We start from the raw sequence: 57,671 nt of genomic DNA, 5'->3' as shown, positions 1-57,671 counted from the left end.
CTGATCCGGCAGCCCGGCAATGGTGCGGGTCATGGCCCCCTCGTCCGGCAGCATGCCGCGCAACATGGGGGTATCCGTCGAGCCCGGCGACACCAGGTTGACCCGCACGCCGAAGGGGGCCAGCTCCAGCCCCACCGTCTGGGTCAGGCTGGTGACCGCCGCCTTGGAGGCGCAGTAGGCCGCCATCTGCATGCGCGGCACATGGGCGGCGTTGGAGCCTATGGTGACGATGGCACCGCGCCGCTGCCCCTTGAAGTGGGGCACCAGGGCCCGCAGCAGATAGAAGACGCCGGTGGCGTTGACCGTCATGCAGTCGTGCCAATCCTGGTCGCTCAAGTTTTCGGTGGGGCCGAGGCGCAGCACCCCGGCCCCGTTGACCAGCACATCCAGCCCGCCGTCCGCCAGCAGCGCGGAGCAGCAGGCGTTCACCGCTGCGGCATCGCCGATGTCGAGCAGCCGGGTGGCATAGGGGTAGTCTGCCTCGGGGAACGCCAGATCCAGCCCCACCACGGCGGCGCCGGCGGCCACGAACTGCTCGGCCACCTCGCGCCCTATGCCACGGCCAGCTCCGGTCACCCAGACCCGCTTGCCACTGAAATCAAAGGCCATTGCTTGTTGCTCCTTGCTCATCACCACACCATCTCCACGCTCTCTTCATCCTCGGTCAGCTTGCCGTCGAGGAAGCGGCAGAAGTCGTCCAGACGGGGGTGGTCGAACACATCGGATACCTTGACCTGCACCCCGAACTCGGCACCGAGCCGGTTCACTATCTGTATGGTCTGCAGGGACTGCCCCCCCAGCTCGAAGAAGTTGTCCGCCGGCGCCATGGTGGCCAGCCCCAGGATCTGCTGCCAGATGGCGCCGACCCGGTTCTCGGTTTCACTGCCGAGGGTCAGTGCCTCATCCGTGGACTGGTACTGAGCCAGCAGGGCCTTGCGATCCAGCTTGTTGGAGCCGGTGCGGGGCAGCTGGTCATAGTGGCGATAGTCGGTGGGGATCATGGCGGCGGGCAGCACCTTGGCGAGCTGCGCCTTGATGACGCGGCTGTCGCGCTCCGGCCCCGCCACGAAAGCCACCAACCGGCGTACGCTGCCGATGCTCACCCCCTGCACGCAGGCCTCGTCCACCCCGGGCAGGGCCAGCAGTTGAGCCTCCACCTCGCCGGGCTGGATGCGATAGCCGCTGATCTTGAATTCGTTGTCGCGCCGGCCCAGATAGACCAGCCGGCCGGCCGCCAGCCGCACCCGATCGCCTGTGCGATAGACGGGCAGCGCCTGCTCACCCACCCGAAGGGTCTCAAAGCTCCCCTGCACGCCACCCACATAGCCGTTGGCAAGCTGTGGGCCGAGCAGCACCAGCTCCCCCTCGCTGGCAGGCTGTTCCCCTGCCCCCAGAATGAGCGCCTGCATGCCGGGCAGCGGCAGACCTATGGGCAGCTGGGCCTGGTTCGGGTCTTCCTGCTGCAGCTCCTGGGTAGTGACCACCACAGTGGTCTCGGTGGGGCCGTAGGTGTTGAACAGGCGCACGTCATGGCGACCTTGGCGCTGCCACTGGGCCAGTTGCTCGGGGTAGACAGCCTCGCCGCCTATGATGACGGTGGCAAGGGAGGCCGGAATGTGGGCCTGGCCCGCCGTCAGTGCCACCACCCACTCGTTCCAGAACGCGGTGGGCAGATCGAGGTGGGTGATTTCCATCTGCTCTACCCCGGCCGCAAAGGCGGCCATGGATTCGAGCAGGGCGTCGGTGCGCAGCACCAGGGTGGCACCGGCGCTCAGGGTGGCGAACACCTCCTCTATGCTGGCGTCGAAATTGAAGGGGGCAAATTGCAGCATCCGCGCGCCCTCGTTCAGGTGATAGCGGCAGCGGGCGGCCGCGGCGAAGTGATCCAGCGCCCCATGACTGACCGCCACCCCCTTGGGCAGACCGGTCGAGCCCGAGGTGAACATCAGGTAGGCGACGGCGCGGCCGGCGGCTGGCTGGTTTAAGCGGTTGTCGCTCACCAGATCCCCGGCCAAGAGAGTGCGCCCCTCAAACAGGCTGGCCAGCTTGTGACGATACTCGGCCTGGGTGATCAGGGTCTTGACCTCGCCAAGGCGCAGTATATGGCCCTGGCGCTCCAGCGGCTGCTCGGGGTCGAGGGGCACGTAGACGGCGCCCGCCAGCAGCACCGCCAGCTGGGCGAAGATGGCCTGGGGAGAGCGGGCCAGCATGACGCCGACCCTGTCCCCGGGTTGCACGCCGGACGCCTGCAGGGCCGCTGCCATCTGCTCGCAGCGGGCCAGCAGCTCCTCGTAGCTGACGCTCGCCTCCCCCTGCATCAGGGCAATCTTGTGCGGGGTCTGGGCGGCGAAGTGGCAGAGCGCGTCCAGCACCGGGCGCACCTTGATCACTTCGTGAGCCGGAGCCGTGATCATGGCTCCCAGCCGCTGCTCGGCCAGCCAATCGGCCTTGAGGGACCCCAGGGTCTGGGCGGGCTGGGCCAGCCAGCGGGCCAGCAGGGAGAACAGGGTATCGGCGATGGTCGCCAGATCTTGCTGCTGGTAACAGCCGGGGTTGGCGTCCAGATCCAGTCTGGGCTGGCCATCCGCGCCAACCTGCACCTCTATGGTGAGATCCTCCACAGGCCCGGCGCTGATGTTGAGGATATGGGCACTGAGCGGCCCGAAACGGCGGGCGTGATCGAACGGCATGATGTTGACCAGGGGGCCGAACAATCGCTTGTCGCCCCCCACCAGGCCAAGGTCGCGGCGCAGCAGTTCGTAGCGGTAGTGCTGGTGCTTGCGCACGCCGCGCTTGGCCTTGGCCACGGCGCCGGCCGCCCCCGCCAGATCCAGTTCTTCACCGAGCGCCAGCGCCAACGGGGTGATGTTCATCTGCATGCAGGGCACTGTCAGGGAGGCAGACCCGATGCGGTTCATCATCATCAGGCCAAGCAAAGTTTGTTGCTGGCCACTGGCAAGGGAGAGCTGGGCCGAGAGGCCGGCCAGCAGCAGATCGGGCCAACCCAGCTTGTGCTCGTCGGCAAAGCCGGTCAGGGATTGCCACAGCGCCGCGGGCAGCGGACGGCTCTCGCGGATAAATTCGGCGGCAATGGGGGCGCGGGTCTCGCCAAAGGACTTCACCTCGGGCCAGGCCTGCAATTGCTCCTGCCAGAAGCTGCGGGCGGCGGCGTTCTTGCCGCTCTCCTCACGGGCCAACTCTTCGGCCAGTACCTCATCCAGCAGGCCAAACGGCGATGGCGACGGCACAGCCCCTGCCAGCCCTTCGCCATAAAGCTCGGCGATACGCTGGAACAGCAAGGTGGTGCCAAAGCCGTCCAGCGCTATGTGGTGCACGCAGCTGTAGAGGTAATCCCGGCCGGGGCCACGCAGCAAAGCGAAGCGGCAGGGAGCCTCCTCGGTCAGTTTGAACGGGCGGCGCAGATCGGCCCATGCCCAGGTGCGGGCAGCAGCCTCGTCATCGCTTTCAAGGTTCACCTCGCCATAGGCGAGTGGCGCCTCGTCCGAGACGAAGCAGACCGCCTCCCCATCGGCTTCGAAGTGGCCCTTGAGCGCCTCGCACTCACCCACAGCCCGGGTGATCGCGGCCACCAGCACGGCCGCGTCGACCTTGCCATCAAAGGCGATACACTCAGCGGTGTTGAACATGGCTTTGTCGTCGTTGAGCAGATGACCGGACCAGAGCCCCTGCTGGGGTATGGACAGAGGGAAGCGGCTCATGGCGTCACCTCCAGCGCCTGTGCTGCCAGCTTGGCCTCGATCAAACGCCACCAGCCATTGAGAGTCGGCAGCTTGGCCAAGTCCACGAAGCCGAGCTCCACCCCGGCGGCGCGCCACTCGGTGAGCAGAGACATGATGCGCACCGAATCCAGGCCGTAGTCGATGAGGTTCTCGTCCGGGTCAAACTCCCCTTCGTCCTCATCGATATGGCTCAGCAGCCGCGCTTTGAGTCCCTCATACGTCAGCAACGGATGGGTCTGGACGGAAGCTGGTGCAAGCGCCAGCACCTCCTCGCAGGGGATCACCTTGCCGCAGCGGGTCGCCACGTAGTCGAGCGCCATCTGGTGATCGGCCAGGGAGAAGTCCGCTATCCCGTCTGCCAGGAAGAAGGGCTGGATGTCGCGCATGAAGGCGTCACAGGCGGTCATCATGCAGCCAATATGGCCGTAGATGCCGCCTATGATGAGCTGATCCCGCCCCAGGTCTTTGAGCATCTGTTCGAGTTCGGAGCGCTGGAAGGCGCTGTAGCGCCACTTGACCAGCACTGTGTCATCACGCTCCGGGCGCAGCCCTGCCACCACCTGTTGCAGCTCGGGACTCTTGTTCAGACCTGGGCCCCACATGTCGTTGAGCAAGGCGCGATCTTCGGGGGATTGATCCTTGGGCTGGGCCGTGTAGAAGACCGGAATGCCGAGGGCCTTGCACTGCTTGCGCACGGCCACCAGCTGTTCAATAAGCGCGGCGATCAGCGGGCTGTTCTCACCATAAAACGCGGTGAAGTACTCCTGCATGTCGTGGATCAGCAGGGCGGCGCGCTTGGGGTTCAGGGTCCAGTTGACCTTGTTGGCCTTCCACTGGCTGGGCATGGCGTAGTTGTTCAGGGTTGGGATAGCCATAACGTCATGATTCCTTTTTAGTTTTAAGCTGTTGTCAGGGGCTGGTTGGCGGCGATGACTTGCGCGATGCGCGCTCGCAGCCCCTGCTTGTCAATCTTGCCCACCGCCGTCATGGGCAGGGCATCCAGAGTTTCGAAACGGTCGGGCAGCTTGAAGTCCGCCACGCCGCGCTCACGCAGAAACTTGCGCAAGGCCAGCGGCTTCAACCCGGGATCCGTGCTGACGATGAAGGCGCAGCTCTTCTCCCCCATGGCGCTGTCGGGCATGGAGACCAGGGCCGCCTGGGTGATGGCCGGGTGGTGCAGCAGCTGGTTCTCCACCTCTTCCGCCGCGATTTTCTCGCCGCCCCGATTAATCTGATCCTTTAGCCGCCCCACGACAGTGAGGTAGCCATCGGCATCCTGCACCACCAGATCGCCGGAGCAGTAGAAGCCCTCGGCATCGAACACTCGGGCGTTGTGGGCCTGGCTCTTGTAGTAACCGCAGAAGGTGTAGGGACCACGGGTGTGCAGGGCGCCGGGCTGGCCCGGGACGACCGGCTTGCCCGCCTCGTCCAGAATGCGCACCTCGTCATCCGGGCTCATGGGGCGGCCCTGGGTGTGAATGATCTTCTCGTCGGGGTCAGAGAGCCGGGTGTAGTTGACCAGCCCCTCCGCCATGCCGAACACCTGTTGCAGCCGGCAGCCGAGCAGCGGGGTGATCTTTCTGGCCACCGCTTCGGCCAGCTTGGCGCCGCCCACCTGCAGCAAGTCGAGGCTCGCGAGCTGACTGCGGACGGACGGGTCAGATTCGGCGGCCTGTAGCCAGAGTGAAACCGCCGGCGGCACAAGAGAGGTGAGATTGACCTGGTGGCGGGCTATCAGCGGGAAGCAGCTCATGGGGCCGGGATCCGGCGCCAGCACCACGGCGCCGCCCGCCTCGAACACACCGAGCGCCCCAGGGGAGCTCAGGGGGAAGTTGTGGGGGGCAGGCAGGGCGCACAGATAACGGGTGTGGGGCCCCAGCTCACAAATTTCATTGCTTCTGCGCACGCTGTAGAGGTAGTCGTCGTGGGTGCGGGGTATGAGTTTGGGAGTGCCGGTACTGCCGCCGGAGAGCTGGAAGAAGGCCACCTCGTCCGCCGGACTCGGGCCATAGGCGGGGACGGCCAATCCCTCGCTCTTGGCCAGCTCACTCAGCCAATGACCCAGCCCCAGTTCCCCGCTCTCACCATCGAGCAGTACCAGCTCAGCGCCTATGCCTCGCAGCAGATCACTGTGGCGATCCCCGCTTGCAAACAGCGGATGGGCGAGCGAGCCGATAAAGAGGCGGGGCCGGATTTGCTCGGCGTAAGAGGCCAGCTCCAGCCGGTTGTGGCTAAAGAGTGCGTTGACCGGCGCTATGCCCGCTTTGAGCAGGGCGAAGAACACCAGATAGAATTCGGCCACATTGGGCAGTTGCACCAGAGCGGTATCCCCCACACCCAGGCCGTGAAGGGCCAAGCGCCCGGCCAGTCGGCTCGAGGCAGCGTCCAGCTCGCGATAACTGAAACTGCGTTCGCCGCAGAGGATGGCGGTGGCATCCGGCGCCACTTCGCACTGGCGATCCAGCATGGCATCCGGCGCCACTTCGCACTGGCGATCCAGCATGGCGGTCAGCGGCTCGCCGCACCAATAGCCCTTGGCTCGGTACGACTCGGCCAGCGCTGCTGGCCAGCGGGTGTAAGGCAGAAAGCGGTTAGCCTGAGTCATTGCGCCACCTCCAGATCCAGACCAAGAGCGTTGAGCATGGTACCCAGCTTGGTGCCGGTCTCGGCCCACTCCATGGCGGGATCCGAGCCTGCTACTATGCCGGCGCCGGCAAACAGCTCCACCTGATGACCATCGAGCACGCCGCAGCGGATCACCACGGCCCACTCGCCATTGCCCTGGCTGTCACACCAGCCGACGATGCCGCTGAACAGGGCACGCCGGAAGGGTTCCTGCTCGCGGATGAACTGGCGCGCCAGCTCGGTGGGATAACCGCACAGGGCCGGGGTCGGATGCAGCTGGCAAGCCAGGGAGAGCACAGAAGCCTGCCCCGCATGCAGCTGACCGGCGATGGGCGTGCCCAGATGCCAGAGGGTATCCGTGCTCATCAGGGTAGGATTGGCGGGAATGGCCAGCTCGCGACAGTGGGGGGTCAGCACCCGGCGGATCTCGTCGATCACCAGGCGGTGTTCATGCTGATCCTTATGGGAGGCCAGCAGATCCCGGGCCACCCGTTTGTCCTGTTCGGGCTCGTTACCGCGCTTGGCAGAGCCCGCCAGCGGGTGAGTGAACACCTCTCCCCCGCTGACCCGCAGCAGCAGCTCGGGGCTGGCACCAAGCAGGCGGCGCTCTTGCCCGAGCGGCAGGGAGAAGTGGAAGGCATGGGGATTCTGGCTCATCAGCCGGGCCAGCACCTGCTCGGGATCGGCTGGCTTGTGCAGCGTGAGCGATAGCTTGCGCGACAGCACCACCTTGGAGAGACGACCTTGTGCAAACGCATCCAGCGCCGAGCTGACCGAGGCTTTAAATTCGGCCGCCGCCGGCGTGCTCTGCACCGAGATGACCTGGTTGCTCGCAGGTGCGCTGGCCAGGGCGGCTTTGGCTGCAAACGTCATCGGCTCGGAGGCCATGCGTACGCCCCGTTCATAGCGACCAGGCACATAGAGGCAGGAGGCTTCGGCCGGATCGAAGGCGAAGGCTCCGATCAGCAGCGGATTGGCTTGCCCTGCGGCCTCGGCCGCCGCCAGCGCCCGGGCAATCTGTCGCTCCAGCAAGGGCCATTCACAGGCGGGGGTGGTGATAGGCTTGCCCAGGTCATAGGCACTGATCGTGCCCTGACCTGAGGTAAACAAGAAATCGGGCGGGGACGCAGCCTGGGCAGGCGCGCTATTTTCCATCACAAGAGTATCCACGTTACACCCTCAAACATGATTCAAAATGATAATGATTATCAATTTGTATTTGTGCGGCGGTAAAATACTCGCTTTGAAATCACCCGGTCAATGGGATTTTTATATCGATAAAACTGGAACTTATCTGTGGGTATAGGGCAAGCCACGCCACTGGCGGCCTGCCATGCTTGGCACCCAAGGGGTTACTCGTATGAAGACGCAGCCCACACCCCATATGAGGCTGCGACAAAAATGGGAGCTGCGTGCCCAGACTGGCAGCCAGGGGCATTTCCCCCTAAGATGGCGCCATCTTTTTGGTCACTTCTCTCAACTCACGGAACTGTCGATGTTAAAGCACCTGCTTCTGCTCCCCCTCAGCCTGCTGCTGGCAGCCTGTTCGCTCACCCAGTACAACGTCAGCGAAGGCGAAATCAACCAATACCTCAAAGAGAGGGTCGCCTTCGAGAAACAGCTGGGGATCCCCGGCATCATGTCGAGCAAGATCCGCCTGGACGAGATGCAGAGCCGCATCGGCCGCAGCCGCGCCGATCGGATCGAGCTGGATGCTGCCGGTGATCTGCAGGTCAGCAGCCCCCTTGGCAGCCAGCAGATGAAGATCCGCTTCTCCCTCAGCGCCCGCCCCGACTATGTGGCCGAACAGGGTGCCATCTATCTGCGCGATCTGGAGCTCGTCTCGGTCAAAACGGAGCCAGCCGACGTGGGTGCAGCCCTCACTCCCCTGCTCTCCACCTTCAACCAGTCCCTCTCCTTGTTCTTCTCCCAGACCCCCGTCTACCGGCTGGATGGCAGTCGCAAAAACGAAGCCAGGATCAAAGACAAGATAGAGGCACTCAAGGTGGAGCCGGGTCGACTGGTCATCCCCTTCAAGCTGCTGTGACCCTCAGGCCGCGCCCCTCTTCTCTTCAACCCCTGGGGCGCGGTTTTTTCTTCTCAAGCTCCCCCCTTTGTCTCATAATGCACACCATTCTCATTTAGATTCATGAGAAGCGTCATAATAAAATCAAACATATGGTGAGAAGGGACATGAGAAAAACCGTACTGGTACAGGCGATCGCCTGCGCACTGCTCAGTGGCGCCGCACAGGCTGCCGTCAAGGTGGAAGACAAGACATTCAACACCGCCGCCAACATGCTGGCCTATACCGAATTCGAGCTCTCCGGCGAGCCGCTGGCCGAAGCGCTGGGACTGGATCTGGATGTGCTGGATGCCAACCGCGCCGATGAGCCGACCCCGTTCGACTTCGCCGCCGGCATCGAATCCTATGAATACTCCGAAGAGGCCATGTACGCGCTGAACTATCAGTCCGGCATGGGCCCCCATATGGTGAACGGGCCGCAAAACCTGGCCCGCGGCGGCACCCTGGCCGATCTTGGCAAGCGGGTGCTGGCCATGGCCGAGGCCGTCGGCTTCCCGGCCGATGAAGTGCCACAGGGCATGTATCCCCTCTCCCTGCCCTACGCCTCCGCCAATCCGGAGTTTGCGCAAGCGGTGAATACCACCCCGGTCAACGGCGATCAGATCACCATCAAGACCGCCAAGGGCACAGAGAAAACCGTCAAGACCCAGATACCGGCCTATTTTCGTGACTACACCACCTTGCGCTGGAGCGGTGCCGACAACCTGCTGAACCCGGCAGCCGTGGGCGGCATACTGCTCAAAGAGGTGATGTGGTCCCAGGACTTCCTCGGCGGCATGCACGTGGCCGAGAGCGATGAAGAGGTGGAAGCCGCGTCCGCCACCATGGATCAGGACGGCAAGCACAAGCTCGGCGTCTCTGCCGCCGACGGCTTCAACGGCATGATGCTGACCGAGCAGTCCATCGACAAGCTGACCATCATGCAGGGCCAGCTCGGCTTCGATGGCAAACAGCTTGGCGCCAACATCACACCGCAATACGATCCGTCCAAGGGTATCGTCTACTTCCCCCATCAGGTGAAAGTGACCGAAACCAGCAAGAATGACGTGGGCGCCATCGGCAAGCTCGAGGTGGTGGATGGCTCAGCCCAGCTGCGCGATGCCTGGATGATGCTGTGGCCGCTCTCCGAATTCTACGCCTTCAGCGATCAACGCACGGCCAACACCAACCAGAACCCGGCCTTCCACGCAGTGTTTGACGGTGCCCCGTTTGCCGCAGCCCCGGCCGCCAACACCCAAAGTCAGAGCGCCAAGCAGGTGGTCGGCGACGACGCCTTCTCCCTGGCCCTGAACCTCTCCGGCATGGTGTTCAAGAACCTCAACGCCCTGCACTTCGAGCCCAAGGCCGGCACCTTGGTCGACAGCTGGCAGGCTGGCAAACAGGGCAAGCACGTTACTACCTTCGACGCCGCTTACGCCCTGGTCGCCCTGCAGATCTTCCAGCGTGCCCAGGATGCACTGCCGGTTGGCTACGCCGCCGGTGACAACGGCGAGCTGAACCTGAAAACCGCACAAGGCCAGCAGGCGCTGGTGCTCATTCGCCAGCAGGCTGACTTCATCCTCGGCAAGCTCAAGGGCAAGAACGGTCTGGTGCATGACGGTTTGACCCTGGGTGGCAAGCTCGATGCCGGTCAATCCATAGAAGCGCAATTTGCCGCCGTGCGGGGTCTGACGGCCGCCTTCCTGGCCACCTCGGATGCCAAGTACCGCACTGCCGCGCGCGAGCTGTTCATCGCCACCGACAAGGCCTACTTCAATGCCAAGGCCGGCACCTGGCTCGCGGCCAAACAGGGCGAATACACCCCCTGGACCCAGGCCGCCATCTCCGGTGCCCTGCGTTCCGCAATGCTGAACCTGCGCAACGAAGGGACAGAGAAGGCCCCCGCGCTGGAGCTGGCCCAACTGACCCAGCGCTACGTGAGCTGGTTCCGTGGCACAGTCAACGGCGGCATGCAGATGGCCGAGTGGATCGGCGACTCCGGTGAAAACGTCATCGAAGGAGCCGGCGGCGATACGGACGAAGACGGCGTGCCGCAAGTCACCGCCGCCGGAGGCAAGCATGGCACCGCCATGGTGATGGCAGCCAAGGCCATTGTCAGCGAGAAATAAATCAGCTACTGAATGAACAAAGGGAGCCATGTCGGCTCCCTTCTTGTTTGCGGCGTCTGGCAAATATGGCGGGGCGTCAACCCAGTTTGGCCAGCATCTCCTTGGTCACCAGCACGATTCCCTGCTCGGAGCGATAGAAGCGACGGCTATCCTCGTCCGCGTTCTCCCCCACCACCAGTCCATCGGGCAGCACGCAGCCCTTGTCCACCACCACCCGGCGCAGGCGGCAACCGGCACCAATCTCGACCCCGGGAAATATGATGGCCTGATCCAGAGTGCAGAAAGAGTGCACCCGCACATGGGTAAACAGCACAGAGTTGAGCACGAAAGAGCCGCTGACGATCGATCCCCCCGCGAACATGGAGTTGATGGTCATGCCGTGCTGACCGTTTCTGTCCTGCACGAACTTGGCGGGCGGCGTCATGGTCTGGCTGGTCCAGATGGGCCAGTTCTCGTCATAGATGTCGAGCTCGGGCACCACGGAGGCGAGATCCATGTTGGCTTCCCAGAACGAATCCAGGGTCCCCACATCGCGCCAGTAGGGTTTCTGCCCCTCCTTGGCACCGACACAGGACATGGTGAAGGGGTGGGCAAAGGCCTTGCCCTCTCCCACGATGCGCGGGATCACGTCCATGCCGAAGTCGTGCTTGGACTCCAGATTGTTGATGTCCTCTTCCAGCAGCTGATAGAGGTACTCCGCCTCGAAGATGTAGATGCCCATGGAGGCCAGGGATCTGTCCTCATGGCCCGGCATGGCCGGCGGGTTGGCCGGTTTTTCGACGAAGGCGCGGATCTTGCGCTGCTCGTCTATGTCCATGACCCCGAAGGCAGAGGCCTCGGCGCGCGGCACCTCGATACAGGCCACTGTCACCTTGGCACCGAGGCGCACGTGATCGAGCAGCATGGCGGCGTAATCCATCTTGTAGATGTGATCACCCGCCAGCACCACTATGTATTTGGGGCCGTAGTCGCGAATGATGTCGACGTTCTGATAGATGGCATCGGCGGTGCCGCGATACCAGTGCACCTCGTCCACCCGTTGCTGAGCGGGCAGCAGGTCGATGAATTCGTTCATCTGGTAGCGCAGGAAGGACCAGCCCGATTGCAGGTGGCGCAACAGACTGTGGGACTTGTACTGGGTCACGACCCCCACCCGGCGAATGCCCGAGTTGATGCAGTTGGAGAGCACGAAGTCGATGATGCGGAACTTGCCGCCGAAATGGACGGCTGGCTTGGCGCGGTTGTCTGTCAACTGCTTCAAGCGGCTGCCCCGTCCCCCCGCGAGCACCAAGGCCATACTCTGATTCAATAGTTGCCGTGCTTTGGCAGTATTTACGGGTTCTAACAACATAATTACCTCTGCCTTGTTTGATCTATTTTCAACCCATCTTCGCCTTTTTAAGTCCCCATGAAAGTGGTTTCACTCACATTTAACCGATTTCAATTGGCCCTTTTCCAGGAGTTGAGCGGGATCCCATGCTTTACATCCCGAGCTTGGTTAGAATTTCAACATCACACGCATCATCAAGGATGAGAAGATGTTGAACAAGCTCGGGAGTAACCTGTTACTGATCGCAGCCGTCACCTGTGCTCCTCTGCTGTTGTTACAAGGCATCTGGCTCGTCGTACAGGCAACCCCCTTCACCCTGATCCTCATAGTCGGCACGACCCTGCTCGGCTTTGGCCTGCTGCTCATGCTGGCCTATCGTGCCCGCAACGCCGAGCGTGAACAGCAGGAACAAGTCTGGCTAAAGGCGCTGCGACTGCGCGATCCCGCCTGTCTGGAGAGCCCGGCAGCCCAGGAGGCATTGCAACAACTGCTGACCAGGTTCAATGAAGCCGAGCTAGATGCCCACCGTCAGATCAGCGAGCTGCACAATCAGGCGACCCAGGATGAGCTGACCCAGTTGCAGAACCGCCACGCGTTTCGGCGCGACATGACGGAGCTGCTGCAGCGGGATCAGGATACCCAGACCGCCACCCTGGTGCTGATCCGCGCCACCGAACTTGGCAAGCTCAATGCCCAGCGCGGCTTCCAGTCGGGGGATGCCTATATCAAGGATATCGCCAATCTCATCACCCGGGTGGTCAGCCGCTTCCCGGGTCATCAGGTCTATCGCATCTCGGGAGCCGACTTCGCCGTGCTGGTGCAGCCGGTGGCCAACATACCGCCCCCCCTGCTCGGCCGGGATCTGAAAATCGCCTTCGATCACTATCAGCAGCAGCACGAGCTGGAGAGCGCCGCCTACTCGGGGCTGACGCGCCTGAGTAGCGGGCAGAAGATAGAGGCAATTCTGGCGCGGGCGGATCTGGCGCTGGCCCGCGCCCAGACAGAAACGGTCAACGGCTGGGCTATTCAACAGGACGATGACATGGTGGAGTTGCAGGGCCAGCGCCATTGGAAGCAGGTGCTCGATGATCTGCTGGAGCAGGAGCGCATCAGCTTTACCTATCAGCCGATCCAGCCCATGCACCGCAGCATGCTGGCCTACAACGAGATCTACACCCGCTTCTGCGGCGCCGACGGCACTGTATTGCCGACCGACACCCTGTTTGCCATGGCCCAGCGGCTGGACATGGTGATGCGGCTGGAGCAGATGCTGGTCATCCACGTCATGCGCCAGTACCGGGCATTTGGATCCAACCAGAGTCGCTGGGGCATCAACCTCTCCAGCAACCTGTTGCAAAACAGCGCCTTTCTGATCTGGCTCGACCGGCAATTGCTCAAGGATCCCAACACCAGCGCCAACCTGGTGTTCGAGCTGGATGAAGAGCATCTGGAGCGCAACATGACGGGGGCCAAGCGGGTGTTCGAGCTGCTCAGGCGCAACGGCAGTCGCTCCGCCATCTGCAACTTCGGCAAGGGGATAGGGTCGTTCAACCTGTTTCGCGAGCTCAAACCCGACTACATCAAGCTGGATCCCGCCCTGATCACAGGGCTGGAGCAGGATCTGACCAATCAGCAGTTCGTGCGGATGATCGTGGACGTATCACATCGCATGGGCTGCCAGGTGATAGCGGAGGGAGTGGAGCAGCTTGGCCAGAAACAGCTGCTGCAAGGCATGTATGTGGACGGGTTGCAGGGCTATCTCATCGCCAAGCCCCGGCAGTTGCGGCCGGATATCAGCCAGCTTGGCCTGTTTACTGAGAACGCTTCAACTTCAGCAGGGTCAGAATGATGTCGTTGAGCTGGCGATAACGTTCCAGCTCCTTCTGATCGTAACGGGTCGCCAGGGTGGTGGGATTGTGGCGATTCTTGAGGTAGCGGTTGATCTGCAGGCGGTTGAAACCCGCCACCTGATAGATCTGGCCCAGCAGGGCATTGAGCTCTTCGTGCTCGAAGCCGGCTCTGGCGAGGTAGTCGCTCTGGGCCGGGCTCTCCAGCTGGCTGCTCTGTTTGGCGATGCGGCCTGTCTCCTGCAGATAGGCGAGCCACTGTTCGAGATAAAGCGGCTTGCTGCCCGCCAGCAGATTGAAGAAACCCACCGCATCGCAGCGGCACTCGGTCAACAGCAGCACGGCCAGTTGATCGTCATCACAGCTGAAGGTGACTGGGCCTGTCTGCCCCCAGTCCAACGCCTGGACCCGGATCTCGGCGCGCTCCCCTGCAATGCCGGTTACGTCGAATACAAACATGGCTCCTCCCGCTCGGCAAAAGGTTGATGATGGACCATCCCCCCCACAGGTGCAAAGCCAAATCGCCTTTTCATTCAGTATTCTGCAAGCTGGCCATAAAAAAACCGACATCCTCGCGGATATCGGTTCTTCAGGCATCCGATGACCGTGGCCATCAATGCAGAACGGTTCAGGCGTCCAGTTCGACCAGTGCCTTGGCCAGCTCTATGGGTTCGAGCTCCTGGCCTTCCAGATCGGCATTCCAGTTCGGGCCGATCAGCACATCGTCCTCGTCCAGATCGTTGATCCAGATGTCGAGGAACTCTTCCAGCTCGATCACTTCCGGCTCGTAGTCGGCCCACTCGTCTACGCAATGCAGGCGGGCATCTACCTCGGCGGACCAGAGCGGCATCACATCGGCATCTTCAAATTCGGCAGAGCGGCAGACGACCCAGTCTTCACCGTAACGCAAGCCCCACACCTGACCCGACTCGCGGACTTCTTCGATGAACAGTTGGAAATTGGCGTCAAGATTGTCAGTTAACTTACTCATGGGGCTCTCTCTTTATCGGGTGCTGCGGCCACGGCAGTGCCGAGTGGCAATGCGGTGGCCAAATGGTGTCGCAAAAGTGACATGGACTCAAGCGTCTTGGGGTTATTCGCACAAAAAACTGCCCAATGCCGTGTTTTGCCTGATAAAACGCCTCCCGAAGGAGGCGTTCGCCATGGCCGGGATCAACGCTCCCAGTAAACCTCTTCCAGGCTGTCTTCCTTCTCGGGCAGACCGCGGGAGAGGCGCGGGCTGCTCTGGGCCAGCACCTCATAGCTGACCCGGTTGGCGTACTTGCACACCTGGGCCAGGGAAGAGTAGGTCAGGAACTCGGACATGTGCTTGGCGGAGTTAGGCACATTCATGCGGTGATAGGCGTTGGCCACCATGTCGTGCAGCACGGCAGAAAGCGCGCCATCCCCTGCCCCGTTGGTGTTCTTGATCTTCTCCGGGCCACCCATGTAAGGGGAAATGTGGGAGTAGATGCGGGCAGGCTTGCGGCACTTGGCGCGGGCCATGGGACGGCTGAACTCATACATGTTGAACTCGGGGATGACACCGGGCAGCAGGGTATGGGTGGTCTCGCGCTTGTAGTCTTCCTCCGTGTAGCTCGCCATATAGAGGCCGATGGGGCCGGCGGTACAGAGCACCATGTCGGCCCAGTCCAGCGCCTTGTCGGCGGCGCCGAGGGGATCGGCGATGCCGGTCAGGGCCTCGGCCTCATCTTCATTCATCGCCAGCACAGTCACGTTCTCGGCGATGAAGTCACGCCACCACTGGGGATTGTCGGCAATGACGAAGCGGGTACCCAGAGTCAGTACCACGGGCACACCGGCCTCGCGAGCGTAACGCACGGCGGCCATGGCGGCCTCTTTCATGGGATCGCCATCGTCACCGCGTACCAGATAGGCGGTGATTACCAGGGCGGAAGCTCCCTTGATCACTTCTTCCGGCACATGGTGCACATCCAGCTGGTTCATCTTGCCGGCGTTGATGCCAAAGCTGCGCTCGCCACACTCGGTGATGAAGGTGAAGCAGCGACCGACCGGGCCGTTGACCGGCTGCAGGTAGTCAAGGTTGACACGGGAAGAGGTATTGCACAGATAGCGGTAGGCGTAGCTGCCGATGCGGATGTCCTGGCTCATGACGCCGAGCAGGATGGAGTGGGAATCCGCCAGCACTGAGTAGTTGTGCATGGTGTTGCCTATGGTGCCACCGGCAAACTCACTTACCACCATGTTGTTGGTCTTGAGCTCTTCGTAGACCCGTTCGGCCACGTCGTCACTGATCACCACCGAGTGGCCCTTGCTCAGGCCATAACGGTTCAGGAAGTCATCATCCACATGGGCTTCGATGTCCACCAGAGTCTGATCGATTCCCACCACATAGGCTTTGCCAAGTTCGGTAAGCAAGGGGTTTTGCGGGATCAGGGGATCACGCCTGTCGACCGGGAAGTAGTGTTTGGACTTGCGCTGACCGGGAAATTTCATGGCAATGTTCTGTGCTCTGGGGGAAAGAGGGGCGGGATTTTAACACAATCCGCCGCGCCGAAAAGTCGCCTGATTAAAATATGGCGTCAGTATAGACAAGGGCTGCAGAGGAAAACGTTTATCCCGCTCCCATAAAAAAACCACCTTGCAGGGAGGTGGTTTTTCAGTCGGCAACGATGAGGAAATCAGCCGAACGAGAGCCCCTGTACCAGGGCCAGCACGGAGAAAAGCCCCAGTGCCAGCCAGAACAACAGGGTACCAAACAGCCTTGGCATGTTGGGGGCCTTGGGGATCTGGATACCGATGGCGTGCAGGATACGCCCCACCAGCAGGCAAAGGCCGCCGAGGTGCAGCCAGAGCGCACCGACCCCCGCCAGTTCACACAGGGCCATCAACAACAGGGTCAGCGGCACGTACTCGGCGAAGTTGCCGTGGGCACGGATCGCGGAGCGCATCTCGGGCACCTCCCCTTCCCCTATCATCACCTTGAACTGGGCGCGGCGCTTGACCACCCAGAAAGAGAGCAGCAGAAACAAGAGCCCCAGCAGGCCGGCGTAAATCAGCGTGATATGCATCATCATGACACTCCTTATCCTTGAATCTTGAACGCGGAAAAAACCAGGTCAGCTTGCGCTGCGGGCAATGTGCTCATCATGCCAGCTCGCGGCAGATGAGGGAGACCATCATGCGGATGTGGGCCTGATCGCTGTTGAGTGCAGGTATGTATTCAAACTGCTCGCCACCGGCGTCCATGAAGATCTCCCGGTTCTGCACTTCGATCTCTTCCAGGGTTTCGAGGCAGTCGGCGGCGAAGGCCGGGCAGACCACGTCGAGCCGCTTGATGCCCGCTGCCGGCAAACCGGCGATGGTCACATCTGTGTAGGGTTTGAGCCACTCCTCCTTGCCAAAGCGGGACTGGAAGCTGGCTGTCCACTGGCCGGCCTCGAGCCCGAGTGCCTCGGCCAGCAGGGCGGCGGTACGACGACACTGGTGACCATAAGGGTCGCCTTCGTTCTCGTAACGCTCCGGAATGCCGTGAAACGACATCAGCAGGTGCTCGCCCTGACCGTACTGCTCCCAATGGCGGCGTACGCTCATGGCCAGTGCCTGAATGTATTCGGGATGGGCATGGTAATCACGAATGAGCCGCACCACCGGCAAGTTGCGCTCTTTCTTCATCGCCTTGGCCCAGGCATCGAATACAGAGGCCGTGGTACTGACCGAATATTGCGGATAGAGCGGCAGCAGGATAACCCGGTTGACTCCCTTGGCCTTGAGCGCCTGCCAGCCATCGTCCATGGAGGGTGAGCCATAGGTCATGGCCAGCTCCACCGGTACCTCGACCCCTTCCCGCTTGAGCTCCTGCTCCAGCGCCGCGCGCTGCTGCTTGCTGATCACCATCAGCGGCGAACCCTGCTCGGTCCACACCTGCTGATAAAGCTTGGCCACCCTGGGGGAGCGGGTTGGCAATATGATGAAGTGGAGCAGCGGGCACCAGAGATAGCGAGGCAAGTCGACCACTCGCGGGTCGTGCAGAAACTGGCTGAGAAAGGCCTTGACGGCAGCCGTGGTTGGCGCGGCTGGGGTCCCCAGATTGACCAGCAAGATCCCGGTTTTTGTGGTCACGATTGCTTCCTGTCTTTCTGTTGTTCTATCTGAATGCAAGAAAGGGCCCTGCATGGACCCTTGTCTATTGGCACATTGCCATTGCTCATTCGCAATGTCGGGCTTAGCCCAGGATACTCGCCAGCTGCTTGCTGACCAGATCCACCGGCTGGGTGCCGTCAATCTTGACGTAACGGGTGTTGCCCGCCTCCGCCTCTTTGCCGTAGAAACCGATGAGCGGCGCTGTCTGCTGATGGTACACATCCAGACGCTTGCGCACTGTGGTCTCTTCGTCGTCGGCACGGATCACCAGATCCTCGCCGGTCACGTCATCTTTGCCTTCCACTTTCGGCGGGTTGAACACCACGTGGTAGGTACGGCCAGAGCCGGAGTGAACACGACGACCGCTCATGCGCTTGACGATCTCTTCGTCCGGCACATCGAATTCCAGCACGAAGTCGACCACGACACCGGCATCTTTCATGGCTTGCGCCTGGGGAATGGTGCGCGGGAAACCATCCAGCAGGAAGCCGTTGGCGCAATCCGGTTGGGCGATACGCTCTTTGACCAGGCCTATGATGATGTCGTCAGAGACGAGCTGACCTGCGTCCATCACGGCTTTGGCCTTGAGGCCCAGCTCGGTGCCCGCCTTGATCGCCGCACGCAGCATGTCGCCGGTGGAGATCTGCGGAATACCGTGTTTTTCCATGATGAACTGAGCCTGAGTACCTTTACCGGCACCCGGAGCCCCCAACAGAACAATGCGCATACACGCTCCTATTGATTGGTTATTCAATTCTTGAGAAGGCAAAAAACTACACGGTTTCGCTCATTTTCACAAGCTTGCCCCGTGTGAGTGGCTTATTTTTCACCATGCTCCCGCAGCGGCGAGGCGACTCAAGCCGCAACGCTGCCCTGAAAAAATGAGTGAAAATGCAGCGCCCCTCAATAACGAAGAGAGGCGCTTGCTCCTTGTCGGGCAAGCGCCACATAAAAAAAGCCCACTGCACGCAGTGGGCCCAAACATCATGCCTGGAGTAGCAGACGGTTGATACGGGAGACGAAGCTCGCCGGATCATTCAGACCGCCCTGCTCTGCCAACTGGGCCTGTTCGTGCAGCAGGGTGACCCACTCGCCAAACAGCGCCTCGTCTTCGATGGTGTCGAGTTTCTTCACCAGAGCGTGCTCCGGGTTCAGCTCCAGAATGTACTTCTGCTCCGGCACCGGCTGGCCGGCGGCACGCATCAGCTTGATCATCTGGGTGCTCATGCCGTGGTTATCGGTGACGATGCAAGACGGCGAATCGGTCAGACGGTGGGTGACACGTACCTCTTTCACCGCTTCCCCCAGGCTGGTCTTGACCCGCTCCACCAGGCCGGCGTTGGCTTTTTCAGCCTCCTCCTGCGCCTGCTTGGACGCTTCGTCCTCCAGATCCCCCAGATCCAGCTCGCCACGGGTGACGGAGACCAGCTGCTTGCCATCGAACTCGGACAGGTGGCTCATCAACCACTCGTCCACACGCTCCCACATCAGCAGCACTTCGACGCCCTTCTTGCGGAAGATCTCGAGGTGCGGGCTGTTCTTGGCTGCGGCGAAGCTGTCGGCGGTGATGTAGTAAATCTTCTGCTGGCCTTCCTTCATGCGGCCAACATAATCCTCGAGAGAGACGGTCTGGGCTTCGCCCTCGCCCGCCGTGCTGGCAAAGCGCAGCAGCTTGGCGATCTCTTCGCGGTTGGCGTAATCCTCGGCCGGGCCTTCTTTTAACACGTTGCCGAACTCGCTCCAGAACTTGGCGTATTTCTCGCTGTCATCCTTGGCCAGTTTGGCCAGCATGGTCAGCACCCGCTTGGAGCAGGCCTTGCGCAGGGAGACGGTCACCTTGTTGTCTTGCAGAATTTCACGGCTGACGTTGAGTGGCAGATCGTTGGAGTCCAGCACCCCTTTGACAAAGCGCAGGTAGGCCGGCATGAACTGCTCGGCGTCGTCCATGATGAAGACGCGCTGCACGTAGAGTTTCAGGCCGTGTTTCTGATCCCGGTTGTAGAGATCGAACGGTGCACGGGCCGGCACATAGAGCAGGCTGGTATACTCCTGCGCCCCTTCCACCCGGTTATGCCCCCACAAGAGCGGATCTTCAAAATCGTGGGCGACGTGCTTGTAGAACTCCTGATACTCCTCGTCCTTGATCTCTTTCGGATTGCGAGTCCAGAGTGCGGTGGCGCGGTTGACCTGCTCCCACTCGCCCGGGGTACCGACGACGGTCTCGCCATCTTCTTCGCGATCCGGGGTGCCCTCTTTGAACATCTCCACCGGCACGCTGATGTGGTCGGAATACTTGGCAACCACGGCGCGCAGACGCCAGTCATCGAGGAACTCTTCCTCTTCGGCACGCAGGTGCAGGATGACGTCAGTACCACGGCCTTCCTTGGTCACATCGGCCACGGTGAAAGAGCCTTCACCTTCCGATTCCCACTGCACGCCCTGCTCTGGAGCAGTACCGGCGGCGCGGGAGACCACTGTCACCTTGTCGGCGACGATGAAGGCGGAGTAGAAACCCACCCCAAACTGACCGATCAGCTGGGAGTCGCGGCCCTGATCACCTGACAAGTTCTTGAAGAACTCGGCGGTGCCGGACTTGGCGATGGTGCCCAGATGCTCGATCACCTGATCACGGCTCATACCGATACCGTTATCGGAGATGGTCAGGGTCCGATTCTCTTTATCAACCACCAGGCGAACGCGCAACTGGCCGTCGTTTTCGAACAAAGAGGCATCGGAAAGCGCCTTGAAGCGCAGCTTGTCCGCCGCATCGGAGGCGTTGGAGATCAGCTCGCGCAGGAACACTTCTTTGTTGGAGTAGAGGCTGTGGGCCATCAGGCTCAGCAGTTGTTTGACTTCAGTCTGAAACCCGTGGGTTTCGGCATGAACGCTTTGGGTCATCGACACTATCCTCAGGCGATTCGGGTTGAACATATTCCTGATACAAGATGGGGCCGTGGATCCCCATTTCAAGGGGGAAAAATATCTTGGCAGTGCGAATGGCGATTTTTACGCCAACGCTCCCGATGCGCCGCACAGCAGCCAAACAAAAACCCGCCGAAGCGGGTTTAAGAAACAGTGAGCCTGGCGCGGACTCAATTCAAGGGCTGACGCGGCCTCAATTAAGGGGCTGACGCGGCCTCAATTAAGGGGCTGACGCCCCATCAAGGAGTGAGAAAGCGTGGTGCCATCCACCAGCTCCAACTCGCCGCCCACCGGCACGCCGTGGGCAATCCGGCTCACCTTGACGCCAGCGGCGCGGGCCATGTCGGCGATATACCAAGCGGTGGCATCCCCTTCGATGGTGGGGTTGGTGGCCAGGATCAGCTCGCTGATGGACTCCGCCTTCAGACGCCGCTCCAGGATCTCCAGCCCCAGCTCCTCCGGGCCGATGCCATCGAGGGGGGACAGGTGCCCCATCAGCACGAAGTAACGGCCGGAGAACTGGCCAGTGTGCTCAATGGCGGCCACATCCGCCGGGCTCTCCACCACACACAGCAAGCCGCTCTCTTCGCGCTTGGGATTGGCGCAGATCTCGCAAAGTGCATTCTCGGTGAAGGTGCGGCAGTGGCTGCAGTGGCCTATCTCGGTCAGCGCCCGGTTGAGCAGCTGGGCCAGACGCAAGCCGCCGCTGCGCTCGCGCTCGAGCAGAGTAAACGCCATGCGCTGGGCCGACTTGGGGCCGACACCCGGCAGCACCTGCAGGGCCTTCATCATCTCATCCAGCAGGGGGCTGAATTTCATGGGCTAAGTATCCTTTGACGCTGTGTCGGCGGGCGGCCACCTCAGGCACCCCTTGCGGGTGCGGGTTGCTCTTCGCCCGGCCGAACCAATCTTGTTGGCGCAGGACTATACCCGAGCCGCCCCCCGTCCGCCAATGGCCTTGTGCCTGCCGGCCCTCGCAAACCACCGATCGTATAACCCGGCATCCATGGCTGCACTACCCCAGCCCAATGCGCTGACGACCGCTGTAGATCTCGGCCCGCCCCGGGCGGCAAAAGCCCACTAGGGTGAGCCCGGTCTGCTCCGCCCGCTCGACCGCGAGTTCGGTAGCGGCCGAGATGGCGAGCAGGATTTCCACCCCTGCACTGGCGCACTTTTGCACCATCTCGAAGCTGGCGCGGCTGGTCACCAGAATGGCGCCGTCGCACCGCCCCGTGCGGCACAGGTGCCCCACCAGCTTGTCGAGCGCTATGTGGCGCCCCACGTCCTCGCGAATGGCGAGAATATTGCCCTCCCCGTCCACATGGACGGCGGCATGGGTGGCGCCCGTGCTCTGCCCCAGCAACTGCAAGGGCCGCAGCGCCGCCAGTACCTTGTCGATCAGGGTCACCTCGAAGCGCTGGCTGTCCGGCAGCCGCGCCAAGGTGCGCACCACCTGCTCCAGGCTCTCGCTGCCACAGATGCCACACCCCGTGCGCCCGGCCAGGGTGCGCCGCTTCTCTTTGAGGCGATACACACAGCGGTTGGCCAGGGTGATATGCAGCTCAATCCCCTGACAGCCGTCAACTTGCTCGATATCGTGGATGTCCTGCAGGCCATCGATGATCCCCTCGGAGAGCGAAAAGCCGATGGCAAAGTCCTCCAGATCGGCGGCCGAACACATCATGACGCTGTGGGCTATGCCGTTGTAAACCAGCGCCACCGGGGTTTCGCAGGGCAGCTGCATGGCGCTGTCCGTGGTGACACCGTCGCGCTGGTAATGGACCACCTCCCGGTGGGCGCAAAGCGCCTGCGGGGTATCGCTATCGAGTTCGAGCAACATCTGTAGTGCCCCTTAGTTGAGGGTCTGGGGGGCTTTCGCCGAGATACCGAGCCGTTTCATCTTCGACAGCAGGGTGGTGCGTTTCATGCCGAGCCGGTTGGCGGCGCCCCGCTCCCCCGCGACTATGCCGTTGCATTCGCGCAAGGTGTCTATGATGGTCTGGCGCTCGTCCTCCACCCCGTCACTCTGGCCGTTGCCGCCCTTGAACAAGGCCTGCTCGGGCTCGTCATAGACCAGGGTCTCTATCTTGTGATAGCCCTTGAGCGGCATCAGTTCATCCGGGGAGAGGTTGAGCACATGGCCCCGGGTCATCACCACGGCGCGCTCTATGATGTTTTCCAGCTCGCGGATATTGCCGTACCAGGGGAGCGACACCAGCATCTTCATGGCATCGGCCGGGATCGAGGTGATGTTGCGGCGCATCCGCTTGGCGATCTTCTTGATGAAGAAGTTGACCAAGAGCGGTATGTCTTCACGCCGCTCGCGCAGGGGCGGCAACTCGATGGGAAAGACGTTGAGCCGGTAGTAGAGATCGCTTCTGAAGCGTTTGTTCTTGACCATGGAGAGCAGATCGCAGTTGGTGGCCGCCACCAGCCGCACGTCGATGGCGATGGGATTGCTGTTGCCGACCCGCTCCAGCTCGTGTTCCTGCAATACCCGCAAGAGCTTGGGCTGCAAGTCCAGCGGCATGTCTCCCACCTCGTCGAGGAACAATGTGCCCTTGTGGGCCCGCTCGAAGCGACCGATGCGCTGGGCCAGGGCGCCGGTAAAGGCCCCCTTCTCGTGGCCGAACAGATCGCTCTCGATTAGGCCGGTGGGAATGGCGGCGCAGTTCACCTTCACCATCTCCTGTTCGCGGCGATCGCTCAGCCGATGGATGGCCTGGGCGATCAGCTCCTTGCCGGTGCCGGTTTCTCCCAGGATCAGCACGGAGCAATCGCTCTGGGCCACCAGTTTCACCTTCTCCAGCACGCTCTCCATGGCGGCGCTTTGATAGATGATGCTGGAAAAATCGGCGTTGGGCTCGAGCTCCGCCACCCGGATCGTCTTCTCCCTGGCACCGTTGGTGTTGGAGATCTCCTGCTGCGCCTGCACGTTGTTCATGGCAATGGCGGTGCGGGCCGCCACCTGTTCGAGCAGGGAGATGTCGATGTCGGCAAAGAAATCGGCATCCGGGTGGGAGAGGATCAAGACCCCCAGCAGATTGCCCCGATAACGCAGCGGCAATATGCAGGAGCTGTCCGCATCGGCCGGCAGTATCTGGGTGCTGAAGCGGCAGCTCGAATCGCAACCGTGGCCCTGCTCCCGATAGATGAAGAAGGGCTCGCTATGGCCGAGCGCCCCCTGCAGACAGTTCTTCTCGAAACAGGAGTGGTTGATGATGCCGGGCTGATCGCTCTGCTGCTGATTGACCAGATAGCTCTTGAAGCTGTCGGAGGTGGCGTTGTACTCCGCCAGACACAGGCTGCTGATGGCGAAGTGGTGCTGCAGTATGGAGAAGAGGCTCCTCGGCAGCTCGGCGATGCGCACCAATTTAATCACCGCATTGGTGACATCCACCAGGATCTTGCAGCTGTCGCGCTCCAGACGCAGGGAGTTGGCCTGCTCCAGGGTACGCTCCTTGTCGAGCACGTTCTCCAGCGCGATGGCGACGATGGCCGCCAGCTGGGTCAGCTTGGCCAGGGTCTCCATCGGGAAGGCATTGACCGCCGGGCTGATGAACTCCACCCCGCCCAGATGGCTGCGGGCCGTGGTGATGGGCAGCTGGCAGTAAGAGTGCAACCCCTCATACACTCCGGCCGCCGCCAGCAACTCGCAGCGGTTGTGAAAGCGGGCCACGGGCAGCACTATGGCCTGCTCCCTGGAGAAATAGAGATCGGCCTTGGCGCAGACCAGGTGCTTGGGGCCCTTCTCCCCCATGAAGTAGAAGAGGGCCTCCTCTCCCGCCCCCAGATTGAGGATCAGGTTGACCCGGGCCACCCCGGCGAAGCAGGCGTCGATCCGGTTCAGCTTCTTGATGAAATCATCCAGAGTGACGGCGGAGAGCAGGTTCTTGGAGAGAGAGAGGAAGCCGTCATCCCAGATGGGTGAGATGTCGGTTAACGGAATGGCACTCACATTCAGCATTCTGGCCTCACGTTACATCTATATGGGCAAAAGATTACGGGCACATTGCGGTCAGCAACGACGGTAAACAACAGGTCAGCCAGATCCATCAGATGTTATAATTAATTTTTAAAAACTTAACGCTTAATTATAAAAACTAACATGCCTTGAAATAGCCGCTCACTGCCTGTCGCATAATAAGGTAGCCCTACCCCCATTACAACCAGACAGGCCCGGGCCAATATCCCGCCATCGCCACAAAATATGCCCACTTTGGCGCACATATATCGCCGCGATCCGCCAGAAGCTGTCGGTCTGCGTTGCCGCATTGCGTAGCGTGATGGGTTGACTGGATAGCTGCCGGTTGCCCATGCCTGCGCTGCGTCAGGAGGAGATGAGCTGGTAGTTGTAGAGCTTGAGGCCACCCAGGATGAAGCCGGCCGATAGCAGTTGGAATGCAATCAATAACCCACTGATATTATCGGCTATTTCTGCAGACACCGCCTGATGGGTGAGCAGGATCACCAGCGCCAGCAAGCCCGCCAGCAGGCCATTGATCAGGGTGGTGGAGAGAAAGGCTATCAGCCAGGCCGCCTGCACGCTCAGCGCCGCCAGCACGGCGCCCATGGCGATGCGCGCGGCGATAAAACAGCCGAAGAAACCGAATCCCAGCAGAAATATCAACTCATCGTGCCACCAGAAGCAGACCAGCCCCAATAACATCACCAGAAAATAAGCGGAAACATAAAAGATCCCGAATGAGAGAGTTAATTCATTTTTCATGAAGGACACCTGCCAGCTGAAAAAAGGATGAGGGGATCCGGGCCCTGTGAACAGAGCCTGGATCCACTTTATTTAACGACGATTACCCCTTGGCGGCGCTGCGCAATTTCGCCTTGAGCGCGCTGTATTCAGTCTGGACGTACACTTCCGCCTCAGGCTGATCCTCAATACGCTCAATCTTCACCGCGCAGTACTTGTACTCCGGGGTGTAGGAGACGGGATCAAGGTGCTCTATGGTCAGCTCGTTGCACGCCCCGATCCACCACTGGTAAGTCATGTAGACCACACCTGCGTTGACCCGCTCGTTGTAGTTGGCCCGAGTGATCACCTTGCCGCGTCGCGACGAGATCCACACCAGCGCCTGATCCTTCACCCCAAGCTTTTGCGCATCGCTCGGGTGGATCTGCACATAGCCGGGCTCATCGGCCAGGGTCTGCAGCGCCGAGCAGTTGCCTGTCATGGAGCGGCAGGAGTAGTGTCCTACCTCCCGCACGGTGGAGAGCACCAGCGGATACTTAGCACAAGGCTGCTCCAGCGGCGCACGCCACTCGGAGGCAATCAGCTGACCCTTGCCGCTCGGGGTGGTGAACACATTCCCCTCGAACAGGGTGCTGGTGCCCGGGTGATCCTCGGTCGGGCAAGGCCACTGCACGCTCTTGAGATCCGCTATCTTGTCGTAGCTGACCCCGGTATAGAGCGGGCAGAGCGCGCGCATCTCGTCCCAGATCTCCTGGGTGTTGTGGTACTCCATGGGGTACCCCATGGCGGTGGCCATCAGCGAGAAGATTGCCCAGTCCGGCTTCACGTTCTCGGGTGGCGTCACCGCCTTGTAGAAGCGCTGGAAGCCGCGATCTGCCGAGCTGTAAACCCCCTCGTGCTCGCCCCAACTGGTGGCGGGCAGGATCACATCCGCCATCTCGGCGGTCTGGGTCATGAAGATGTCCTGCACTATCACCAGATCCATGCCGCCCAGGGTGCGCCTGAACTGGGCCAGGTCGGCCTCGGTCTGGGCCGGATCTTCGCCGAAGATGTAGAAGGCCTTGCACTTGCCCTCTTCGACCTTGTGGCCAAGCTCCGTCAGACGGTAGCCGGGCTTTTGGGAGAGCGCCGGTACGCCCCACGCCTTGGCGAACTTGGCGCTGATCGCAGGATCGCTCACCGACTGATAGCCCGGGAACTGGTGCGGCAGCATCCCCATGTCACAGGTGCCCTGCACGTTGTTCTGACCGCGCACCGGCCCGCAGCCGGTGCCACGGCGACCGAAGTTGCCGGTCAGCAGCGCAATTCCGGCGAGCCCCTTGACCACATCCACTGCCTGACCGTACTGGGTCACCCCCATGCCCCACAGGATCATGGAAGCAGGCGAGGCAGCATAGGTGCGAATGGCGGCGCGGATATCAGCGGCTTTGAGGCCGGTGATCCCCTCCACGTATTCCGGGGTGTACTTGGCGACTGTCGCCTTGAAGGTGTCGAACCCTTCGGTGTAGTTGGCGACGAACTCCTTGTTGTAGAGCCCTTCACTGATCAACACGTTGGCGAAGGCGTTGACCAGCGCCATGTTGGAGCCGTTTTTGAGCGGCAGCCACTGATCGGCGATACGGGCGGTTTCCACCATGCGGGGATCACACACAATCACCTTGGCCCCGTTCGCCTTCGCCTTGAGGATATGGCGGGCGACTATGGGGTGAGAGTCAGCAGCGTTGTAACCAAACACCAGCAGGCACTTGGTCTCTTGAATTTCGGGAATGGCGTTGCTCATGGCGCCGTTGCCTACAGTTGTCTCCAGACCGGAGACTGAGGGTGCGTGTCACACCCTCGCGCAGTGGTCGACGTTGTTCGTCCCCAGCACTGCGCGGGCAAATTTCTGCATCACATAGTTGGCTTCGTTGCCAGGACCACGGGCCGAGCCGGTGGTCATGATGGCGTCGGCACCGTACTTCGCCTTGATGGCAGACAGACGGCTGCTGGCAAAGTCGATCGCCTCATCCCAGGAGACGGATTCGAGCTTGCCACCGCGCTCGCGGCGGATCATCGGGCTCTTGAGACGGGGGGTCAGCAGGTTGGTGTCATTGAGGAAATCCCAACCGTAATAACCCTTGAGGCAGAGCTGCCCCTCGTTGGTCCGGCCGTTGGCGCCTTCGGCCCCCACCACCTTGTCGTTTTCAACCAGCAGGTTGATCTTGCAACCGGTGCCGCAATAGGGGCAGACGGTAATGACTTTTTTCATGACTCACACTCTTGTTTGTTAACGGTAAAAGGCTGTTAACGATAAAAGGCCTTTAACGAAAATGGCTTGTCAGGGGTAGAGAGTACAGAGGCGCAAGCGGCGGCCAGTAAGGGCCTGCGCACGCCATCTGATGCTTTACCTCTGTGCCAACACCGGCTGGCGCTGGCAGGCCGCCATCGCCTCGGCACTGGCCAACTGCTTCTGGCGGTTCAGCTCGCCGAGCGACTCCGGGGTCACCAAGCGCAGCGCCTGGGTCGGGCACACCTCGACGCAGGCCGGGCCCGCTTCACGGTGACGGCAGAGATCGCACTTCAAGGCTTGCGCCTTGGTCTGCGGGCGCTTGAACAGCGCATCGGCAGCGGGGGCCACCTCTTTCACCACCACCGCCATGGCACCGTAAGGACAAGCCACCACGCAGGATTTGCAGCCGATGCAACGCGCCTGCAGCACCTTGACGCAACCATCCTCGCTGACAATGGCATTGTTGGGGCAGGCCACAGCACACGGCTTGTCTTCACACTGGCGGCAGAGCACAGGCGTGGTCACCTTGCTGCCGACGATCACCTTCAGGCGCGGCTGGAAATAGCTGTCCTTGGAGACCAGATGTCCATCCTCGATGGCAAGACGCAGGCCGCCCTCCCGCTCAACGGTACCCGCGCAGGACGTTGACTGGTGTGACACGGCGCAGGCCACCTCACAGGTACGACACCCAATACAAAGACTGGGATCTGCAATCACGAAGCTGTTCATAGAGAGGGATCCTAAATGTTTCGTTACTGCCGCACTGGCATCGCCCGGCGTGCCCAAGTGTCATCACCTCAGGGGGCAATACACTCAAGCACCGACGACGCAGCCGGCTCACCCACAAAGCATTTATCAGACCAAAAGCGGGAACAGGCCAAATAAAGTTCACAAACAACTGAAAACAAAGGGGTAATCAGAAACATGGACGACGACTTTCAGGCCGATGACGATGACGACAGCTCCGCCGAACTGTGATCGACACGACAAAAGTGACGAGCTCGACACCGGCTGACAGGCCTCTGCCCCTGCTGATTATCGGGGGGATAAACGGCGCCATATCGGGAGTGACTGTTATGTGGCTTTACTATCGAGCCAGCCCAGCTGTATCAAGCAAGACCGAACGATAAATCGTCATTTAGTGACAATTTTATTGAACCAGAGCGGGTTTTAGGCCCCTGCTCCTTCTGTTTTTCACCTGTCCGGTTACTATGGCTCGCTTGGCAACCCAGCTTCATAGGAGACGCATGCAATGTTTTCACAGAGAAAATATGAAAAGGGTTCCTATCAAAATATTTTATTGTTGTTTTTTAAACAAATAATTTTTAAATTAGTCCAGCTAAATAAAAAGGAATTTAATTATGGCACAACCATATACCTCCGAAACCTTCAGTTATAAAGAAGGTGATTTAAAGTCAGCTTTTGCTCTTGCGTTAAAAAACATTACAAAGTTCGGTGATACAGATATATTCCCATTTCCTTATGAAACTAGAATGTTCTCTGACATATTTAGTAAAATGATTGAATCACTTGATGAAACACATTCAAATTTCAATGAAAGATTAAATGAATGTCCACCAGTAAATATAAGTACATGTTCGACTGTAGGTTATAATGGTTATCGCTGGGCAACACAAATAGATCCTTATTGGAATGCATATTTCCTAGGCATAGTCCTTTTCGTAAGCAATGAAATTGAAAAAAACCGAGTTACTAACGATAATGTTTACTCATATCGCTTCTCACCAGACTTTAGTAAAGGTTCAATATTTGACAAAGACATTAACTGGAGGAAATTCCAAGAAGACAGTCTTGAACTTGCAAAAAATGACCCATCTATAAATTATGTACTGACATGTGACATTGCTGATTTTTACACAAGAATATATCACCATCGTTTAGAGAATGCTTTAGATAGAATAGATCCACAGAAAGATATATCCTCAAAAATAAAGAAACTAATTCAGACATTTTCAGGAACCAACTCTTATGGTCTTCCTGTTGGAGGGCCAGCAGCACGAATATTAGCTGAACTTGCCTTGGATTCATTAGATCATATACTATTAATTAATGGCGTTAGGTATAAAAGATATGTGGATGATTTTTTGATTTTTTGTAAGACCAAAGAAGAGGCTCATTCCATTCTTACATTAATCAGTCGAAAATTGATGGAGAATGAAGGGCTCACACTTCAAAAACATAAAACAAACATTCTATCAAAAGATGAATTCACCTCATTGACAAATACTAAATTACAGGGCTTGGATGAAGATGAGGGGTCATCTATGAAAGCCAAATTCATGAGTCTTCCAATAAGATTTGATCCTTATTCAGAAAATGCATATGAGCAATACGATAAAGTAAAAGAGTCTCTCCGTGACTTTGATTTATTGGGGATGCTAAGTAATGAATTACAGAAGTCAAAGATCAACCAACCTTTTAGCAAGCAGCTAGTTAGAGCTTTTGCAGCAACTAATGATCAAGTTTTATCGAATGCATTTAATATTATTTTTGATGGAGTTAGTGAACTATACCCTATTTTCAATACTATTATGCAAGTAACAGCAACTAACTGGGGGCGTTTTAACACTGAAACGCAAGCAAAAATTCGGTCAAAACTTATTGAATTAATTAAAACTGATTCATTCATTTTAAAGACGGAACTCAATCTAGCATATACCGTCAAAGTATTTGCCAAGCAAAATAGTGTAGAAGGACAAACTATACTATCCGAAATATACAAGTCAAACACCGATAGCATTCTTATTACACTTGCTATAACCCAAGCAATGGCAAAATGGAATACACATTACTGGCTATCGGAACTCAGAAGAACCTTCCCCACGATGACATCATGGCAAAGAAGACTATTTATTGTTACCTCTTACTTACTAGGTGATGAGGGAAAACATTGGCGTGGCCACAACAAAGGAAAATTTAATTTCATTGACACTCTTTACAGTGAATGGGGAACGTTAAGAAAAACCAGTAGAAATTTGGAGGAAGCTCTATGATCTCTGAAGCTACATTTTCCAAGAAGTACACTTCTTTTTGGAATGAAACGTTACCCAACTCGAAAAACTATGTCCGATTAATCAATGGCGGCTTGCTGCAACCGATATATGAACCTTTTACCCCAGCAGAAAGGAAAAACAATACGGCATTAGTAAATGTACTGTTTTTTAACATGTTCAGACATGCAAGTAATAACAGACTAGATTTTGATCATTTTAATAACCCGTCTTTTTTTGAAAGTTTAGATTTCATTCAATTACAAGACGCATCTATTAAATATTTATCAAAATTTAGCTACGGCAATGATTGTGATTTACCATTATCTGACATTGAAAAAAGGCAGACTCTTCGACTTTTTCAAATGATCTATTCTAGATACATGCTCAGCCGCAAGAAATATATAGATGATAATATCACATTGATTATCGACCCGGTATTCGATGGCTGTGGATTTGTCAACGAGTCAACTGGTGATTTTTTATATGGAAATACTCTGGTTGAAATAAAGTCCGGCGAGCGGAGTTTTAATGCTATAGATGTCAGGCAAGTTCTTACTTATCTAACACTAAATCACTTTTCAAAAAAACCATTCAAAATTGATAAGGTTGAATTATTTAATCCAAGGATGGGTATATCATTTTCAGAGAGTGTAGAGAGTTTTTGTAAAAATCTGAGTGCATTGAGCAGTCAAGAGCTTTTTTCTGAAATTGAGAAATTTATAGTTGAAAATAACTTCATTGAAGTATATGGAACTTAATTCATCAGTCATATAGCTCGGTAGGGTGCAATAAGCGCAGCGCATTGCACCTCTACTTTTACTCATTCAATTAGTGGTGCAATTCACTTTGTTCATTGCACCCTACGTATCTATCCACTCTCGTTTTACTTGATAGTGGCTGCTGTTGTGGTGGCCATGTCCTTTTTCTTTCCGTCCCTGCCCCAGACCAAATAAAGACTCTATCGCCACCCAATTTCGACCTCTTTACCCACAGCGCCATCAATTTATTAGTCAGCATTTTATCGTCTATTTTTCAGCCAGCCTGATTGAAAACTCTGACCAATATGGATACTCAGAGAAAACAAACGCTTGCACGCGTCCCAACGAGTTATTTCAATCAACGATTAATTAATGATTTCGTTCAAAAGTCCCTTTTGATTATTTATACCAGAGCATAAACCCACGATGTGTGTGTCATCATACGCTTAACGGCAGATGAACAGACTGTGTCCCATAATGAGCCCCTTTATATCCAGTTAGCTCCCTTTCCCATCGCAATTTCTTAATGCTATCCCGATTGAATATCAGGATTTTTCCTGATCGTTCGGGCCCTTGTGCTTTGGCAAACGTGTAACAAGATAACCTCATGAGCTGTGATAACAAACAAGCCCTGTCCGGCGTCACGCTGGCGGCGATTGGCGTGGTCTATGGTGATATCGGCACCAGCCCCCTCTATACCCTGCGAGAGTGCCTGTCGGGTCAATTCGGGATCGGGGCCGAACCCGCCGCCATCCTGGGATTTCTCTCCCTCATCTTCTGGCTGCTGATCCTGGTGGTCTCGGTCAAGTACCTCTCTTTCGTGATGCGGGCCGACAATGCTGGTGAAGGGGGCATTCTCACCCTGATGTCGCTGGCCACCCGCAACGCCTCTCCCCGCTGGACGCCGGTACTGATCATCCTGGGGCTGATTGGCGGCAGTTTCTTCTATGGGGAGGTGGTGATCACCCCGGCCATGTCGGTGATGTCGGCCATCGAGGGCTTGAGCCTGATGGCCCCCTCCCTAGACCCCTATATAGTATAGTGCCGCTCTCGGTGCTGGTGCTGACCCTGCTGTTTGCCATTCAAAAACATGGCACCGCCATGGTGGGCAAGCTGTTCGCCCCCATCATGCTCACCTGGTTTCTGACTCTGGCCGTGCTGGGGCTGCGCAGCATCATCCAGAATCCCGAGGTGCTGGGGGCGCTCAACCCCGTCTGGGCGCTGCGCTTCTTCGCCGAGTACCAGACCACGTCCTTCTTTGCCCTCGGCGCCGTGGTGCTGGCCATCACAGGGGTAGAGGCGCTCTACGCCGACATGGGCCACTTTGGCAAGAACCCGATCCGGCTCGCCTGGTTTGTGGTGGTGCTGCCCTCCCTGGTGCTCAACTACTTCGGGCAAGGCGCGCTGCTGCTGGACAACCCGGCGGCCATCGCCAACCCCTTCTTCCTGCTCGCCCCCAAATGGGCGCTGCTGCCGCTGCTGGTGCTGGCGACCATGGCGACCGTGATCGCCTCCCAGGCGGTGATCTCCGGGGTCTTCTCCCTCACCCGGCAGGCGGTGCGGCTCGGTTATCTCTCACCCATCCGTATCGTCCACACCTCCGAGCAGGAGTCCGGCCAGATCTATATTCCTGTCATCAACTGGATGCTCTATATCTCTGTGGTGATCGTCATCATGAGCTTCGAGCACTCCAGCAATCTGGCAGCGGCCTACGGCATCGCCGTCACCGGCACCATGGTGCTCACCTCCATCCTCTTCTGCTCAGTGGCCAAGAACAGCTGGCGCTGGCCCACCTATCTGGTGGCTGCCCTGTTTGCCCTGCTGCTGGCCATCGACGTGCCGCTGTTTGCCGCCAACCTGGGCAAGATCTTCTCCGGTGGCTGGCTGCCGCTCACCCTGGGCGCCGTCATGTTCACCCTGATGACCAGCTGGAAGAGCGAGCGCTTCCAGCTCATTCGCCGCCTGAACGAGCACGGCAATTCGCTCGAGCCCATGATCGCCTCGCTTGAAAAATCCCCGCCGACCCGGGTGGCAGGCACCGCCGTCTATATGTCGCGGGTGGTCAATGTGATCCCCCATGCGCTCTTGCACAACCTCAAGCACAACAAGGTGCTGCACGAGCGGATAATCCTGCTCACCCTGCGGGTGGAGGATGTGCCCTACGTCCACAACGTGCGCCGGGTCTGCATCGAGCAGCTCTCCCCCACCTTCTGGCGGGTGGTGGCCAGCTACGGCTGGCGCGAGACCCCCAACATGGAGGAGATCTTCCACCGCTGCAACGCCGAGGGACTGAGCTGCCGCATGATGGAAACCTCGTTTTTCATGGCCCACGAGTCACTGATCATGAAGGAACGCCCCTGGTATCTCTACCTGCGCGGCAAGCTGTTTATGCTGCTGCAGCGCAACGCCCTGCGCGCACCGGATCAGTTCGAGATCCCACCCAATCGGGTGATAGAGCTGGGCTCGCAGGTGGATATTTGATGGCGTGTTGATGGCCTCGTAATGGCATAGAAAACCTCAGCAAATAGAGAGGGAGGCATTGGCCTCCCTCTCTATTTGCATATTCATTTTACTTACTGAACTTGAGGAAATATAAACCCAGCAAAAATTCTATGCTTATATAAATAACACGTTAAAGTGACATTACGATTTCGCATCTACCTCAGCCATTAGCTGAACACAAAGCACATCCCACATCACACCCTCTGATGATCCATCCTTAGCGAATAACCAACGGCTTGAGCTAAAAGGAAATGGGACAACAGGCTTCCCAATCGCATATTTATTGTCAAAAAAGCCACTTGGGATTTTTGTGTATTTATTTTTATTTTCGCAATCAAATACATATTTCGTTTTAATTGCAATAAATTTATGCCCCTCCACTTCATCTTCTTTTTTTAGTGCTTTAACCACCTCTAACTGACGCACATTTTTATTACCTTTATAGAACCATGAGTCAGGTTTGACAAAATATGTATCCATCAAGTCATTTGAGCTTGCCAAGCTATATCCTTTCGGTAAAGGCTCATCTTTCTTTACACCAGCACAACCTGATAAAAGTACAGCCAGCAATCCAATAAAAAATGATTTAGATGTCATTTCTGTACTCCTGCTTCATATAAATCTTGCTGACTAACACTACCTTGCAGGGAGCAGAGTATTTCTACAGTTTGGTTATCTGCCTTCTCAATTAAAAATACTTTTTCTGTCGTTTTCTCTGCAGGAGATATATCTGTAACGGCAGAGTTATTCTTCACCCAGTTTGAGCCTTCATTTCTTATCATCGGATTGAAAACATAATTCTCATCGTCCAATTTTTGCAAACTCAATGTCTTCGACATAAGAGCGACCACAGTTTCGATGGGTTGGGTTGATGTAAACCCCCAGTAATAAAACTGTCCTCTCACATCCATCGGCGTATATTCTTTATACGCATCAAAGTCTGTGTATGTTACCACAAAACCGGATACCTCTATTCCTTCCGGTGTTGTGTAATGCAAGTCAAGCTTTACCTTTTTATCTTTCTTTAAATCTGATGAGTATAATCTTTCAGGAATTGTTCTTAACCGTGGGTTATTAGCCGCAGCAGTAAAAAAGGATGCATCACAATTTGAAAAATGTGTTATTCCTGATTCTGCAGCCAGACCGTTGAAACTTATCACCGACAAAATCGTAGCTATGGAAGCTTTCATTTTTTTGATCATTTTTATCAACTTCAGTTGTTTCTTATTATGGCTGCTTTAAATAAAAATCCTTTAATTATTAAAGCATCGCCCTACGTGCACCACTTATGCTCAAAAGTTACACAAAACAAAGCGATTGGCACTCATAAGAATCCTATCCAAATTATTCAGATATGAAAATATCTTTCTTGTCCATTCTAACTATCAACAATTTTGTTATTTATCCCCATGTCACAAGTCATTTTATGCTTGAACCAAGTCTCGCTGTTTCAGCAATAAGGAGCCAATCAACAGCTCTAACTTCAATAAATTTCTGTGATCACTGCCAACACTCTCTGTCGATACCTTCGTCACAAGTGACGAAGGTCACAGTTCGACAGCCACATCAGCGCGTTCACTCAACCACACGAAGATTTTTATTCATTTAAAAACAGCTACTTAAAACCAATTTATCTGCAAGAACCAATCTGGCCCGCATTTTGCCATCCTGCCCCTATTCTCTCCGTTCGCGACACGACAAGGTAGGCTATGAACCGCTTCGTTATCGCTGACCCCAAGCTTTGTATTGGCTGTGGCACCTGTATGGCGGCCTGCAGTACGGTTCACAAGGCGCAAGGTTTGCAGCAAGCCCCCCGTTTAACCGTTATGCGACACGAGCAGGCGACCATGCCGGTTCAGTGCCGTCACTGTGACGATGCCCCCTGCATCAAGGTGTGCCCGGTCGAGGCCATTCGCCAGACCGGCGATTGCGTGCAGCTCAACGAGTCGCTCTGCATCGGCTGCAACCTCTGCGCCGTGGCCTGCCCGTTCGGCGCCATCCAGAGCGGTGGCAGCCGGCCGGTGGCCATGGCCAACAGCTACGACACCTACATTCCCTGCTCCATCCGCTCCAGCAATCCCTCCACCTCCGCCGGTCTGCGCTGCTTTGGCGAGGATCTGCTGAGCTGGGAACCGGGCGTGCGCAGCATTGCGGTCAAATGTGACCTTTGCGAGTTTCGCGCCGAAGGCCCCGCCTGCATCGAGGCCTGCCCCTCCCAGTCACTGAGCATCGTCAACGACACGGCCTGTGCCAACGCTGCCCGCGACCGTCGCCTGCAAGCCGCCAACGCTCACCCGGAAGGTGCGCCCGCATTCTCGGCCTCTGCATGTTCGACCTCCACGACCACGCCCCCTTCACTCGACGCTTCAACCACAGAGGGAGTTCGCTGATGTTGTCCCCGCTTGTTATGGGCACGCTCGTGCTCTTTCTATTGGGCGCAGCCGCCGGTCTGCTGCTGCAAAAGCAGCCCTGGCTTGCCAACCGCCTCAATAGCGGCTTTGCCCTGCTGGGCTCGCTCGCCGGTGTTGTTGCCGCCATCAAGGCGCTGGCCCAAGGTGCCCCCATCGACGGCCAGCTCTGGCTGCTGGGTTCGGTGCATCTGGATATGCTCTCTGCCCTGATGCTGCTGGTGATCACGCTCGTGGGCTTGGCTGTCTCCCTCTACTCCTTTGCCTATATCCGCGAGTATCAGGGCAAGGGGGATGTGGCCATTGGCGTGCTGATGAACCTCTTCCTGTTCGCCATGGTGGGCATGGTGCTGGCCGACAATGCATTGGGCTTTTTGCTCTGCTACGAGCTGGTGACCCTCACCACCTACTGGCTGGTCAAGACCAACCCCGATGCCGCCAAACAGAGCCGCCTCTATCTGGTGATGAACCATATCGGCATGGCGCTGGTACTGGTCGCCTTCTGGCTGCTCTGCCGCGACAGCGGTTCGCTGGAGTTCGCCGCGCTGCGCGAGCACCATCTGGCGGGCGCATTGGCATCCCTGGTCTTCCTGCTCAGCTTCTGCGGCTTTGGCCTGCGCGCCGGTTTCGTGCCGCTGCACGGCTGGCTGCCAGTAGCCGAGCCCGTCGCCCCTTCCCATATTTCGGCGCTGATGTCTGGCGTCATGGTGAAGCTCGGTCTGTTTGGCATTCTGCGAGTCAGCATCGATTTTCTCGGCGCCAGCCAGCTCTGGTGGGGCTACATGGTGCTGATCTTCGGTGCCTGCTCGGCAGTGCTCGGGGTGCTGTTTGCACTGGCCGAGCACGATCTCAAGCGGCTGCTCGCCTACCACACGGTAGAGAACATCGGCATCATCCTGATGGGGATGGGGATCGGCATGATCGGCATCGCTAACCAGCAACCGGCGCTGGTGGTGCTGGGGCTGCTCGGTGCGCTTTATCACCTGCTCAACCACGCCATCTTCAAGAGCCTGCTCTTTATGGGCACCGGATCTGTGATGTTCCGCCTGCACACCCGTGACATGGACAAGATGGGTGGCTTGGCCAAACTGATGCCCTGGACCGCGCTGGCGTTCCTTATCGGTGCCATGGCCATCTCGGCGCTGCCGCCCCTCAACGGCTTTGTCAGCGAGTGGTTTATCTATCAGGCGCTGCTTTCCATGACCAAACTCGGCACCTCTGTCGTTGCCCCGCTGGCAGTGGTGATGCTGGCGGTGACCGGCGCCATGGCGGTGATGTGTTTCGTCAAGGTGTATGGCATCTGCTTCTGCGGCGCCCCGCGCAGCGAAAAAGCGAGTCAGGCCCGCGAAGTACCCAACGCCATGGTGGCAGGCACCCTGCTGCTGGCAGCCGTCTGTCTGGTGCTGGGTCTGGGCGCCCCCTGGATTGCCCCCTTTGTCAGCGGCTACGGTCAGGCCCTCGTCTCTTCTCACCTCATGGGCCAAATGAGCGTGGCCACTGGCGCGACCCTGCTGCCGCTCGACAGCTCACAGGCGATCCTCTCCCCACCGGTGATTGCCATCACCCTGCTGGGGCTGTTCCTGATCCCGCTGCTGGTCGTGGCCATCTTCAAGGGGCCCAAGCTGGGTCGTCGTCACGCCGGTACCCCGTGGGCCTGCGGTTACGCCTATGAGGAGCGCATGAGCCTCACCTCCGGCGGTGTCACCCACACCTTGCGCCAGCTCTGCGCGCCGCTCTATCGCAAGCAGCCGCATCTCGATCTGGCCACCGCCCTGCACGGGGTGAGCGCGTCTCCCTCTGCCGCTGGCTGGCTGTTGCACGGCCTGGTGCTGGCGCTCTTTATCCTGATGGCTGTAGGAGTCTGATATGCCTGTTCTTGAAATGCCGAGCTGGGGCATGGTTGCCCTCGCCCTGACCCAGGCCATCGCCATGCTGGCGCTGGCGCCGCTGGCCACCGGTTTCAACCGGGTGCTGCGGGCCAAGATGCACTCCCGTCAGGGGCCAGGCCTGCTGCAGGATTACCGGGATATCGGGAAGCTCCTGCGCCGCCAGGAGGTGACCCCGGAGCCTGCCGGCATCATCTTCAACCTGATGCCTGCGCTGCTGATCGCAGCCCTGTTGCTGGTGGCGATGGCGCTGCCGACCCTGACCCACGAGTCCCCCTTTCCCATCGCCGGGGATCTCATCACCGACATCTACCTGTTCGCCATCTTCCGCTTCTTCTTCTCCCTGGCGGGGCTGGACAGCGGCAGCATGTTTGCCGGGATCGGTGCCCGCCGCGAGCTGACCTTAGGGATTTTGGTGGAGCCCATTCTGGTGCTCGCCTGCTTCATCATGGCGATGATGGTGGGCAGTTCGGATCTGGGCAACATCAGCAGCTATGTGGCCACCCAGCCGCTGGCCGCGCCCATCGCTACCCTGTTGGCGGGGGCCGCCTGCGCCTTCGCGGTGTTTGTGGAGATGGGCAAGCTGCCCTTTGACTGCGCCGAAGCCGAGCAGGAGCTACAGGAAGGGCCGCTCACCGAGTACTCGGGCGCAGGTCTCGCACTGCTCAAGCTCAGCATGGGCCTCAAGCAGCTAGTGGTGGTGCAGCTCTTTTTGGTGATCTTCCTGCCTTTCGGCAAGGCGGCGAACTGGAGCCTGCCCGCGCTGGCGGTGGCCGCCCTGATCCTGCTCTGCAAGCTGCTGGTGGCCTTTTCACTCGCGGGCATCATCGAGAATTCCATGGCCCGCACCCAGTTCGTGCGCACCCACAAGCTCACCCGCTATGGCTTGGGGCTGGCCCTGCTGGCGCTGCTCGCCTATCTGGTCGGGGTATAACTCATGCCCGCCATCACAGCTGCTTTTTTCGATTTCATCATTTGCGAATTTAAAGTGAGAACTGCATGACCATCGCCATTTCGGATCGCATCGGTTGCGACTATATCCAGCAACTGCGACAGCAACTGCCCCACGCCATCATCGACGAGCAGTGGCAGACCGCCGATCAGGCCACCCTGACCGTCAAGCCCACCAGCCTAGTGGCCCTCACCAGCCTGATCTTCCACAAGCAGGGCGGCTGGCTCTCGGTTTCGTTTGCCAATGACGAGCGCAGCCTCAACGGCCACTTCGCCGTCTACCACGTCTTCTCCATGGAGTGCGACACCAAGAGCTGGATCACCGTCAAGGTGCTGGTCAATGCCATCGAGCAGGAGTACCCCTCCATCACCCCGACCATTCCGGCGGCGGTGTGGGGCGAGCGGGAGATCCGCGACATGTACGGCCTGCGCGCCGTCGGCCTGCCGGACGAACGCCGTCTGGTGCTGCCGGATGACTGGCCGGAGGATATCCACCCGCTGCGCAAGGACGCCATGGATTACCGCCAGCGCCCGATGCCCACCACCGACACCGAGACCTACCCCTTCGTCAACGAATTGGGCAGTGATGCCAACCGCATCGTGCCGGTCGGCCCGCTGCACATCACCTCGGACGAACCGGGGCATTTTCGTCTGTTCGTCGATGGGGAAGACATCATAGATGCCGACTACCGCCTCTTCTATGTCCATCGCGGCATGGAGAAGCTGGCGGAAACCCGCATGGGCTACAACGAAGTGGCGTTTCTGACCGATCGGGTCTGCGGCATCTGCGGCTTTACCCACAGCGTGGCCTATACCACCTCGGTAGAGAACGCCATGGGCATTAAGGTGCCCGAGCGGGCCAAGATGATCCGCGCCGTGCTGCTGGAAGTAGAGCGCCTGCACAGCCACATCCTCAACATCGGCCTGTCGAGCCACTTCACCGGTTTCGACACCGGCTTTATGCAGTTCTTCCGGGTGCGGGAGAAATCCATGACCCTGGCCGAGCTGCTGACCGGCGCCCGCAAGACCTACGGCCTCAACCTGATTGGCGGGGTGCGCCGCGACATCTTCAAGGAAGATCGCATCAAGGGCGCCCAGCTGGTGCGGGAACTGCGTGATGAGTTGAAACCGCTGGTGGCCATGCTGCTCGACACCGCCAACATCACCTCCCGTCTGGTGGGGATAGGCCGCCTCGACCCGCAAATCGCCCGCGATTTCAGCTGCGTCGGCCCCATGGTGCGGGCCAGCGGCTTCAAGCGCGACGTGCGCCGGGTCCACGACTTTGCCGCCTATCGCGAATTGCCGATGGAGATCCAGACCCTAGCCGGTTGCGACGTGCAATCCCGGGTGCTGGTGCGCATCCACGAGCTCTACGACTCCCTTGACATGATTGAGTTCGGCCTTGAGCACCTGCCGGAGGGGCCGCTGCTCACCGAAGGGTTCACCTATCAGCCGGGCAAATTTGCGCTGGGCTTTACCGAAGCGCCCCGCGGAGAGAACGTCCACTGGAGCATGACCGGGGATAACCAGAAGCTGTTCCGCTGGCGCTGCCGCGCCGCCACCTACGCCAACTGGCCCGCCCTGCGCTACATGCTGCGCGGCAATACCGTCGCCGATGCGCCGCTCATTATCGGCAGTCTGGATCCCTGTTACTCCTGTACCGATCGGGTCACCCTGGTCGACCCCAAGAAGGGCAAGTCCACCGTGGTCTCCTACAAGGAGATCGAGCGCTACGGTATCGACCGCAAAAACTCTCCGCTCAAGTAAGGGGTCATCATGATCAAGCTGTTCAAGACCATCCTCAAGGCTGGCACACCGACCGCCAAGTACCCCTTCGCCCCTTACGAGGTGAACCGGGATTTTCGCGGCAAACCGAAATATCAGGCGGATCAGTGCATCGCCTGCGCCGCCTGCACCAAGGCCTGCCCGGCCAACGCGCTGGTGATGGAAGTCGATATGGAAACCGGCGAGCGACGCTGGGAGATCTCCATGGCCCGCTGCATCTTCTGCGGCCGCTGCGAAGAGGTCTGCCCGACCCGCGCCATCGCCCTCTCCCCCGAGTTCGAGCTGGCGGTGACCAACAAGGCTGACTTGTATGAGGAGGCCCGCTTCGCGCTGGCCCCCTGCACCCTGTGCGGCACCTACTTTGCCCCGAGCAAGCTAGTGGCGCTGGTGGAGGACACCCTCAAGCAGGCGGGCACGCCGCTGGCGACCCCGGAGCGGCTGCACCACTGCCCCGACTGCAAACGAAAACAGAGCATGCTGAACCAGCCTGACTCGGCCCTGGCCACACCAATTGCCACACCGATTACCACACAACAGGAGTGGATGTGATGAGCAAGATCAAAGGCATAGAACCGGTTGTCGGCCATGCCCATACCCGCGCCGTGCCGCTGGCACAGGACCCCGAGATCACCAAACTCAAGAAAACCCTGCTCAAAGACATTCGCCGCTCGGCCTATGTCTATCGGGTCGATTGCGGTGGCTGCAACGCCTGCGAAATAGAGATCTTCGCCACCATCACACCGCTGTTCGATGCCGAGCGCTTCGGCATCAAGGTGGTCGCCTCCCCCCGCCACGCCGACATCCTGCTCTTTACCGGCGCGGTAACCCGGGCGATGCGGGTGCCTGCCCTGCGCGCCTATGAAGCGGCCCCCGATCCCAAGATCTGCATCGCCTACGGCGCCTGCGGCTGTGACGGCGGCATCTTCCACGACCTCTACTGCGTCTGGGGCGGTACCGACAAAATCGTGCCGGTGGATGTCTATATCCCCGGCTGCCCCCCCACTCCCGCGGCTACCATCTATGGCTTTGCGGTGGCGCTCGGTCTGCTTGAGCAAAAACTCAAAGCCACCAGCCACGAGGTGCAACCGGGTGAGCGGGTCGAGCTGCGCCACACCGGCATCCCCAATGAAATTCGGGTGATGATCGAGCGCGAAGCGCGCCGCATGGCCGGTTACCGGCAGGGGCGGATCATCGCCGACGAGTTTATGGCACTGCTCGAAGGGGCGACCCAGCAGGATGTGGATCTGCGCATCCAGAGCTACCTCGATCAGCACGACGACCCGCGCCTGTCGGAGATCGTCAACAACCTGGCCAACGCCTGCCTCAACCGGGCAGCAGGCAAGGGAGAGGCCGTGCATGGCTGACCAGGTTTTCTTCTACCGCCTCTCGCGCAAGTTTGTGGATGAGCAGTTCGATGTGCCGGAGGAGGCGAAAGAGGTGATGTACTACAGCCTCGCCATCGGCCATCACCTCGGCATTGTCGATTGCCTCAGTGCCGATCTGGTCTGCCCGCTAACGGGTTATCGCGACTGGGTCGCCAAGCTGCCGACCGGCAGCGAGGCGCGCCGCAAGATGGAGGGGTTTCTCACCTTTGGCGAGATCACCATCTATCGCGAGCACTGCCATATGCTGGCCTGTGCCTTCGACCGACTGCGTAAAGCGGAAGGCGTGCTCGATGAGCAGGAGTTGAGCTGGACCAATACCTTTATGGATCAGCTCACCGCCCTCTATAACGATCCCCATATGTACCTGATGGTAAGGAGCCGCTGATGGGCTGCAATCTCGTGTTGACCGTGGGCAATGCCATGATGGGGGACGATGGTGCCGGCCCTTATCTGGCGGACAAACTGCAAGCTGCCCCCCTGCCCGGCTGGATCCACATCGATGGCGGCATAGCGCCGGAAAATGCGGTCTACAAGGTGCGGGAGCTGCAACCGGCGCGGGTGGTGCTGGTGGATGCCGCCGAGATCGGCGAGAAGGCGGGCACCCTGCAGGTGATCCCCCCCGAAACCATCGCCGAGATGTTTATCTTCTCGACCCACAATATGCCGCTCAATTTCCTGATCGACGAGCTCAAGACCTTTGTCCCCGAGGTGATTTTTGTCGGGGTACAACCGGCCATCGTTGCGTTTTCCTTCCCGATGACCGAGATGGTGAGCGAGGCGATGGATTATCTTTATCAGCACCTTGATGCCGCCAAAGATACCAGCTTGTTAATAGAAAGACTGGACCAGTGGAATATTACCAACGCCGAGCGATAATTATTTATCGAGTTGTTAACGACCGTTATTGACCAAGGGTTCCGGCAATGTGATCGAGGCCCGATGTTAAATTAAAAACATCGGGCTAATTGTGCTGAACTTGATATAAAACAAGGTTCTTTGCATTTTTCAAAAAATCGCTAAGCCTCCATTTTTTATGACAAAAAAAGCGTTGCCAGTCACAGAAATTTGCCACAAAATGGCGGCCATCACGGAAGTTGATGGGGTCTGGTGGCCTCCTCGGTCTTCAAAACCGATGTGAGCCGAGAAGGCTTTGGCAGGTTCGATTCCTGCCTCTTCCGCCAATTACATATATTGGACAAATCGAATCAACCACATTTCAAAGCCGGTTGATGCTTGTTTAAAAACGGTGCTTGCCGCTTGCCAATATAATCCGACCACAGGTTGTCGTTCTGGCCAAAAATTAATTTATCAGCATCAATTCATCATTAATTTATGCGCGATATTTGCAAGAATAAGTAATCAGCCAGCACTGAAATAACCCGTCAACTCGGCCTCTCTATCGGCGAAGCTGTGTGCATGTCAAACCCACGCTCTGCCCTGGTAATCCCATGCCGAACCCGTCTCACGCGCCAGCCATCGCCCACTTTCACAGTCAGCCCGAATCATGTCCGACTGCCGACGATTCACTGCCAGATTCACTGCCAGATTCACTGCCACAGCCCAGCCAGCAACAAGCGCGCCGTCTACCGCAAGTGGAACAGCTGCTGCAGCAACCCTTTCTCGCCGGTTTTATCGAGGCGCTGAGCCGCCCGCTGGTGACACAGGCGGTGCGCGACACCCTGAGCGAACTGCGCCAGAGCGAAGATTTTCGCCAGCATGGGGTTGCCCCCGAGCAGATCGAGGCGCTGATTGCCAAACGCTGCCAGCAGCAATTGCGCCAGCGTCAGACTCGGGTGATCAACGCCACCGGCACCCTGGTGCACACCAATCTGGGACGTTCGCCGTTAAGTCATGAGCTGTGGGACGAGGTGCGTGACCTCAACACCGGGTACAACAATCTGGAGCTGGATCTCGCCACCGGCAAGCGCGGCGGGCGCAAGGGGCTGATCGCTCCCCTGCTCCGTTGCCTCACCCAGGCCGAGGATTCGCTGGTGGTCAACAACAACGCCGCCTCCCTCTTCCTGCTGCTGCAGGAGATAGCCAAGGGGCGCGAGGTGATCGTCTCGCGCGGCGAACAGATCCAGATTGGTGGCGGCTTTCGCATCCCCGACATTCTGGCCCTCTCCGGCGCCAAACTGGTGGAGGTGGGCACCACCAATATCACTACCGCCAAAGATTACCTCGATGCCATCACCGATCAGACCGCGCTGGTGCTGATGGTGCACAAGTCCAATTTCGCCATTCGCGGTTTTACCGAATCCCCCGATATTGGCGAGGTGGCCCGCGCCCTGCCCGAACACGTGGTGCTGGCGGTGGATCAGGGCTCGGGCTTGACCACAGAGGAGTTTGCGCCGGACGAAACCTCGGTGCGCCAGTACATCAAGGCGGGGGCGGATCTGGTCTGCTACTCAGGTGACAAGCTGCTGGGGGGCCCGCAATCTGGCATCATCAGCGGCCGAAGCGATCTCATCAAGCGGCTGGAAAAACACCCCATGATGCGCACCTTCCGCCCGAGCCGCATCGTCTACTCCCTGCTGGAACGCCTGCTCATCCACAAGCTCAACAAGTCCCCCATCGGCGAAGGCATCGCCCAGCGTACTTTGAGCAACCCTGCCGCCATGCAGGCGCGGGCAGATCAGCTGATGGCCGCCCTGCCCGGCTGTTTTGTGCCGGTCCCCGCCCAGCTGGTGGTGGGCGGCGGCACCCTGCCGGACGAGTTTTATCCGGCGCCGGCGCTGGAGTGCACAGACCCGCGTCCGGCCCAGCAACTGCTCGATGCCCTGCGCGAACTGCCGGTGCCGGTGATTGCCACCGTACGCCAGCAGAAGGTGCAGCTCAATATGGCGACCCTGCTGCCGACCGAGATGGAACTGCTGATCGCCCAGCTCAACGAGCTGCTGCTACCTGCCTCGATCAATGCAACAGAGGAGTCCTGATCCCATGACCCCCTATCGCGCCGTTATCGGCCTTGCCGGCCACGTTGATCACGGCAAGACCCTGCTGATCAAGGCCCTCACCGGCATCACCACCGCCCGCGCCCACGAGCAGGCCATCGGCATGACCCAGGATCTCGGCTTTGCCCACTTCGACGACGGTCAGGGCAACACCATAGGCGTCATCGACGTGCCCGGCCACGAGCGCTATATCCGCAACATGGTGGCGGGGCTCTGGAGTCTCGATCTGGTGCTGCTGGTGATTGCCGCCGACGAGGGGTGGATGCCGATGACCGGCGATCACCTGCGCCTGCTCAAGGCGATGGGGGTGCCGCGTCTGGTGGTCTGCATCAACAAGTGCGATCTGGTCTCCCCCGACGAGCTGGCACTCCTCGAAGAGAGCCTGCTGGAGCGGGTGATGGACGAGAGCGGCATGGTGCCCGATATCGTCAGCATCAGCGCCAAGACCGGTGAGAATATGGCAGCCCTGCACACCGCCATCGTGGGCCAGCTTGCCGATCTGCCAGCATCGCACGCTGCCCGCGAACAGGGCTCCCCGCGACTGTATGTAGACAGGGTCTTTACCGCCAACGGCACCGGTACCGTGCTCACTGGCACCTTGCAACAGGGCAGCCTAAAGGTGGGGGACAAGCTGCGCCTCTACCCCGCCGATCGAGAGGTGCAGGTACGCTCCCTGCAGGCCTATCACCAGAGCGTCGAGGAAATTGGCGCCGTCTGTCGGGTGGCGGTGGGCCTTAAAAAAGTGCCCCACAAGGAGGTGGCACGCGGTCACTGCCTCACCAGCGCCGCTGGCCAGTGCGAGGCGGCAACCCACCTTATCGTACGACTCAACGGCGAGAGCCTGAGCGGCAAGGCGCTACGCACACAGGAGGTCGAGGTGGCCCTCGGCAGCTGGCATGGCCGGGCTCGCTTTGTACCCATCAAGGACACCCGGCTGGCACGGCTGCTCTTTGCCAACCCCATCCCCTGCTTCTTCGGCCAGCCGCTTGCCATTATCCGCCACGGCAGCAGCGAGCTGCTGCACGGCGCCCGCATCGTCTGGTGCGGCGACATTCACCCCGCCAGACGCAAAACGCTGCACACCCTGCTGGGCGAGCTGCCAGATCCGCTGGATCGCTACAACCCCGCCACCCTGCAGCTGGGGCTCAACGGCTATGTACTGGCCAGCCACTTTGACACACGGCCCGAGCAGGTTACCCCCCTCGGTGACTGGCTGCTGGATAGCCACTGGCTGGCTCAGAGCCGCGATCAGTTGCTCGCCACGCTGAAAAGCGAACCGCTCAGCGCCGCCGAGCTGGCGACCCGCTTTGGCATCGCCTTGCCGGTCACGCAAGCCCTGCTCCAGCAGCTCAAGAGCGAGCAGCTTGTTCGCCTGCACCATGACAAGTGGCAACCGGGCAGCGGCGAGTCGGAAGATGATTTGGGGGAAGAGGCACAGCTGGTGCTCAAAGTGGTGCGAGATCAAGGCAAGGAGGGTTACGAGCCCGGTAAACTGGGCCCCGGCGGCGTGGAGCTGGATCCCTTTATCACCCGCAAGCTGCCCGCGGCCCTGCAGCAGGGCTTGCAACAAAAAGGCGCGTTGCAAAAGCAGCTGCGCAACCTGGCGCGACTCAAGTATCTGGTGCAGCTCGATGGCCCCATCTACTACGACGCCGTGCTCTACAACCAGATGGTCGCCGCCGTGCTGGCGGGCCAGCAGGTGGGAGATCTGATCGACATGGCATCCCTCAAGGAGATCACCGGTTTGTCGCGTAAATACGCCATTCCGTTTTGCCTGCGCATGGAGATGGATGGCTGGGTGCGGCGCGAGGAGAACGAGCGCCGGGTGCTGCGTTTGCCACAAACTCAAGATGCCTTGCTGCAGGAGCCGGCATGACGGCCACCCGATTGCGCCGCGAATTTCATATCAACGGCATAGTGCAGGGGGTCGGCTTTCGCCCCTTCGTCTATGGGTTGGCACTGCGCCACGGCCTTACCGGCTATGTGCTGAACGACGCGAGCGGCGTCACCATAGGTGCCGAGGGATCCCCCGAGCAGCTCGCCACCTTTGCCCGCGAACTGCGCGAACTGGCGCCGCCGCTTAGCCGCATCGATCATTTCAGCGAGCGGGAACAGCCCCGAGACGCTGGCTCCGAACATAATCCCGACTACGACGGCCAGTTTCATATCAAGGCCAGCCAGCAGCAGAGCGCCGCCACGGTCGCCATCTCGCCGGATCAGGGGATGTGCGAGGCGTGCGCCCGGGATGTGGCCAACCCCAAAGATCGCCACCACCAGTACCCCTTTACCAACTGCACCCACTGCGGCCCGCGCTACACCATCATCCACCACCTCCCCTACGACCGCCCCCACACCGCCATGGCGGGCTTTGCCATGTGCCCGCACTGCGCTGCGGCCTATGAAAACCCGCTGGACAGACGCTACCACGCCCAGCCGGTGAGCTGCCCCGAGTGCGGGCCCCATCTCAGCTGGCGATCCGGCCACGGCGATGCCCTGGCCGAGCGCGAGGATGCCCTGCAAGCAGCAGCAAGCGCCCTGCAAGCTGGCGCGCTGATTGCGGTCAAGGGGATGGGGGGTTATCACCTGATGTGTGATGCGCGCAGCGAGTCCGCCGTGGCACGGCTGCGCCAGCTCAAGCGGCGCGAGCGCAAGCCGCTGGCGGTGATGATGGGCTCCCTTGCCGAGGCCAAATTGCATGTGAGCGGCTGCGAGGCGGAGTGGAAGCTGCTCGCCTCTCAGGCCAGACCCATTACCTTGCTGCGCAAGCGCATTAACGATGCTCGGCTCTCAGAAAACCGACAGTCAGCCGCGCCGCTGGCCGAGGGGATCGCCCCCGGCATCCCCTACCTTGGGGTCATGCTCCCCTACACCCCGCTGCATCAACTGCTGTTGGATGCCTGTGCCATACCGCTGGTGGCGACCAGCGCCAATGGTCGCGGCAGCCCCATTCTGATCGAATGCGAGGCTGTGGTCAGGGAACTCGGGGGCGAGATTGACGGCATCCTGGATCACAACCGCCCCATACTGCACCCCTGCGACGACAGTCTGGTGCAGTGGGCTGGCGGACGACGCCAGACTTTGCGGCTAGCCCGAGGTTATGCCCCCTGCACCCCCAGCCTGAAAGAGGCGGTCAAGGTGCCGCTCTTGGCAGTCGGGGCGCAGCAGAAGAACCAGCTGGCGCTGGCCTTCGGCCGCCAGCGTATCTACAGCCCCTATATCGGCGATCTGCACAGCCTGCCGATGCAGGGTCACTTCGAGCAGACCCTGGCGACCTTTCGCGATCTCTACGAGCTCAAGCCCGAACTGCTGGTGTCGGATCGCCACCCCGGCTACCTCAGCCACCAGTGGGCCAGGGACTACTGCCGCGAGCACAACGCCACCCATATCGAGGTGCAGCACCATCACGCCCACCTGCTAGGGGTGATGGCCGAGCATGAGATCACAGGCCCGGTGCTGGGTGTTGCCTTCGATGGCACCGGCCTTGGCGATGACGGCACCCTCTGGGGCGGCGAGCTGCTGATCGCTGACGTTCAGGGATTTGAGCGGATCGCTCACCTCAAACCCTTCAAGTTGATCGGCGGCGAGGCGGCCATCCGCGAGCCGGTGCGCCAACTGCTGGGACTGCTGTTCGAATCCTATGACTTGGAGCAGATCCGCGCCCTCGATATTCCGTTGGTAAGCAAGCTACCTATCGAGCGGATCAGCAACCTGCACCAGCTCTGGCATCTGGGTCGCAACGCCCCCTACACCAGCTCCATCGGTCGGCTGTTCGATGCCGTGGCGGCGCTGCTGGGGCTGATCGATGCCCCCGACTACGAGGGAGAGGCGGGACTCTTGCTGGAGGCAGCCGCCTTGCAGCTGACACCGGATGAATTACCCTTCCCCCTCGCCTTTGGCCTGCACCAGAGCGCAGAGGGGCCACTGCACATCGAGTGGGCCGAGTTGCTCAACACCCTTATCAACGAGCAGCGAAAAGGCACCTCCACCGCCAGCCTGGCCGCCGGTTTTATCCACGCGGTCAGCGCTCTGGTGATCGCCCTGGCCGAGTGCTTCCCCGGCTATCCGGTGGCGCTCGGGGGCGGCGTATTTCAAAACCGGGTGCTGATGGATCTGCTGGTGCCTGCTCTCGAAGCGGCAGAACGGCAGGTATTGACCAGCGAAAACCTGCCGCTCAATGACGGTGGCATCGCCGCCGGTCAGCTCTGGTTTGCCATCCACCATCTTGCCACGCATCAGCCTGTCACAACCGGTTGTGTCACCTTGTCGGAGTCCTGAAATCCATGTGTCTATCCATCCCCTCTCAGGTGGTGCAACTGCACCCCGAAGATAACTGCGTCACCGTCGATACCCTGGGGGTACAGCGGCGTGTCAGCTGCATGCTGCTCGAAGAGCCCCTCAACCTCGGCGACTATGTGCTGCTCCATATCGGCTTTGTGATGAGCAAGATTGACGAAGAGGAGGCGCAGGCCAGCCTCGAGAGCTTCCGCCAGATGGTGGCCCTGATGCCCGATCAGGATATCTTGCCATGCTGACCTTGAATGACCTGTTTCAGGGCTTTCGTCAGCCCGACGTCATCCGCGCCCTCGCCGCCCAGATCACCGAACAGGCCAAATTACTCCCCGAGCCGCTGCGGGTGATGGAGGTGTGCGGCGGCCATACCCACACCATCATGAAATACGGCCTGCCCCAGTTGCTGCCGGCCAGCATAGAGTTCGTCCACGGCCCCGGCTGCCCGGTTTGCATCATGCCCAAGGAGCGCATCGATCAGGCCATCGAACTGGCTAGAGAGCCCAACGTCATTCTGGTGACCCTGGGGGACATGATCCGGGTGCCGGGCTCCAAAGGCACGCTGGCCCAGCAGCGCGCCAGGGGGAGCGATATCCGCCCCGTCTATGACCCCCTCGACGCCCTGCGCATCGCCAAAGAGAACCCGGAGAAAACCGTGGTCTTCTTCGCCATCGGTTTCGAAACCTCCACCCCGATGACGGCCGCGCTCTTGGCAGCAGCTGAAGAGCAAGGGGTCGAGAATCTGCTGTTTCATATCAACCATGTGCTGGTGCCCCCCGCCATTCACGCTGTGATGGCCGACGGGGTTGCCAAGGTGAACGCCTTTATCGGCCCCTCTCACGTCAGCGTCATCACAGGCGCCGATATCTACCTGCCCATAGTCCAACGCTATCAGGTGCCTGTGGTGGTGAGCGGCTTCGAGCCGGTGGATGTGATGGAGGCACTGCTGATGATGGTGCGCCAGAAGGTGGAAGGCCGCTACGCGCTGGAGGTGCAGTACACCCGCGCCGTCACTGCCAGTGGCAATAAAGCCGCCCAGCGGCTGGTCGAGCGCTTTTTCGAGACCCGCGAGCATTTTCGCTGGCGAGGTCTGGGGGACATCAATGCCTCCGCCCTGCGCCTGCGGGATGCCTTTGCCAAGCGCGATGCGGAGCGTCACTTCCAACTTGATCAGACCCCCATCGATGACCACAAGGCGTGCCAGTGCGCCGATATTCTGCGCGGCCTAGCCAAGCCCAATCAGTGCAAAGTCTTTGGCCGGGGCTGCACCCCGACCCAGCCCATGGGCAGCTGCATGGTCAGCTCCGAGGGGGCCTGCAATGCCTACTACCGATATATGGGGATCCAATGAGAGAAATTCAGTTAAGCCACGCTGGTCGGGTGATGAGGAGAGATGAACCAGCCTGTTTCGGCAATCTTGTGGAGAACCAGACCCGATGAGAGAAATTCAGTTAAGCCACGGCGGCGGTGGTGTGGAGATGAACCAGCTGATCAACCAGCTCTTCTTTCACCACTTTGGCAACGAGATCCTGCTGCGCGGTGAAGATGCCGCCCTACTGCCGGTAAGCGGGCCCGTCGCCTTCACCACCGACAGCTTTACCGTCTCGCCGCTCTTCTTCGAGGGGGGCGATATCGGCAAGCTGGCCATCGCCGGTACGGTCAACGATCTGGCCATGATGGGGGCCAAGCCCGAGTATTTGAGCTGCAGTTTCATCATCGAGGAGGGGTTCCCCTACGCCGATCTCGCCCGCATCGTCGAGTCGATGGCCGCAGAGCTGGCCAACAGCGGCGCCCGCATCGTCTGCGGCGACACCAAGGTGGTGCCCAAGGGGGCAGCCGACAAGATCTTCATCAACACCAGCGGGGTCGGCACCTTTCCGCTGCCGGAACAGAGCCGGGGTATCTCGGTGCGCAACCTCAAGGCCGGTGACGCCATTCTGGTGTCGCGGGATATCGGCAGCCACGGCGCCTGCATCATGATGGCCCGCGACGCCCTGCAGCTGGGATCTGATCTGAAAAGCGACTGCACCACCCTCTGGCCGCAGGTAGAAGCGCTGCTGCAAGCGGGGATCACCCCTCACGCCCTGCGCGATGCCACCCGCGGTGGCCTCGCTGCCGTGCTGAATGAATGGAGCACCGCCTCCCAAGTGGCCATCGAGCTGGAGGAGTCCGCCATTCCGGTGTGCGATCCGGTGCGCGGCCTCTGCGAACTCTATGGCTTCGAGCCCCATGATCTCGCCAACGAGGGAACCATGGTGCTGGCCCTGCCTGCCGAACAGGCGCAGGACGCACTGGGCATCTTGCAGCAATTCAACCCCGCCGCCAGCCAGATCGGTGTGGTGCAAGCGAGCGAGCGTCACAAGGTGATCCTCAATAACCCCTGGGGCAGCCGCCGTTATCTGGAGCTGCCGCAAGGGGAACTGCTGCCGCGGATCTGTTGATCGGCCATGCCGTTCACCCATATGCCGTTTTCCCAATTAGGGGGAGGAGTCACTCCTCCCCATATCGGTTAAGGAGCCACCATGCACGAAATGTCTCTGGCCATGGCCGCCATCGATCTGGCGGCCGAACAGGCCACCCAGCGGGGCTTTAACAAGGTGACCGCACTCTGGCTCGAGGTCGGCAGCTTCTCCTGCGTTGACCCGGACACCATCGCCTTCTGTTTCGAGGCCGCCGCCAAGGGCACCGCCGTCGAAGGGGCCCAGCTCCACTTTCAGCACCAGGCGGCCGAGGCCTGGTGTTACGACTGCAACAAGACGGTCACCCTCACCGAGCGCGGGCAAGCCTGCCCCGAGTGTGGCGGATACAAATTACGCGTCGCGCAGGGCGATAGCCTGCGCATCACCGACATCGAGGTAAGTTGATATGTGTAGCGTATGCGGATGCGGCCAGGCGCGGATCGCCGGCCATGAAGATGAACACGACCATGCCCACCCCCACGATCACGACCATGAACATGCTCATGAGCACGGCCATCATCATGCTCATGACGCACATCACCATCATGACCACGAGCAGAGCGCGCCACGTACTCTGATTATTCACCACCACTACCACCATCAGGGGGATGTCCATCACCACTACCACGGGGTACGGGCACCTATGGGGACAGAGGGTCATGATCACCCTCACGAGCACCACCATGATCACCCCCACGACCATCATGATCATGACCACGAGCATTCCCACGCTCATCCGCATGACCATGACCATGACCATGACCATCAGCAGGATGATCTGCACTACGGCAAAGGGGAAGCGGGACTGTCGGTTCCCGGCATGGGGCAGCGCCAGCTGATCGCCATCGAGATGGATGTGCTGGCCAAGAACAACGCCCTGGCGGCCCACAACCGCGAGCACTTCGACGAGGCGGCCCAGCTGGTGCTCAATCTGGTGTCGAGCCCGGGTTCAGGCAAAACTACCTTGCTGTGCGAAACCCTGCGCCAGCTGGCCGACAAGCGCCCTTGCGCGGTGATCGAAGGGGATCAGCAGACCAGCGCCGATGCAGACCGTATCCGCGCCACCGGCGTCCCTGCCGTGCAGATCAACACCGGCAAGGGCTGCCATCTGGATGCCAAAATGGTCCACGACGCCTGCCACCAGCTGCCCGCCAATGAAGGGGGCATCCTCTTTATCGAAAACGTGGGCAATCTGGTCTGCCCCGCCAGCTTCGATCTCGGCGAGAAGTACAAGGTAGCGATCCTCTCCGTCACCGAGGGGGAAGAGAAACCCCTCAAATACCCGGACATGTTCGCCGCCGCCCAGCTGATGGTGATCAACAAGATTGACCTGCTCCCCTACGTCAGCTTTGACGTGACCCGCTGCATCGAGAACGCCAAACGGGTCAACCCCTATATTCAGGTGATCCAGGTCAGCGCCACCACGGGCGAAGGGATGGATGCCTGGCTGAACTGGCTGGCCAGTGCCTGAACCTGAACCGGTTAAACGCCGTTGCTAACGGTCGATAACAAAAGAGGGAGGCTGATGCCTCCCTCTAACATTAAGATACTCATGACATTTCTATCTTACATACACCATAAGTTGGTCACTGTAAGTAGACTTTACAGGATTATGCCAGAGAATATATTTTTCTGACATTGCGTATAGATTCCCCTGATAAGTTGGCGCACTTGGATGCCCAACAAGGGTATAATCTGAACCAACTGCATTACAGCCCTCATCTTCAGCATGCACCAGTACTGGTACACTCAGGTCATCTGACAATGGCTTACATAAATCCATAGAACTTGCAGCAGCGATATTCATAATGCCCCAGATACCGGTATTGGGTTGAACAAACAAAACTTCTTTCATTTTGCTTTTCAACATACCCCACTCTTCAGCATTAAGATATTGACTACTGCTGAGCGTAGTTATTTTATCAACAGCATCTCCAATCCCCTGACGTACACCCGCTCGCACAGCAACAAGTTGCCAGCCACCGCCATCAATCTCCATATTACAGTACTGGCCAGTTTGAATTGCACCGGAGCACCCTTCGTTTTCAACATCGGAACTTAAAAGACGGAAATCGCCACCATTTCCATTCGAATCGTACCAATTACCTTTATATTGACCGTTTTCAGACTTAGTCCCAAGGTAGTAACTAACAGTATCTTTTGTTGTTTTATCGAATCGAATAACGTTCTCATTGTTATAAAAATATCCCCGTGTTACATAGGATTCATCATATCCAGAGAATGCATCTTGTTGTTTGTTTATTTTTAAATCAATCGATCCGCCTTCAGTTATCACTCCATCGACAATACCATCTTGCTCTAGTTGATATTCGACGACTGTTGCATTAACACCAAATGCCATAGCTAAAAGAGAAATATAAATAGCCTTCATAACTCATCCATACGTGATGTAAATCACATTTATTTTGTTGTTGGGACTCACAATGAATGGCCCCCTTTGAGTCCCAAAAAAAGATAGGACATATCCACTAACAAGTACAGCACTTTCAAAGCAAAGCCCATAATTAACATTTCTGTCAGTGGCGTTTATTCAGTAATCTTTTTTGATAGTTTCCTCACAAACGTCGACTAAATAGGAGAGGTTTACACCCTAACTGATGAGATAAATTAAACCGCAGTTTCAGTTAGTTAAGACTTTTGAGATAAATGGGCACATATCAAATATTTCCACCCGATGACAGATCTGGCGCAGCAGCGCCTGCTGGTGACTGAAGACAAGCATGCCAAGCCCGCGCTGCTCGCACTCAATCATCAACTCCTGCCAGAGCTGGCGCTGAATTTGCGGATCCAGCTGGGCGGTCACTTCGTCGGCGACAAGCAACCGGGTGCGGGGATCGAGGGCGCGCAGCAGCGCGATGCGGGCCAGCTCGCCACCGGAGAGCTGACCGGGTTTACGACCGAGCCACTCGGACTTGACCATAAAGCGGGCCAGCATGGCCTCATCGGGGCGCCATACATCCCACAACGCCTGCCCGGTGGTGCGATAGGGATTGAAGGTGAGTTCCGGATGCTGGGGCACCAGCTGGATGGGGTTATAGCCTTTTACCTGCAGAGGCACAGGCTGCCCATCCAGCAGGATCTGCCCGCCTGCCCGAACCGGTTGCCAGCCCGCCAATACCCGCCCCAGCGTGGTCTTGCCATAACCGCTTGGAGCAGAGATGCCAAGCCGCTCACCCGCTTTCACCGTCAGCGACAACCCCTGCCAGAGGGGACGTTCCCCATGAGCAATGGTGAGATCCCGTACTTCAAACATCCGCTGACCTCCGGGGTAACAAAGAGTGAATGGCGCTGCGGCCAGGCCTGACATTGAATACCAGCCATTGCATATCTGCCACGCAGCGGACTATCCGTTTCAGAGATGAAAACATCAGGAAACCTCCGGCACAGAGAAGAGCGCGTTGAACTCCGGCAGCGCCTGCCAGTGGGCACGGAGCATCTCGCTCCCCTGCCCCTGGCGCAGGTGGTGGCTGCTCAGGGTATCGCTCACCTGCCCCTGATGCAGCGCGACTATGCGATCGGCAAAACGGGCCGCCAGCGCCAGATCGTGGGTCACCCAGAGGATGCCGCTGCCCTGATTGGCCAATTCACGCAACTGGCCGAGCAGCAGGCAGGCCAGCCTTTCGTCGAGCCAGGCGGTGATCTCGTCCGCCAGAATGTAGCGGGCGCCGCCGAGCGCCGCGGTGCAGGCCAGAATGCGCTTGGCCATGCCGCCGGAAAGCTGGCGCGGATAGCGGTCCAGGGTGGCCGCAGGCAACTGGTAGCGCAGCAGTTGCTCGCCGAGCCGTTCGCGAGAACCGTTCTGGCCACACAGACGCGCCGCGCGGCCCAGCTGGCGCTCCACCGTCAGCAGCGGATTGAGGGCGCTCACCCCCTGCGGCACATAACAGAGGGTGTGGCCGCGCAGACGGGCACGGCTGGCGTCGCACAGGGGAGTGCCATCAAGGGAGAGGGTGCCACGCATGCGCAGGTTGTCCGGCAGCAAGGTCAGGGCGCTTTGCAGCAGCAGGCTCTTGCCCTCGCCGCTCCCCCCCACCAGCGCCACTATCTCCCCCGGCGCCAGTTGCAGGCTGATATCGGTCAGCAATGGCTGCCAGCTGCGTCGCCCCAACCAGGAGTAGTGGGCCGCCTCTATGGTCACATGGTCAAAACTCAACATGGTTCACTCCTGTGCCACAGCAACTGCTGCAGGGCGCGAGTAGCCTGATCAAACAGCAGTACCAGCAGCAGCAACATCAGCCCCGGGAAGAGCGCCAGCCACCAGCCGCCACCGGCCAGATAACGCAGGGCATCGGCCAGCAGCAGGCCAAGAGAGGCCTCGTGGGCCGCCAGCCCAAAGCCGAGAAAGCTCAAAGCCGCGCTGTGCAGCACCGCATGGGGGAACATCAGCAGGGTACCGATAAACCACTGGGGCAACAGCCCCGGCAGCAGGTGGGTGCGCCAGCGACGCAGCGCCCCCATCCCCTGACAGCGGGCCAGCACCATGTAGTCGCTGCAGGCGATCCGCCGCGCCTCCGCGCAGAGGATCAGCGCCAGCTTGGGCCAGTGGGTGAGCGCCACCGCCAGGATCACTCCGCGCATGCCGCCCCCCACGGTAAAGCAGATCAGGATCAGCAGCAGCATATGGGGCAGCGCCAGCATGGCATCGATCAGCAGCCGCACCGCCACATCGCATCTGGGATGAATGAGCGACACGCTTGCCGCCACCATGGCCAGCAGCCCACTGCACAGGGCCGTGCTGATCCCCAGCTCCAGACTGGTGAGGGTACCCTGAAAGGCCCGCAACCAGAGATCCCGCCCCATCTGATCGGTGCCGAACCAGTGGGCCAGCGAGGGGGGCTGCTGGCGCGCCAGCAGATCCATCGGCACATCCTGATGGGAGAGGGTCCAGCCGTAAGCAGCCAGCAGCGCCAATCCTATCAGCGCTACGCCGAGGCGCACTATGGAGGGAAGCGGATTAAACAGCATGCTCGCCCTCCCAACCCCGATTGATTCGCGCCAGCAGCACACTGGCCACAGTGTTGCCAATAAAGACCAGCAGGGTGCAAAAAAGCACTATGCCCATCAGCAAGGGGATATCTCCCCGCAGCCCCGCATCCACGGTCGCCTGGCCAAGCCCCGGATAGGAGAAGACCTTCTCCGCCAACAGCGATCCGCCGATCAGCTCACCCAGCGAGGCAAACTGCAGGCAGAGCGCCGGGGTCAGGGCATGGCGCAGCACGTGAAAGCGCAGCATGGGCCAGCCGCCATCCCCCTGGGCGCGGGCGTAGCGGATAAAGTCGCTCTCCAGCACCTCGGCCACCCGCCCCCGGGTATGCAGGGCAATGTTGCCCACCCCGAGCAGCGCAAGCGTGATCACCGGCAGCAGCAGATGGCGCAATAGCATCAGCCAGTCCGCCTCATCGGCAGAGAGGCCCGGCGTCCAGGCGCAGCAGACCGGCAACAGCGGCCAGTGCACCGCAAACAGGGCAAGCAGCAACAGACCAACCCAGAAAGTAGGCAGG

General features: G+C 59.3%; 48 protein-coding genes, 1 tRNA gene and 1 pseudogene (2 of these 50 only partly in view). 23 read left to right on the top strand and 27 right to left on the bottom strand.

From position 1 onward, the window contains the following. The 5 genes in view from dhbA to BN1128_RS18545 are tightly spaced (at most 23 nt apart) and all read right to left on the bottom strand, a layout consistent with a single transcriptional unit that may run on beyond the window. A protein-coding gene (dhbA, locus tag BN1128_RS18565; protein ID WP_042871484.1) for a 2,3-dihydro-2,3-dihydroxybenzoate dehydrogenase crosses the window boundary here: on the bottom strand, positions 1 to 609 show its 5' portion. The gene continues 141 nt to the left of window position 1, outside the view; only the first 609 of its 750 coding nucleotides appear in the window; the start codon lies at positions 607 to 609; its stop codon lies beyond the left edge, outside the window. A gap of 20 nt (positions 610 to 629) precedes the next feature. Next, the gene (gene amoF, locus BN1128_RS18560; RefSeq protein ID WP_042871481.1) at positions 630 to 3,719 is read right to left on the bottom strand and encodes an amonabactin biosynthesis non-ribosomal peptide synthetase AmoF; all 3,090 of its coding nucleotides are present in this window, start codon (positions 3,717 to 3,719) and stop codon (positions 630 to 632) included. Next, complete coding sequence (locus BN1128_RS18555) at positions 3,716 to 4,615, bottom strand: isochorismatase family protein (protein ID WP_042871479.1); 900 nt, start codon at positions 4,613 to 4,615, stop codon at positions 3,716 to 3,718. The genes amoF and BN1128_RS18555 overlap by 4 nt, the downstream gene beginning before the upstream one ends. Before the next feature lie 23 nt (positions 4,616 to 4,638). Then, the gene (locus BN1128_RS18550) at positions 4,639 to 6,345 is read right to left on the bottom strand and encodes a (2,3-dihydroxybenzoyl)adenylate synthase (protein WP_042871478.1); all 1,707 of its coding nucleotides are present in this window, start codon (positions 6,343 to 6,345) and stop codon (positions 4,639 to 4,641) included. Continuing rightward, a complete protein-coding gene (locus BN1128_RS18545; RefSeq protein ID WP_042871476.1) occupies positions 6,342 to 7,535 on the bottom strand; it encodes an isochorismate synthase in 1,194 nt (397 codons plus the stop codon). The genes BN1128_RS18550 and BN1128_RS18545 overlap by 4 nt, the downstream gene beginning before the upstream one ends. Positions 7,536 to 7,860: 325 nt before the next feature. Between BN1128_RS18545 and BN1128_RS18540 the strand changes: the two genes are divergently transcribed. Further along, positions 7,861 to 8,412, top strand: coding sequence for a lipoprotein (locus BN1128_RS18540; RefSeq protein ID WP_042871474.1), 552 nt, complete (start codon positions 7,861 to 7,863; stop codon positions 8,410 to 8,412). A gap of 146 nt (positions 8,413 to 8,558) precedes the next feature. Next, the gene (locus tag BN1128_RS18535) at positions 8,559 to 10,559 is read left to right on the top strand and encodes a hypothetical protein (protein ID WP_042871472.1); all 2,001 of its coding nucleotides are present in this window, start codon (positions 8,559 to 8,561) and stop codon (positions 10,557 to 10,559) included. Positions 10,560 to 10,635: 76 nt separating this feature from the next. Here the strand turns inward: BN1128_RS18535 and glgC are convergent, their stop codons facing one another. Then, entirely contained in the window at positions 10,636 to 11,910 is a 1,275-nt protein-coding gene (glgC, locus tag BN1128_RS18530) for a glucose-1-phosphate adenylyltransferase (RefSeq protein WP_042871470.1), read from the bottom strand. Positions 11,911 to 12,097: 187 nt separating this feature from the next. Here glgC and BN1128_RS18525 point away from each other — a divergent pair, with 187 nt between their 5' ends. Next, on the top strand, positions 12,098 to 13,738 hold the full coding sequence (locus tag BN1128_RS18525; RefSeq protein WP_042871468.1) for an EAL domain-containing protein: 1,641 nt from the start codon (positions 12,098 to 12,100) through the stop codon (positions 13,736 to 13,738). On the opposite strand, the gene BN1128_RS18520 is transcribed toward BN1128_RS18525, so the two are convergent. The 13 genes from BN1128_RS18520 to BN1128_RS18450 form a co-directional block, all read right to left on the bottom strand. Further along, the gene (locus BN1128_RS18520; RefSeq protein ID WP_042871466.1) at positions 13,701 to 14,195 is read right to left on the bottom strand and encodes a hypothetical protein; all 495 of its coding nucleotides are present in this window, start codon (positions 14,193 to 14,195) and stop codon (positions 13,701 to 13,703) included. The genes BN1128_RS18525 and BN1128_RS18520 overlap by 38 nt on opposite strands. Before the next feature lie 169 nt (positions 14,196 to 14,364). Continuing rightward, a complete protein-coding gene (locus BN1128_RS18515; protein WP_042034251.1) occupies positions 14,365 to 14,727 on the bottom strand; it encodes a DUF2750 domain-containing protein in 363 nt (120 codons plus the stop codon). 182 nt (positions 14,728 to 14,909) lie between these two features. Beyond that, positions 14,910 to 16,214 (bottom strand): inosine/guanosine kinase, encoded by a 1,305-nt coding sequence (locus BN1128_RS18510; RefSeq protein WP_042871463.1) that lies wholly within the window; start codon positions 16,212 to 16,214, stop codon positions 14,910 to 14,912. Between the two features lie 185 nt (positions 16,215 to 16,399). Then, entirely contained in the window at positions 16,400 to 16,792 is a 393-nt protein-coding gene (locus BN1128_RS18505; RefSeq protein WP_042871883.1) for an MAPEG family protein, read from the bottom strand. 73 nt (positions 16,793 to 16,865) lie between these two features. Beyond that, positions 16,866 to 17,840 carry a ferrochelatase gene (hemH, locus tag BN1128_RS18500; protein ID WP_042871461.1) on the bottom strand — a complete coding sequence of 325 codons (975 nt, stop codon included), beginning with the start codon at positions 17,838 to 17,840 and terminating at the stop codon, positions 16,866 to 16,868. A gap of 103 nt (positions 17,841 to 17,943) precedes the next feature. Continuing rightward, the gene (adk, locus tag BN1128_RS18495) at positions 17,944 to 18,588 is read right to left on the bottom strand and encodes an adenylate kinase (protein ID WP_042871458.1); all 645 of its coding nucleotides are present in this window, start codon (positions 18,586 to 18,588) and stop codon (positions 17,944 to 17,946) included. A gap of 257 nt (positions 18,589 to 18,845) precedes the next feature. Next, positions 18,846 to 20,759, bottom strand: coding sequence for a molecular chaperone HtpG (htpG, locus tag BN1128_RS18485; RefSeq protein WP_042871454.1), 1,914 nt, complete (start codon positions 20,757 to 20,759; stop codon positions 18,846 to 18,848). A 240-nt stretch (positions 20,760 to 20,999) separates the two neighbouring features. After that, a complete protein-coding gene (gene recR / locus BN1128_RS18480; RefSeq protein WP_042871452.1) occupies positions 21,000 to 21,602 on the bottom strand; it encodes a recombination mediator RecR in 603 nt (200 codons plus the stop codon). Positions 21,603 to 21,798: 196 nt separating this feature from the next. Continuing rightward, positions 21,799 to 22,623 (bottom strand): formate dehydrogenase accessory sulfurtransferase FdhD, encoded by an 825-nt coding sequence (gene fdhD, locus BN1128_RS18475; RefSeq protein WP_042871450.1) that lies wholly within the window; start codon positions 22,621 to 22,623, stop codon positions 21,799 to 21,801. Between the two features lie 12 nt (positions 22,624 to 22,635). Then, the gene (locus BN1128_RS18470) at positions 22,636 to 24,750 is read right to left on the bottom strand and encodes a sigma 54-interacting transcriptional regulator (protein WP_042871448.1); all 2,115 of its coding nucleotides are present in this window, start codon (positions 24,748 to 24,750) and stop codon (positions 22,636 to 22,638) included. Between the two features lie 363 nt (positions 24,751 to 25,113). Further along, on the bottom strand, positions 25,114 to 25,512 hold the full coding sequence (locus tag BN1128_RS18465; protein ID WP_042871446.1) for a hypothetical protein: 399 nt from the start codon (positions 25,510 to 25,512) through the stop codon (positions 25,114 to 25,116). An 82-nt stretch (positions 25,513 to 25,594) separates the two neighbouring features. Further along, positions 25,595 to 27,739 carry a formate dehydrogenase subunit alpha gene (gene fdhF / locus BN1128_RS18460; protein WP_082030474.1) on the bottom strand — a complete coding sequence of 715 codons (2,145 nt, stop codon included), beginning with the start codon at positions 27,737 to 27,739 and terminating at the stop codon, positions 25,595 to 25,597. A gap of 135 nt (positions 27,740 to 27,874) precedes the next feature. Beyond that, on the bottom strand, positions 27,875 to 28,489 hold the full coding sequence (locus BN1128_RS18450; protein ID WP_042871440.1) for a 4Fe-4S dicluster domain-containing protein: 615 nt from the start codon (positions 28,487 to 28,489) through the stop codon (positions 27,875 to 27,877). Between the two features lie 632 nt (positions 28,490 to 29,121). Here BN1128_RS18450 and BN1128_RS18445 point away from each other — a divergent pair. The 3 genes and pseudogenes from BN1128_RS18445 to kup all read left to right on the top strand — a co-directional run bounded on the left by BN1128_RS18445 (position 29,122) and on the right by kup (position 34,013). Then, positions 29,122 to 30,774 (top strand): RNA-directed DNA polymerase, encoded by a 1,653-nt coding sequence (locus BN1128_RS18445; protein WP_042871438.1) that lies wholly within the window; start codon positions 29,122 to 29,124, stop codon positions 30,772 to 30,774. Then, positions 30,771 to 31,532, top strand: a complete 762-nt coding sequence (locus tag BN1128_RS18440; RefSeq protein ID WP_042871437.1) for a hypothetical protein — start codon at positions 30,771 to 30,773, stop codon at positions 31,530 to 31,532. Before BN1128_RS18445 ends, BN1128_RS18440 begins: the two co-directional genes overlap by 4 nt. Before the next feature lie 607 nt (positions 31,533 to 32,139). After that, positions 32,140 to 34,013, top strand: a pseudogene (gene kup, locus BN1128_RS18435) (low affinity potassium transporter Kup). 162 nt (positions 34,014 to 34,175) lie between these two features. On the opposite strand, the gene BN1128_RS18430 reads toward kup, so the two are convergent. Continuing rightward, positions 34,176 to 34,631 carry a surface-adhesin E family protein gene (locus BN1128_RS18430; RefSeq protein WP_052445537.1) on the bottom strand — a complete coding sequence of 152 codons (456 nt, stop codon included), beginning with the start codon at positions 34,629 to 34,631 and terminating at the stop codon, positions 34,176 to 34,178. After that, entirely contained in the window at positions 34,628 to 35,224 is a 597-nt protein-coding gene (locus tag BN1128_RS25605; protein ID WP_156140495.1) for a hypothetical protein, read from the bottom strand. Before BN1128_RS25605 ends, BN1128_RS18430 begins: the two co-directional genes overlap by 4 nt. A 519-nt stretch (positions 35,225 to 35,743) precedes the next feature. Between BN1128_RS25605 and BN1128_RS18420 the strand changes: the two genes are divergently transcribed. The 16 genes from BN1128_RS18420 to hypA all read left to right on the top strand — a co-directional run bounded on the left by BN1128_RS18420 (position 35,744) and on the right by hypA (position 52,554). Next, on the top strand, positions 35,744 to 36,424 hold the full coding sequence (locus BN1128_RS18420) for a 4Fe-4S dicluster domain-containing protein (RefSeq protein WP_042871433.1): 681 nt from the start codon (positions 35,744 to 35,746) through the stop codon (positions 36,422 to 36,424). Beyond that, positions 36,424 to 38,307, top strand: coding sequence for a hydrogenase 4 subunit B (gene hyfB / locus BN1128_RS18415; RefSeq protein ID WP_042871431.1), 1,884 nt, complete (start codon positions 36,424 to 36,426; stop codon positions 38,305 to 38,307). Before BN1128_RS18420 ends, hyfB begins: the two co-directional genes overlap by 1 nt. Before the next feature lies 1 nt (position 38,308). Further along, positions 38,309 to 39,262, top strand: coding sequence for a respiratory chain complex I subunit 1 family protein (locus BN1128_RS18410; RefSeq protein ID WP_042871429.1), 954 nt, complete (start codon positions 38,309 to 38,311; stop codon positions 39,260 to 39,262). Positions 39,263 to 39,327: 65 nt separating this feature from the next. After that, positions 39,328 to 41,046, top strand: coding sequence for a hydrogenase large subunit (locus tag BN1128_RS18405; RefSeq protein ID WP_042871427.1), 1,719 nt, complete (start codon positions 39,328 to 39,330; stop codon positions 41,044 to 41,046). Between the two features lie 9 nt (positions 41,047 to 41,055). Further along, positions 41,056 to 41,613, top strand: a complete 558-nt coding sequence (locus BN1128_RS18400) for a formate hydrogenlyase complex iron-sulfur subunit (protein ID WP_042871424.1) — start codon at positions 41,056 to 41,058, stop codon at positions 41,611 to 41,613. Further along, the gene (locus BN1128_RS18395; protein ID WP_005333324.1) at positions 41,613 to 42,428 is read left to right on the top strand and encodes an NADH-quinone oxidoreductase subunit B family protein; all 816 of its coding nucleotides are present in this window, start codon (positions 41,613 to 41,615) and stop codon (positions 42,426 to 42,428) included. The genes BN1128_RS18400 and BN1128_RS18395 overlap by 1 nt, the downstream gene beginning before the upstream one ends. Continuing rightward, entirely contained in the window at positions 42,421 to 42,834 is a 414-nt protein-coding gene (locus BN1128_RS18390) for a formate hydrogenlyase maturation HycH family protein (RefSeq protein WP_042871422.1), read from the top strand. Before BN1128_RS18395 ends, BN1128_RS18390 begins: the two co-directional genes overlap by 8 nt. Continuing rightward, the gene (hycI, locus tag BN1128_RS18385; RefSeq protein WP_042871420.1) at positions 42,834 to 43,325 is read left to right on the top strand and encodes a hydrogenase maturation peptidase HycI; all 492 of its coding nucleotides are present in this window, start codon (positions 42,834 to 42,836) and stop codon (positions 43,323 to 43,325) included. Before BN1128_RS18390 ends, hycI begins: the two co-directional genes overlap by 1 nt. 213 nt (positions 43,326 to 43,538) lie before the next feature. Then, positions 43,539 to 43,630, top strand: a tRNA-Sec gene (locus tag BN1128_RS25600). A 267-nt stretch (positions 43,631 to 43,897) separates the two neighbouring features. After that, complete coding sequence (selA, locus tag BN1128_RS18380) at positions 43,898 to 45,385, top strand: L-seryl-tRNA(Sec) selenium transferase (RefSeq protein ID WP_042871418.1); 1,488 nt, start codon at positions 43,898 to 43,900, stop codon at positions 45,383 to 45,385. 4 nt (positions 45,386 to 45,389) lie between these two features. Then, positions 45,390 to 47,279, top strand: a complete 1,890-nt coding sequence (selB, locus tag BN1128_RS18375) for a selenocysteine-specific translation elongation factor (protein WP_042871417.1) — start codon at positions 45,390 to 45,392, stop codon at positions 47,277 to 47,279. Continuing rightward, positions 47,276 to 49,678 carry a carbamoyltransferase HypF gene (hypF, locus tag BN1128_RS18370; RefSeq protein ID WP_042871415.1) on the top strand — a complete coding sequence of 801 codons (2,403 nt, stop codon included), beginning with the start codon at positions 47,276 to 47,278 and terminating at the stop codon, positions 49,676 to 49,678. The genes selB and hypF overlap by 4 nt, the downstream gene beginning before the upstream one ends. Positions 49,679 to 49,683: 5 nt before the next feature. Further along, positions 49,684 to 49,935 carry a HypC/HybG/HupF family hydrogenase formation chaperone gene (locus BN1128_RS18365; RefSeq protein ID WP_042871412.1) on the top strand — a complete coding sequence of 84 codons (252 nt, stop codon included), beginning with the start codon at positions 49,684 to 49,686 and terminating at the stop codon, positions 49,933 to 49,935. Further along, on the top strand, positions 49,929 to 51,041 hold the full coding sequence (gene hypD / locus BN1128_RS18360; protein WP_042871411.1) for a hydrogenase formation protein HypD: 1,113 nt from the start codon (positions 49,929 to 49,931) through the stop codon (positions 51,039 to 51,041). Before BN1128_RS18365 ends, hypD begins: the two co-directional genes overlap by 7 nt. Before the next feature lie 85 nt (positions 51,042 to 51,126). After that, positions 51,127 to 52,131 carry a hydrogenase expression/formation protein HypE gene (gene hypE, locus BN1128_RS18355; protein WP_042871409.1) on the top strand — a complete coding sequence of 335 codons (1,005 nt, stop codon included), beginning with the start codon at positions 51,127 to 51,129 and terminating at the stop codon, positions 52,129 to 52,131. Positions 52,132 to 52,212: 81 nt separating this feature from the next. Then, positions 52,213 to 52,554 (top strand): hydrogenase maturation nickel metallochaperone HypA, encoded by a 342-nt coding sequence (gene hypA / locus BN1128_RS18350; RefSeq protein WP_021140355.1) that lies wholly within the window; start codon positions 52,213 to 52,215, stop codon positions 52,552 to 52,554. Here hypA and BN1128_RS26340 read toward each other — a convergent pair. Further along, positions 52,532 to 52,909, bottom strand: a complete 378-nt coding sequence (locus BN1128_RS26340) for a hypothetical protein (RefSeq protein ID WP_244464627.1) — start codon at positions 52,907 to 52,909, stop codon at positions 52,532 to 52,534. The genes hypA and BN1128_RS26340 overlap by 23 nt on opposite strands. On the opposite strand from BN1128_RS26340, the gene hypB reads away from it, so the two are divergent. Next, positions 52,793 to 53,620 (top strand): hydrogenase nickel incorporation protein HypB, encoded by an 828-nt coding sequence (gene hypB / locus BN1128_RS18345; RefSeq protein WP_209428590.1) that lies wholly within the window; start codon positions 52,793 to 52,795, stop codon positions 53,618 to 53,620. The genes BN1128_RS26340 and hypB overlap by 117 nt on opposite strands. Before the next feature lie 90 nt (positions 53,621 to 53,710). On the opposite strand, the gene BN1128_RS25595 is transcribed toward hypB, so the two are convergent. From BN1128_RS25595 to BN1128_RS18325, 5 genes are all read right to left on the bottom strand, one after another. After that, a complete protein-coding gene (locus BN1128_RS25595) occupies positions 53,711 to 54,541 on the bottom strand; it encodes a hypothetical protein (protein WP_156140493.1) in 831 nt (276 codons plus the stop codon). Between the two features lie 249 nt (positions 54,542 to 54,790). Further along, the gene (locus BN1128_RS18340) at positions 54,791 to 55,423 is read right to left on the bottom strand and encodes an ATP-binding cassette domain-containing protein (protein WP_042871404.1); all 633 of its coding nucleotides are present in this window, start codon (positions 55,421 to 55,423) and stop codon (positions 54,791 to 54,793) included. Positions 55,424 to 55,537: 114 nt separating this feature from the next. Continuing rightward, entirely contained in the window at positions 55,538 to 56,326 is a 789-nt protein-coding gene (locus BN1128_RS18335) for an ATP-binding cassette domain-containing protein (protein ID WP_042871402.1), read from the bottom strand. Then, on the bottom strand, positions 56,320 to 57,135 hold the full coding sequence (locus BN1128_RS18330; protein WP_042871401.1) for an ABC transporter permease: 816 nt from the start codon (positions 57,133 to 57,135) through the stop codon (positions 56,320 to 56,322). The genes BN1128_RS18335 and BN1128_RS18330 overlap by 7 nt, the downstream gene beginning before the upstream one ends. Then, on the bottom strand, positions 57,125 to 57,671 hold the 3' portion of the coding sequence (locus BN1128_RS18325) for an ABC transporter permease (RefSeq protein ID WP_042871399.1). The gene runs 464 nt beyond the window's last position; 547 of the gene's 1,011 nt are visible here — the last part of the coding sequence; its start codon lies off the right edge, out of view — the gene reads right to left on this strand; it ends in the stop codon at positions 57,125 to 57,127. The genes BN1128_RS18330 and BN1128_RS18325 overlap by 11 nt, the downstream gene beginning before the upstream one ends.

The organism is Aeromonas piscicola (genome assembly GCF_000820005.1).
GTDB lineage: Bacteria > Pseudomonadota > Gammaproteobacteria > Enterobacterales > Aeromonadaceae > Aeromonas > Aeromonas piscicola.
This window is presented reverse-complemented; position numbering and strand designations above follow the sequence as displayed.

Coding starts and splice junctions, on each gene's coding strand:
- BN1128_RS18420 (WP_042871433.1), top strand. CDS start 35,744: ATGAACCGCTTCGTTATCGCTGACCCCAAGCTTTGTATTGGCTGTGGC.
- BN1128_RS18395 (WP_005333324.1), top strand. CDS start 41,613: ATGAGCAAGATCAAAGGCATAGAACCGGTTGTCGGCCATGCCCATACC.
- BN1128_RS18510 (WP_042871463.1), bottom strand. CDS start 16,214: ATGAAATTTCCCGGTCAGCGCAAGTCCAAACACTACTTCCCGGTCGAC.
- BN1128_RS18520 (WP_042871466.1), bottom strand. CDS start 14,195: ATGTTTGTATTCGACGTAACCGGCATTGCAGGGGAGCGCGCCGAGATC.
- hypB (WP_209428590.1), top strand. CDS start 52,793: ATGGGGACAGAGGGTCATGATCACCCTCACGAGCACCACCATGATCAC.
- hyfB (WP_042871431.1), top strand. CDS start 36,424: ATGTTGTCCCCGCTTGTTATGGGCACGCTCGTGCTCTTTCTATTGGGC.
- BN1128_RS18335 (WP_042871402.1), bottom strand. CDS start 56,326: ATGTTGAGTTTTGACCATGTGACCATAGAGGCGGCCCACTACTCCTGG.
- BN1128_RS18450 (WP_042871440.1), bottom strand. CDS start 28,489: ATGAACAGCTTCGTGATTGCAGATCCCAGTCTTTGTATTGGGTGTCGT.
- hypF (WP_042871415.1), top strand. CDS start 47,276: ATGACGGCCACCCGATTGCGCCGCGAATTTCATATCAACGGCATAGTG.
- BN1128_RS18330 (WP_042871401.1), bottom strand. CDS start 57,135: ATGCTGTTTAATCCGCTTCCCTCCATAGTGCGCCTCGGCGTAGCGCTG.
- BN1128_RS18515 (WP_042034251.1), bottom strand. CDS start 14,727: ATGAGTAAGTTAACTGACAATCTTGACGCCAATTTCCAACTGTTCATC.
- BN1128_RS18405 (WP_042871427.1), top strand. CDS start 39,328: ATGACCATCGCCATTTCGGATCGCATCGGTTGCGACTATATCCAGCAA.
- BN1128_RS18430 (WP_052445537.1), bottom strand. CDS start 34,631: ATGACATCTAAATCATTTTTTATTGGATTGCTGGCTGTACTTTTATCA.
- BN1128_RS18535 (WP_042871472.1), top strand. CDS start 8,559: ATGAGAAAAACCGTACTGGTACAGGCGATCGCCTGCGCACTGCTCAGT.
- amoF (WP_042871481.1), bottom strand. CDS start 3,719: ATGAGCCGCTTCCCTCTGTCCATACCCCAGCAGGGGCTCTGGTCCGGT.
- BN1128_RS18540 (WP_042871474.1), top strand. CDS start 7,861: ATGTTAAAGCACCTGCTTCTGCTCCCCCTCAGCCTGCTGCTGGCAGCC.
- BN1128_RS18410 (WP_042871429.1), top strand. CDS start 38,309: ATGCCTGTTCTTGAAATGCCGAGCTGGGGCATGGTTGCCCTCGCCCTG.
- adk (WP_042871458.1), bottom strand. CDS start 18,588: ATGCGCATTGTTCTGTTGGGGGCTCCGGGTGCCGGTAAAGGTACTCAG.
- hypA (WP_021140355.1), top strand. CDS start 52,213: ATGCACGAAATGTCTCTGGCCATGGCCGCCATCGATCTGGCGGCCGAA.
- BN1128_RS18505 (WP_042871883.1), bottom strand. CDS start 16,792: ATGATGCATATCACGCTGATTTACGCCGGCCTGCTGGGGCTCTTGTTT.
- hypD (WP_042871411.1), top strand. CDS start 49,929: ATGCTGACCTTGAATGACCTGTTTCAGGGCTTTCGTCAGCCCGACGTC.
- hypE (WP_042871409.1), top strand. CDS start 51,127: ATGAGAGAAATTCAGTTAAGCCACGGCGGCGGTGGTGTGGAGATGAAC.
- BN1128_RS18390 (WP_042871422.1), top strand. CDS start 42,421: ATGGCTGACCAGGTTTTCTTCTACCGCCTCTCGCGCAAGTTTGTGGAT.
- fdhD (WP_042871450.1), bottom strand. CDS start 22,623: ATGTTGCTCGAACTCGATAGCGATACCCCGCAGGCGCTTTGCGCCCAC.
- BN1128_RS18550 (WP_042871478.1), bottom strand. CDS start 6,345: ATGACTCAGGCTAACCGCTTTCTGCCTTACACCCGCTGGCCAGCAGCG.
- selA (WP_042871418.1), top strand. CDS start 43,898: ATGCCGAACCCGTCTCACGCGCCAGCCATCGCCCACTTTCACAGTCAG.
- BN1128_RS18465 (WP_042871446.1), bottom strand. CDS start 25,512: ATGAAAAATGAATTAACTCTCTCATTCGGGATCTTTTATGTTTCCGCT.
- glgC (WP_042871470.1), bottom strand. CDS start 11,910: ATGTTGTTAGAACCCGTAAATACTGCCAAAGCACGGCAACTATTGAAT.
- htpG (WP_042871454.1), bottom strand. CDS start 20,759: ATGACCCAAAGCGTTCATGCCGAAACCCACGGGTTTCAGACTGAAGTC.
- BN1128_RS18340 (WP_042871404.1), bottom strand. CDS start 55,423: ATGTTTGAAGTACGGGATCTCACCATTGCTCATGGGGAACGTCCCCTC.
- BN1128_RS25595 (WP_156140493.1), bottom strand. CDS start 54,541: ATGAAGGCTATTTATATTTCTCTTTTAGCTATGGCATTTGGTGTTAAT.
- BN1128_RS18400 (WP_042871424.1), top strand. CDS start 41,056: ATGATCAAGCTGTTCAAGACCATCCTCAAGGCTGGCACACCGACCGCC.
- BN1128_RS25605 (WP_156140495.1), bottom strand. CDS start 35,224: ATGAAAGCTTCCATAGCTACGATTTTGTCGGTGATAAGTTTCAACGGT.
- BN1128_RS26340 (WP_244464627.1), bottom strand. CDS start 52,909: ATGGTCATGGTCATGGTCATGCGGATGAGCGTGGGAATGCTCGTGGTC.
- BN1128_RS18445 (WP_042871438.1), top strand. CDS start 29,122: ATGGCACAACCATATACCTCCGAAACCTTCAGTTATAAAGAAGGTGAT.
- hycI (WP_042871420.1), top strand. CDS start 42,834: ATGGGCTGCAATCTCGTGTTGACCGTGGGCAATGCCATGATGGGGGAC.
- selB (WP_042871417.1), top strand. CDS start 45,390: ATGACCCCCTATCGCGCCGTTATCGGCCTTGCCGGCCACGTTGATCAC.
- BN1128_RS18525 (WP_042871468.1), top strand. CDS start 12,098: ATGTTGAACAAGCTCGGGAGTAACCTGTTACTGATCGCAGCCGTCACC.
- BN1128_RS18440 (WP_042871437.1), top strand. CDS start 30,771: ATGATCTCTGAAGCTACATTTTCCAAGAAGTACACTTCTTTTTGGAAT.
- recR (WP_042871452.1), bottom strand. CDS start 21,602: ATGAAATTCAGCCCCCTGCTGGATGAGATGATGAAGGCCCTGCAGGTG.
- BN1128_RS18365 (WP_042871412.1), top strand. CDS start 49,684: ATGTGTCTATCCATCCCCTCTCAGGTGGTGCAACTGCACCCCGAAGAT.
- BN1128_RS18470 (WP_042871448.1), bottom strand. CDS start 24,750: ATGCTGAATGTGAGTGCCATTCCGTTAACCGACATCTCACCCATCTGG.
- BN1128_RS18555 (WP_042871479.1), bottom strand. CDS start 4,615: ATGGCTATCCCAACCCTGAACAACTACGCCATGCCCAGCCAGTGGAAG.